This window comes from Thiomicrospira pelophila DSM 1534, from assembly GCF_000711195.1.
Classification (GTDB): domain Bacteria; phylum Pseudomonadota; class Gammaproteobacteria; order Thiomicrospirales; family Thiomicrospiraceae; genus Thiomicrospira; species Thiomicrospira pelophila.
This window is the reverse complement of the sequence record NZ_JOMR01000001.1, coordinates 1,957,394-2,011,920: the sequence shown is the minus strand read 5'-3', so window position 1 is coordinate 2,011,920 and position 54,527 is coordinate 1,957,394. Positions and strand designations below refer to the sequence as shown.

The 54,527-nt window shown below is 43.8% G+C and carries 68 protein-coding genes (2 of these 68 running past the window's edge); 48 read left to right on the top strand and 20 right to left on the bottom strand.

The annotated features are described in order from the left end of the window. From rpoC to N746_RS0109610, 34 genes are all read left to right on the top strand, one after another. A protein-coding gene (rpoC, locus tag N746_RS0109775) for a DNA-directed RNA polymerase subunit beta' (RefSeq protein ID WP_029936159.1) crosses the window boundary here: on the top strand, positions 1-511 show its final stretch. It extends 3,725 nt beyond the left edge of the window; 511 of the gene's 4,236 nt are visible here — the last part of the coding sequence; its start codon lies beyond the left edge, outside the window; its stop codon occupies positions 509-511. 138 nt (positions 512-649) lie between these two features. Continuing rightward, on the top strand, positions 650-1,027 hold the full coding sequence (rpsL, locus tag N746_RS0109770) for a 30S ribosomal protein S12 (RefSeq protein ID WP_029936156.1): 378 nt from the start codon (positions 650-652) through the stop codon (positions 1,025-1,027). A 52-nt stretch (positions 1,028-1,079) separates the two neighbouring features. Continuing rightward, a complete protein-coding gene (gene rpsG, locus N746_RS0109765) occupies positions 1,080-1,553 on the top strand; it encodes a 30S ribosomal protein S7 (RefSeq protein WP_029936154.1) in 474 nt (157 codons plus the stop codon). A gap of 62 nt (positions 1,554-1,615) precedes the next feature. Further along, a complete protein-coding gene (fusA, locus tag N746_RS0109760) occupies positions 1,616-3,718 on the top strand; it encodes an elongation factor G (protein WP_029936152.1) in 2,103 nt (700 codons plus the stop codon). Between the two features lie 23 nt (positions 3,719-3,741). Beyond that, a complete protein-coding gene (gene tuf, locus N746_RS0109755) occupies positions 3,742-4,932 on the top strand; it encodes an elongation factor Tu (RefSeq protein ID WP_029936150.1) in 1,191 nt (396 codons plus the stop codon). Positions 4,933-5,040: 108 nt separating this feature from the next. Beyond that, the gene (gene rpsJ, locus N746_RS0109750) at positions 5,041-5,352 is read left to right on the top strand and encodes a 30S ribosomal protein S10 (RefSeq protein ID WP_029936148.1); all 312 of its coding nucleotides are present in this window, start codon (positions 5,041-5,043) and stop codon (positions 5,350-5,352) included. A gap of 54 nt (positions 5,353-5,406) precedes the next feature. After that, complete coding sequence (gene rplC / locus N746_RS0109745; RefSeq protein WP_029936147.1) at positions 5,407-6,042, top strand: 50S ribosomal protein L3; 636 nt, start codon at positions 5,407-5,409, stop codon at positions 6,040-6,042. A gap of 10 nt (positions 6,043-6,052) precedes the next feature. After that, positions 6,053-6,673: a 50S ribosomal protein L4 gene (gene rplD / locus N746_RS0109740; protein ID WP_081836018.1), complete on the top strand. Its 621-nt coding sequence runs from the start codon at positions 6,053-6,055 to the stop codon at positions 6,671-6,673. Then, positions 6,670-6,966 carry a 50S ribosomal protein L23 gene (gene rplW, locus N746_RS0109735; protein ID WP_029936144.1) on the top strand — a complete coding sequence of 99 codons (297 nt, stop codon included), beginning with the start codon at positions 6,670-6,672 and terminating at the stop codon, positions 6,964-6,966. The genes rplD and rplW overlap by 4 nt, the downstream gene beginning before the upstream one ends. A gap of 11 nt (positions 6,967-6,977) precedes the next feature. Continuing rightward, positions 6,978-7,808 (top strand): 50S ribosomal protein L2, encoded by an 831-nt coding sequence (gene rplB / locus N746_RS0109730; protein WP_029936142.1) that lies wholly within the window; start codon positions 6,978-6,980, stop codon positions 7,806-7,808. A gap of 11 nt (positions 7,809-7,819) precedes the next feature. Next, positions 7,820-8,095, top strand: coding sequence for a 30S ribosomal protein S19 (gene rpsS, locus N746_RS0109725; RefSeq protein ID WP_029936141.1), 276 nt, complete (start codon positions 7,820-7,822; stop codon positions 8,093-8,095). A 12-nt stretch (positions 8,096-8,107) separates the two neighbouring features. Continuing rightward, positions 8,108-8,440 (top strand): 50S ribosomal protein L22, encoded by a 333-nt coding sequence (gene rplV, locus N746_RS0109720; protein WP_029936139.1) that lies wholly within the window; start codon positions 8,108-8,110, stop codon positions 8,438-8,440. 11 nt (positions 8,441-8,451) lie between these two features. Next, positions 8,452-9,138 carry a 30S ribosomal protein S3 gene (gene rpsC, locus N746_RS0109715; protein WP_029936137.1) on the top strand — a complete coding sequence of 229 codons (687 nt, stop codon included), beginning with the start codon at positions 8,452-8,454 and terminating at the stop codon, positions 9,136-9,138. A 14-nt stretch (positions 9,139-9,152) separates the two neighbouring features. Next, a complete protein-coding gene (gene rplP, locus N746_RS0109710) occupies positions 9,153-9,566 on the top strand; it encodes a 50S ribosomal protein L16 (RefSeq protein WP_029936135.1) in 414 nt (137 codons plus the stop codon). Then, a complete protein-coding gene (gene rpmC, locus N746_RS0109705; RefSeq protein WP_029936134.1) occupies positions 9,567-9,758 on the top strand; it encodes a 50S ribosomal protein L29 in 192 nt (63 codons plus the stop codon). It abuts the gene before it with no gap. 1 nt (position 9,759) lies between these two features. Next, positions 9,760-10,023 (top strand): 30S ribosomal protein S17, encoded by a 264-nt coding sequence (gene rpsQ, locus N746_RS0109700; protein WP_029936131.1) that lies wholly within the window; start codon positions 9,760-9,762, stop codon positions 10,021-10,023. A 120-nt stretch (positions 10,024-10,143) separates the two neighbouring features. Beyond that, positions 10,144-10,512 carry a 50S ribosomal protein L14 gene (rplN, locus tag N746_RS0109695; protein ID WP_029936129.1) on the top strand — a complete coding sequence of 123 codons (369 nt, stop codon included), beginning with the start codon at positions 10,144-10,146 and terminating at the stop codon, positions 10,510-10,512. 11 nt (positions 10,513-10,523) lie between these two features. Next, positions 10,524-10,838 (top strand): 50S ribosomal protein L24, encoded by a 315-nt coding sequence (gene rplX / locus N746_RS0109690; RefSeq protein ID WP_029936127.1) that lies wholly within the window; start codon positions 10,524-10,526, stop codon positions 10,836-10,838. A 14-nt stretch (positions 10,839-10,852) separates the two neighbouring features. Beyond that, positions 10,853-11,392 (top strand): 50S ribosomal protein L5, encoded by a 540-nt coding sequence (rplE, locus tag N746_RS0109685; RefSeq protein ID WP_029936125.1) that lies wholly within the window; start codon positions 10,853-10,855, stop codon positions 11,390-11,392. Between the two features lie 11 nt (positions 11,393-11,403). After that, a complete protein-coding gene (gene rpsN / locus N746_RS0109680; protein WP_029936123.1) occupies positions 11,404-11,709 on the top strand; it encodes a 30S ribosomal protein S14 in 306 nt (101 codons plus the stop codon). Positions 11,710-11,718: 9 nt separating this feature from the next. Continuing rightward, entirely contained in the window at positions 11,719-12,114 is a 396-nt protein-coding gene (gene rpsH / locus N746_RS0109675) for a 30S ribosomal protein S8 (protein WP_029936121.1), read from the top strand. A 10-nt stretch (positions 12,115-12,124) separates the two neighbouring features. Beyond that, positions 12,125-12,658 (top strand): 50S ribosomal protein L6, encoded by a 534-nt coding sequence (gene rplF / locus N746_RS0109670; protein ID WP_029936119.1) that lies wholly within the window; start codon positions 12,125-12,127, stop codon positions 12,656-12,658. Between the two features lie 14 nt (positions 12,659-12,672). Beyond that, the gene (gene rplR, locus N746_RS0109665) at positions 12,673-13,026 is read left to right on the top strand and encodes a 50S ribosomal protein L18 (RefSeq protein ID WP_029936118.1); all 354 of its coding nucleotides are present in this window, start codon (positions 12,673-12,675) and stop codon (positions 13,024-13,026) included. A 14-nt stretch (positions 13,027-13,040) separates the two neighbouring features. After that, positions 13,041-13,550 carry a 30S ribosomal protein S5 gene (gene rpsE / locus N746_RS0109660; protein ID WP_029936116.1) on the top strand — a complete coding sequence of 170 codons (510 nt, stop codon included), beginning with the start codon at positions 13,041-13,043 and terminating at the stop codon, positions 13,548-13,550. A gap of 1 nt (position 13,551) precedes the next feature. Then, positions 13,552-13,740 carry a 50S ribosomal protein L30 gene (gene rpmD, locus N746_RS0109655; RefSeq protein WP_029936114.1) on the top strand — a complete coding sequence of 63 codons (189 nt, stop codon included), beginning with the start codon at positions 13,552-13,554 and terminating at the stop codon, positions 13,738-13,740. A gap of 1 nt (position 13,741) precedes the next feature. Continuing rightward, a complete protein-coding gene (gene rplO / locus N746_RS0109650) occupies positions 13,742-14,176 on the top strand; it encodes a 50S ribosomal protein L15 (RefSeq protein ID WP_029936112.1) in 435 nt (144 codons plus the stop codon). A 2-nt stretch (positions 14,177-14,178) separates the two neighbouring features. Then, entirely contained in the window at positions 14,179-15,507 is a 1,329-nt protein-coding gene (gene secY, locus N746_RS0109645; RefSeq protein WP_029936110.1) for a preprotein translocase subunit SecY, read from the top strand. Positions 15,508-15,591: 84 nt separating this feature from the next. Then, a complete protein-coding gene (gene rpsM / locus N746_RS0109640; protein WP_029936108.1) occupies positions 15,592-15,948 on the top strand; it encodes a 30S ribosomal protein S13 in 357 nt (118 codons plus the stop codon). Positions 15,949-15,971: 23 nt separating this feature from the next. Continuing rightward, positions 15,972-16,361 carry a 30S ribosomal protein S11 gene (gene rpsK, locus N746_RS0109635; RefSeq protein WP_029936106.1) on the top strand — a complete coding sequence of 130 codons (390 nt, stop codon included), beginning with the start codon at positions 15,972-15,974 and terminating at the stop codon, positions 16,359-16,361. A gap of 12 nt (positions 16,362-16,373) precedes the next feature. Continuing rightward, positions 16,374-16,994 carry a 30S ribosomal protein S4 gene (gene rpsD / locus N746_RS0109630; protein WP_029936104.1) on the top strand — a complete coding sequence of 207 codons (621 nt, stop codon included), beginning with the start codon at positions 16,374-16,376 and terminating at the stop codon, positions 16,992-16,994. Positions 16,995-17,017: 23 nt separating this feature from the next. Continuing rightward, complete coding sequence (locus tag N746_RS0109625; RefSeq protein WP_029936103.1) at positions 17,018-18,007, top strand: DNA-directed RNA polymerase subunit alpha; 990 nt, start codon at positions 17,018-17,020, stop codon at positions 18,005-18,007. Positions 18,008-18,023: 16 nt separating this feature from the next. Next, positions 18,024-18,425, top strand: coding sequence for a 50S ribosomal protein L17 (gene rplQ, locus N746_RS0109620; protein WP_029936100.1), 402 nt, complete (start codon positions 18,024-18,026; stop codon positions 18,423-18,425). A 45-nt stretch (positions 18,426-18,470) separates the two neighbouring features. Then, positions 18,471-19,208 carry a TatD family hydrolase gene (locus N746_RS0109615; protein WP_081836017.1) on the top strand — a complete coding sequence of 246 codons (738 nt, stop codon included), beginning with the start codon at positions 18,471-18,473 and terminating at the stop codon, positions 19,206-19,208. Continuing rightward, positions 19,171-19,935 (top strand): tRNA threonylcarbamoyladenosine dehydratase, encoded by a 765-nt coding sequence (locus N746_RS0109610; RefSeq protein WP_245603363.1) that lies wholly within the window; start codon positions 19,171-19,173, stop codon positions 19,933-19,935. The genes N746_RS0109615 and N746_RS0109610 overlap by 38 nt, the downstream gene beginning before the upstream one ends. A gap of 2 nt (positions 19,936-19,937) precedes the next feature. Here the strand turns inward: N746_RS0109610 and N746_RS0109605 are convergent, their stop codons facing one another. After that, on the bottom strand, positions 19,938-22,514 hold the full coding sequence (locus tag N746_RS0109605; RefSeq protein ID WP_051678619.1) for a methyl-accepting chemotaxis protein: 2,577 nt from the start codon (positions 22,512-22,514) through the stop codon (positions 19,938-19,940). 199 nt (positions 22,515-22,713) lie between these two features. On the opposite strand from N746_RS0109605, the gene N746_RS0109600 reads away from it, so the two are divergent. Beyond that, positions 22,714-23,835 carry a hypothetical protein gene (locus tag N746_RS0109600; RefSeq protein ID WP_029936094.1) on the top strand — a complete coding sequence of 374 codons (1,122 nt, stop codon included), beginning with the start codon at positions 22,714-22,716 and terminating at the stop codon, positions 23,833-23,835. A gap of 1 nt (position 23,836) precedes the next feature. Here the strand turns inward: N746_RS0109600 and lysA are convergent, their stop codons facing one another. Then, positions 23,837-25,087, bottom strand: coding sequence for a diaminopimelate decarboxylase (gene lysA, locus N746_RS0109595; protein ID WP_029936092.1), 1,251 nt, complete (start codon positions 25,085-25,087; stop codon positions 23,837-23,839). Between the two features lie 32 nt (positions 25,088-25,119). After that, entirely contained in the window at positions 25,120-25,299 is a 180-nt protein-coding gene (lptM, locus tag N746_RS0109590) for an LPS translocon maturation chaperone LptM (protein ID WP_029936091.1), read from the bottom strand. A gap of 59 nt (positions 25,300-25,358) precedes the next feature. Between lptM and N746_RS0109585 the strand changes: the two genes are divergently transcribed. Genes N746_RS0109585 through coaBC form a run of 3 tightly spaced genes read left to right on the top strand, consistent with a single transcriptional unit; the run spans position 25,359 to position 27,679 of the window. Further along, positions 25,359-26,021, top strand: coding sequence for an alpha/beta hydrolase (locus N746_RS0109585; RefSeq protein WP_029936090.1), 663 nt, complete (start codon positions 25,359-25,361; stop codon positions 26,019-26,021). Further along, the gene (locus N746_RS0109580; protein WP_029936089.1) at positions 26,021-26,419 is read left to right on the top strand and encodes an acyl-CoA thioesterase; all 399 of its coding nucleotides are present in this window, start codon (positions 26,021-26,023) and stop codon (positions 26,417-26,419) included. Before N746_RS0109585 ends, N746_RS0109580 begins: the two co-directional genes overlap by 1 nt. A 9-nt stretch (positions 26,420-26,428) precedes the next feature. Next, a complete protein-coding gene (gene coaBC / locus N746_RS0109575) occupies positions 26,429-27,679 on the top strand; it encodes a bifunctional phosphopantothenoylcysteine decarboxylase/phosphopantothenate--cysteine ligase CoaBC (RefSeq protein ID WP_029936088.1) in 1,251 nt (416 codons plus the stop codon). A gap of 10 nt (positions 27,680-27,689) precedes the next feature. On the opposite strand, the gene N746_RS0109570 is transcribed toward coaBC, so the two are convergent. The 4 genes from N746_RS0109570 to arfB form a co-directional block, all read right to left on the bottom strand. Next, positions 27,690-29,045 (bottom strand): GGDEF domain-containing response regulator, encoded by a 1,356-nt coding sequence (locus N746_RS0109570; protein WP_029936086.1) that lies wholly within the window; start codon positions 29,043-29,045, stop codon positions 27,690-27,692. A gap of 125 nt (positions 29,046-29,170) precedes the next feature. After that, positions 29,171-29,554 carry a DUF302 domain-containing protein gene (locus tag N746_RS0109565; RefSeq protein ID WP_029936084.1) on the bottom strand — a complete coding sequence of 128 codons (384 nt, stop codon included), beginning with the start codon at positions 29,552-29,554 and terminating at the stop codon, positions 29,171-29,173. Between the two features lie 20 nt (positions 29,555-29,574). Continuing rightward, complete coding sequence (locus N746_RS0109560; RefSeq protein ID WP_029936083.1) at positions 29,575-30,318, bottom strand: DUF4395 domain-containing protein; 744 nt, start codon at positions 30,316-30,318, stop codon at positions 29,575-29,577. Between the two features lie 136 nt (positions 30,319-30,454). After that, a complete protein-coding gene (gene arfB / locus N746_RS0109555) occupies positions 30,455-30,865 on the bottom strand; it encodes an alternative ribosome rescue aminoacyl-tRNA hydrolase ArfB (protein WP_425426648.1) in 411 nt (136 codons plus the stop codon). Positions 30,866-31,029: 164 nt separating this feature from the next. Here arfB and dut point away from each other — a divergent pair, with 164 nt between their 5' ends. The 3 genes from dut to N746_RS0109540 are packed head-to-tail and all read left to right on the top strand — an operon-like array spanning position 31,030 to position 33,114. After that, positions 31,030-31,491: a dUTP diphosphatase gene (gene dut / locus N746_RS0109550; RefSeq protein WP_029936079.1), complete on the top strand. Its 462-nt coding sequence runs from the start codon at positions 31,030-31,032 to the stop codon at positions 31,489-31,491. 36 nt (positions 31,492-31,527) lie between these two features. After that, positions 31,528-32,589 carry a phospholipase A gene (locus N746_RS0109545; RefSeq protein ID WP_051678618.1) on the top strand — a complete coding sequence of 354 codons (1,062 nt, stop codon included), beginning with the start codon at positions 31,528-31,530 and terminating at the stop codon, positions 32,587-32,589. 39 nt (positions 32,590-32,628) lie between these two features. Next, entirely contained in the window at positions 32,629-33,114 is a 486-nt protein-coding gene (locus tag N746_RS0109540) for a YajQ family cyclic di-GMP-binding protein (RefSeq protein ID WP_029936075.1), read from the top strand. A gap of 72 nt (positions 33,115-33,186) precedes the next feature. Here the strand turns inward: N746_RS0109540 and N746_RS0109535 are convergent, their stop codons facing one another. Further along, positions 33,187-33,699: a hypothetical protein gene (locus tag N746_RS0109535; RefSeq protein WP_029936074.1), complete on the bottom strand. Its 513-nt coding sequence runs from the start codon at positions 33,697-33,699 to the stop codon at positions 33,187-33,189. Positions 33,700-33,774: 75 nt separating this feature from the next. Between N746_RS0109535 and argB the strand changes: the two genes are divergently transcribed. Both argB and N746_RS0109525 read left to right on the top strand, forming a co-directional pair. Beyond that, on the top strand, positions 33,775-34,689 hold the full coding sequence (gene argB, locus N746_RS0109530; RefSeq protein WP_038125948.1) for an acetylglutamate kinase: 915 nt from the start codon (positions 33,775-33,777) through the stop codon (positions 34,687-34,689). Positions 34,690-34,762: 73 nt separating this feature from the next. Further along, entirely contained in the window at positions 34,763-35,518 is a 756-nt protein-coding gene (locus N746_RS0109525; protein WP_211245127.1) for a sulfite exporter TauE/SafE family protein, read from the top strand. 5 nt (positions 35,519-35,523) lie between these two features. Here N746_RS0109525 and N746_RS0109520 read toward each other — a convergent pair whose 3' ends face one another. Together N746_RS0109520 and pyrE are read right to left on the bottom strand one after the other, a co-directional pair. Then, a complete protein-coding gene (locus tag N746_RS0109520; RefSeq protein WP_029936069.1) occupies positions 35,524-36,042 on the bottom strand; it encodes a SixA phosphatase family protein in 519 nt (172 codons plus the stop codon). Continuing rightward, positions 36,032-36,679, bottom strand: a complete 648-nt coding sequence (gene pyrE / locus N746_RS0109515) for an orotate phosphoribosyltransferase (protein WP_029936067.1) — start codon at positions 36,677-36,679, stop codon at positions 36,032-36,034. The genes N746_RS0109520 and pyrE overlap by 11 nt, the downstream gene beginning before the upstream one ends. A gap of 370 nt (positions 36,680-37,049) precedes the next feature. Here pyrE and N746_RS0109510 point away from each other — a divergent pair, with 370 nt between their 5' ends. After that, positions 37,050-37,577 carry a hypothetical protein gene (locus tag N746_RS0109510; RefSeq protein ID WP_029936065.1) on the top strand — a complete coding sequence of 176 codons (528 nt, stop codon included), beginning with the start codon at positions 37,050-37,052 and terminating at the stop codon, positions 37,575-37,577. Beyond that, the gene (locus N746_RS0109505) at positions 37,558-38,655 is read left to right on the top strand and encodes a flavodoxin domain-containing protein (protein WP_245603361.1); all 1,098 of its coding nucleotides are present in this window, start codon (positions 37,558-37,560) and stop codon (positions 38,653-38,655) included. Before N746_RS0109510 ends, N746_RS0109505 begins: the two co-directional genes overlap by 20 nt. Before the next feature lie 24 nt (positions 38,656-38,679). Here the strand turns inward: N746_RS0109505 and ppx are convergent, their stop codons facing one another. The 5 genes from ppx to N746_RS0109480 all read right to left on the bottom strand — a co-directional run bounded on the left by ppx (position 38,680) and on the right by N746_RS0109480 (position 45,336). Next, positions 38,680-40,185: an exopolyphosphatase gene (gene ppx, locus N746_RS0109500; protein ID WP_029936061.1), complete on the bottom strand. Its 1,506-nt coding sequence runs from the start codon at positions 40,183-40,185 to the stop codon at positions 38,680-38,682. Positions 40,186-40,259: 74 nt separating this feature from the next. Further along, complete coding sequence (gene ppk1 / locus N746_RS0109495; protein WP_029936060.1) at positions 40,260-42,398, bottom strand: polyphosphate kinase 1; 2,139 nt, start codon at positions 42,396-42,398, stop codon at positions 40,260-40,262. A gap of 129 nt (positions 42,399-42,527) precedes the next feature. Then, positions 42,528-42,794 (bottom strand): FeoC-like transcriptional regulator, encoded by a 267-nt coding sequence (locus tag N746_RS10975; RefSeq protein ID WP_029936058.1) that lies wholly within the window; start codon positions 42,792-42,794, stop codon positions 42,528-42,530. Next, positions 42,791-45,103 (bottom strand): Fe(2+) transporter permease subunit FeoB, encoded by a 2,313-nt coding sequence (gene feoB, locus N746_RS0109485; protein WP_029936056.1) that lies wholly within the window; start codon positions 45,101-45,103, stop codon positions 42,791-42,793. Before feoB ends, N746_RS10975 begins: the two co-directional genes overlap by 4 nt. Beyond that, the gene (locus N746_RS0109480) at positions 45,100-45,336 is read right to left on the bottom strand and encodes a FeoA family protein (protein WP_029936055.1); all 237 of its coding nucleotides are present in this window, start codon (positions 45,334-45,336) and stop codon (positions 45,100-45,102) included. The genes feoB and N746_RS0109480 overlap by 4 nt, the downstream gene beginning before the upstream one ends. 289 nt (positions 45,337-45,625) lie before the next feature. Between N746_RS0109480 and N746_RS0109475 the strand changes: the two genes are divergently transcribed. Together N746_RS0109475 and N746_RS0109470 are read left to right on the top strand one after the other, a co-directional pair. Beyond that, a complete protein-coding gene (locus N746_RS0109475) occupies positions 45,626-46,630 on the top strand; it encodes a lysylphosphatidylglycerol synthase transmembrane domain-containing protein (protein ID WP_051678617.1) in 1,005 nt (334 codons plus the stop codon). A gap of 1 nt (position 46,631) precedes the next feature. Further along, positions 46,632-48,902 carry a glycosyltransferase gene (locus tag N746_RS0109470; protein WP_029936051.1) on the top strand — a complete coding sequence of 757 codons (2,271 nt, stop codon included), beginning with the start codon at positions 46,632-46,634 and terminating at the stop codon, positions 48,900-48,902. 91 nt (positions 48,903-48,993) lie between these two features. On the opposite strand, the gene N746_RS0109465 is transcribed toward N746_RS0109470, so the two are convergent. Further along, positions 48,994-49,209 carry a Nif11-like leader peptide family natural product precursor gene (locus N746_RS0109465; RefSeq protein ID WP_029936050.1) on the bottom strand — a complete coding sequence of 72 codons (216 nt, stop codon included), beginning with the start codon at positions 49,207-49,209 and terminating at the stop codon, positions 48,994-48,996. A gap of 369 nt (positions 49,210-49,578) precedes the next feature. Beyond that, positions 49,579-50,583 (bottom strand): hypothetical protein, encoded by a 1,005-nt coding sequence (locus N746_RS0109460; protein WP_029936048.1) that lies wholly within the window; start codon positions 50,581-50,583, stop codon positions 49,579-49,581. A 452-nt stretch (positions 50,584-51,035) separates the two neighbouring features. On the opposite strand from N746_RS0109460, the gene N746_RS0109455 reads away from it, so the two are divergent. Then, the gene (locus tag N746_RS0109455) at positions 51,036-52,151 is read left to right on the top strand and encodes an SEL1-like repeat protein (protein WP_038125947.1); all 1,116 of its coding nucleotides are present in this window, start codon (positions 51,036-51,038) and stop codon (positions 52,149-52,151) included. A gap of 58 nt (positions 52,152-52,209) precedes the next feature. On the opposite strand, the gene modC is transcribed toward N746_RS0109455, so the two are convergent. From modC to modA, 3 genes are all read right to left on the bottom strand, one after another. After that, positions 52,210-53,298 (bottom strand): molybdenum ABC transporter ATP-binding protein, encoded by a 1,089-nt coding sequence (modC, locus tag N746_RS0109450; RefSeq protein ID WP_245603360.1) that lies wholly within the window; start codon positions 53,296-53,298, stop codon positions 52,210-52,212. A 4-nt stretch (positions 53,299-53,302) separates the two neighbouring features. Continuing rightward, positions 53,303-53,998: a molybdate ABC transporter permease subunit gene (gene modB / locus N746_RS0109445; RefSeq protein WP_029936041.1), complete on the bottom strand. Its 696-nt coding sequence runs from the start codon at positions 53,996-53,998 to the stop codon at positions 53,303-53,305. Between the two features lie 117 nt (positions 53,999-54,115). Continuing rightward, positions 54,116-54,527 carry the 3' portion of a molybdate ABC transporter substrate-binding protein gene (gene modA / locus N746_RS0109440; protein ID WP_029936039.1) on the bottom strand. Its footprint extends 353 nt past the window's final position, so only the last 412 of its 765 coding nucleotides appear in the window; its start codon lies off the right edge, out of view; it ends in the stop codon at positions 54,116-54,118.

The following is a 54,527-nucleotide window of genomic DNA, read 5'->3' as shown; positions in this document are numbered from 1 at the left end:
TATTAACGATAAGCATATTGAGGCGATTATTCGCCAAATGTTGCGTAAAGTTGAAATACGTGCAGCTGGAGACACCGGTCTTATTAAGGGAGAGCAAACTGAATATGCGCGTGTTTTAGAGTTAAATGAAAAAATGCGAGCAGAAGGTAAAGTGGAAGCTAGTTTTGAGCGTGTTCTGCTTGGTATTACAAAAGCTTCACTTGCGACAGAGTCATTTATCTCGGCGGCTTCATTCCAAGAAACAACTCGCGTACTAACCGAAGCTGCGGTTAGCGGTAAGCGAGACACCTTGGTTGGTTTGAAGGAGAACGTTATTGTGGGTCGTCTAATTCCTGCTGGAACAGGCTTCGCTTATCACCAAGCTCGTAAGAAGGCAAGTGATATAGCGGATGGCGAGTTGCGTGCGTTTATTCAAAATGATTATGAAGAAGAGAGTGTGAGTGAAGATATTCTGGAAGAGATGCCGGTTGTAGATGACCGTGTTATCGAACCCGAAGATTCAGAGCTTTAAATAAATAAAATTCAACAAGTTATTGCTTGACATATGCTTGTTGCATCACTAAAATTCTGAAACCTTATTTGTGGGCAAGGATGCCCACAATGTATTTTAGGTGAATGAGTTAAAACTCAAATTTTGGAGAAAGTTTTAATGGCTACAATAAACCAGTTGGTTCGTAAGCCGCGTAAAGACAAAATTAAAAAATCAGCCGTACCAGCTTTGGAATCTTGTCCACAGCGTCGCGGTGTTTGTACGCGCGTATACACAACAACCCCTAAAAAGCCTAACTCAGCCTTGCGTAAAGTTGCTCGTGTTCGTTTAACTAATGGTTTTGAAGTTTCAACCTATATTGGTGGTGAAGGTCATAACTTGCAGGAACACTCGGTAATTTTGATTCGTGGTGGGCGTGTTAAGGATTTGCCTGGTGTACGTTATCATACAGTTCGCGGTGCATTAGATTGTTCTGGCGTAAATGAGCGTAAACAAGGTCGTTCTAAGTACGGTGCTAAACGTCCAAAAGGTAAATAAGACCTTTTACATACGTTAGCAAATTTTATTTCCTAAACCGGAAGAAGTAAGAATGGCAAGAAGAAGAGAGATACCAAAAAGATTGGTATTACCAGATCCTAAGTTTGGTGATGTGACGTTAACAAAGTTTGTTAACATGATTATGGTTAGTGGTAAAAAAGCAGTAGCTGAAAAAATCGTTTATGATGCTTTAGATAAAGTAGTTGAGCGTCGTAAAGGTGGTGAGCATGCTTTATTGTTAAGAGAAGCTCTTGAAAATGTAGGTCCTTTGGTTGAAGTAAAGTCACGCCGTGTTGGTGGTGCAACTTACCAGGTACCGGTTGAAGTTCGTCCAGAAAGAAAGGTGGCGCTATCGATGCGTTGGATTGTTGAAGCGGCACGTAAGCGTAGCGAGAAAGGTATGATGCTTCGCTTAGCGGGTGAACTTAATGATGCCCTTGATAATCGCGGTTCTGCAATCAAGAAGAAAGAAGATACACATAGAATGGCAGAAGCCAATAAGGCATTCTCGCATTTCCGTTGGTAGTATCTGACAAGGCCCTTTGGGGCCTTTATCGTTTCAACACATCAAAGTAAAAGGTTAGTAAAGTGGCACGTAAAACCCCTTTAGAGCGCTACCGTAATATCGGTATTATGGCGCACATCGATGCTGGTAAAACAACAACTACAGAGCGTATTTTGTTTTATACAGGACGTTCACACAAAATTGGCGAAGTGCATGATGGCGGCGCAACCATGGACTGGATGGAGCAGGAGCAGGAGCGTGGTATTACCATTACTTCAGCTGCGACCACTTGTACTTGGTTGGGTATGGCTAAGCAATTCCCTGAGCATCAAATTAACATTATTGATACCCCAGGTCACGTTGACTTCACTATCGAAGTAGAACGTTCGCTTCGTGTATTGGATGGTGCCGTTACGGCGTTCTGTTCAGTGGGTGGTGTTGAGCCTCAGTCTGAGACTGTATGGCGCCAAGCTGATAAGTATGGCGTACCAAGAATGGGTTACGTTAATAAAATGGACCGTGCTGGTGCTAACTTTTTACGTGTAGTAGAACAGGTTAAAACACGTCTTGGCGCAACCCCGGTACCAATGCAATTGCCTATCGGTGCGGAAGATGCTTTTGTAGGTGTTGTTGACCTTGTTAAGATGAAGGCAATTTACTGGGATAAAGAATCACAGGGTATGACATTTACCTATGAGGATATTCCAGCTGAAATGCTTGATGAGTGTCAGCAGTATCATGATGAGTTGGTTGAGTCGGCTGCTGAAGCGAATGATGAGTTTATGGATACCTATCTAAATGGTGGTGAATTATCCGAAGAACAAGTTAAGCAAGGCATTCGCATGCGTTGTATCAATAATGAAATTATCCCAATGTTTTGTGGCTCAAGCTTCAAAAATATGGGTGTTCAGGCGCTGCTAGATGCGGTAATTGAGTATTTCCCTTCACCGATGGATGTTCCTGCGATTGAAGGTGTTTTAGAAGATGAAACACCAGCCACTCGTAAGTCTTCGGATGATGAGCCTTTCGCAGCTCTTGCGTTTAAGATTATGACGGATCCATTTGTGGGTACGCTTACATTTGTTCGTGTTTATTCTGGGGTGCTTGATGCTGGTAGTTCTGTGTTTAACCCTGTTAAGGGTAAAAAGGAACGTGCTGGTCGTTTAATTAAAATGCATGCGAACTCACGTGAAGAAGTAAAAGAATTCCGTGCTGGTGATATCGGTTGTGTTGTTGGTCTTAAAGATGTAACAACAGGCGATACGATTTGCGACTTGGAAAACAAGATCACACTCGAACGCATGGAGTTTCCTGAGCCCGTAATTTCGATCGCTGTAGAACCTAAAACAAAAGCTGACCAAGAGAAAATGGGTATTGCTTTGCAGAAACTGGCTGCAGAAGATCCTTCATTCCGTGTTCGTACTGATGAAGAAACAGGGCAAACCATTATTTCCGGTATGGGTGAGTTGCATCTAGATATCATTGTTGATCGCATGAAGCGTGAGTTCAATGTTGAAGCTAACGTTGGTGCTCCACAGGTGTCTTATCGTGAGACTATTAAGCAGTCAGTTGAGGCTGAAGGAAAGTTTGTACGTCAGTCAGGTGGTCGTGGTCAATACGGTCATGTTGTATTGCGTATAGAGCCTCAAGAGCCAGGTACAGGCTTTACCTTTGTTAATGAAGTTGTTGGTGGAGCTGTACCTAGAGAGTATATTGGTGCTGTTGAAAAAGGTGCTCAGGAACAGTTGGAAAATGGTGTTATTGCCGGTTACCCTGTTGTTGACGTTAAGGTAACCGTGTTCGATGGTTCTTATCATGATGTTGACTCTAATGAAATGGCCTTTAAGGTCGCATCATCAATGGGTGTAAAAAATGGTGTGCAAAGTGCTAAGCCTGTCATTTTAGAACCGATTATGGCTGTCGAGGTTGTAACGCCTGAAGAGTATATGGGTGATGTTATGGGCGACCTTAACAGACGCCGCGGTATGATTCAGGGTATGGAAGATATCCCTACTGGCAAACAACTTAAAGCAGAAGTACCTTTGTCAGAAATGTTTGGTTATGCGACAAATGTACGTTCACTAACTCAGGGGCGTGCTAGCTATAGCATGACATTCAAAAAGTATGCAGATGCACCATCATCTGTCCAAGAAGAAATTATCGCAAAAGCGAAAAAAGGTTCTTAATTTTAATTTAGAGGGTTTTTAAAATGGCAAAAGCTAAGTTTGAACGTAACAAGCCACATGTAAACGTAGGCACGATTGGTCACGTTGACCATGGTAAAACTACATTGACAGCGGCGCTAACCATTGTGCAAGGTAAGAAATTTGGTGGTGAGTCACGCGCTTACGACCAGATCGATAACGCGCCAGAAGAAAAAGCACGTGGTATCACCATCTCAACAGCGCACGTTGAATATGAATCAGAAACACGTCACTACGCACACGTAGATTGCCCAGGTCACGCCGACTATGTAAAAAACATGATCACAGGTGCGGCTCAGATGGATGGCGCGATTCTAGTATGTTCAGCCGCTGACGGCCCCATGCCACAAACACGTGAGCACATCTTGTTATCACGTCAAGTAGGTGTGCCGTACATCGTTGTGTTCCTAAACAAAGCGGATATGGTAGATGACGAAGAATTGATGGAACTAGTAGAAATGGAAGTTCGTGAACTTCTATCAGACTACGACTTCCCAGGTGATGACACACCAGTAATCAAAGGTTCAGCCCTAAAAGCAATCGAAGGCGACACATCAGAAATTGGTGAGCCAGCGATCGAAAAACTAGTAGCGGCCTTAGATGAATACATCCCTACACCACAGCGTGACACAGATAAGCCATTCCTAATGCCGGTAGAAGACGTATTCTCTATCCAGGGTCGTGGTACGGTTGTAACCGGTCGTGTTGAAACAGGTATTGTAAAAGTAGGTGAAGAAATCGAAATCGTTGGTATTCGTGATACACAAAAAACCACGGTTACCGGTGTTGAAATGTTCCGTAAGTTGCTAGACCAAGGTGAAGCCGGTGACAACGTAGGTGTATTGCTACGTGGTACCAAGCGTGAAGACGTAGAACGTGGTCAAGTACTAAGTCACCCAGGCAAAATCACACCACACACCCAGTTCGAAGGTGAAGTGTATGTGTTATCAAAAGAAGAAGGTGGTCGTCATACTCCATTCTTCAATGGTTACCGTCCACAGTTCTACTTCCGTACAACGGATATTACTGGTGCATGTGAACTACCATCAGGTGTAGAAATGGTTATGCCAGGTGACAACATCCAGATGACAATCACTTTGATCAACCCAATCGCGATGGACGAAGGTTTACGTTTCGCTATCCGTGAAGGTGGTCGTACAGTTGGTGCGGGTGTGGTTTCTAAGATCTTGAAATAATCAAAGCTTGATTATTAATTAAGATTGAAGTAAAATTCGCAACCTTAATTAGCAGTGGGCTCGTGTAGTCTGCTGCTTTTATTTTTTATATATAGCGAGAAGTGGTCTATGGCAACACAAAATATACGTATTCGCTTAAAAGCTTTTGATCATCGTTTGATTGATCAATCTGCAAAAGAGATTACGGAAACAGCTAAAAGAACTGGGGCGCAAGTACGCGGTCCTATTCCGCTGCCAACACGTAAAGAGCGTTTTACAATCTTGGTATCTCCGCACGTAAACAAGGATGCGCGTGATCAGTATGAGCTTCGTACGCACAAGCGTATGCTGGATATTGTTGATCCTACCGATAAAACGGTTGATGCGTTGATGAAGCTTGATTTGGCTGCGGGTGTTGATGTTCAGTTGGAATTGCGTTAAGCAAATGTAAGCCATCAATCGTAATGGCTGATTTCAATAATAAGAGGTAGCAAAATGAATATTGGTGTCGTTGGGAAAAAAATAGGGATGACACGCATCTTCAATGACGAAGGTGTATCTATTCCTGTGACTGTAGTAGAAGTCGCACCAAATCGTGTTACGCAGATCAAAACTGTAGAAGGTGAAGGTTATTCTGCAGTTCAGGTTACAGCAGGTACAAAGCACGCAGGCCGTATTAATAAGCCAAAAGCTGGACACTTCGCTAAAGCGGGTGTTGAAGCTGGTGAAGGGTTGTGGGAATTTCGCTTATCGGCTGAAGAGCTTTCTTCTTTTGAAGTAGGTTCAGAAATCACAGTTGAGAAGTTTGCTGACGTTGCAGTAGTTGATGTGGTAGGTACGACAAAAGGTAAGGGTTTTCAGGGTGGTGTTAAGAGACATAACTTCAGAACTCAAGACGCTACACACGGTAACTCATTGTCTCACCGAGTACTAGGTTCTATTGGTCAGAACCAGACTCCAGGTCGTGTATTTAAGGGTAAAAAAATGGCAGGTCACATGGGTGATGTGCGTCAAACTACCTTGAATCTTGATTTGGTTCGTGTTGATGTTGAGAACGGATTGTTGCTTATTAAGGGTGCAGTCCCTGGTGCTAAAGGCAGCACGGTTCTTGTACGTAAAGCAATTAAGTAAGGTGGGCGCAATGGAATTAAAAATGATCGAATTGGCCACGGGCAAAGAGGCTGGTAAAGTCGGCGTTTCAGCAGAAGTGTTTGGCGTGGATTTTAATGAATCTTTAGTTCACCAGGTAGTAGTTTCTTACATGGCTGGTGCACGCTCTGGTACTAAATCACAGAAAACACGTGCAGAAGTACGCGGCGGTGGTATTAAACCATGGCGTCAGAAAGGTACTGGCCGTGCGCGTGCCGGTACCATTCGGAGCCCGATTTGGGTTGGTGGTGGCCGAGCATTTCCTGGTCATAACCGTGACTTCTCACAAAAAGTAAATAAAAAAATGTATCGCGGGGCGATGCGTTCAATTTTGTCTGAACTTAACCGCACGGGCAGATTGGTTGTCGTCGATGATTTTAAAATCGATGCTCCGAAGACTCGCGATTTTAAGGCAAAATTACAATCACTTGGCGTAACTGATGTATTAGTTGTTACCGAAGCTTTTGATGAGTATTTGTACCTGTCGGCTCGTAACATATATCACGCTGATGTATGTGATGCTGCTTCAGTTGATCCATTAAGCTTAGTAGGTTTCAAGAGTGTGATTATGACTCAAGGTGCTATTAAGCAGTTAGAGGAGAAGTTCGCATGAGTAACGAGCGTTTATTAAAAGTTTTATTAGCTCCACATGTTTCTGAAAAAAGTGCCATGATGGCTGAAAAAGCCTCTCAGTACGTCTTTAGAGTTGCTCCTGATGCAACAAAAGTTGAAGTTAAGCTTGCAGTAGAAAGCTTATTTAATGTGAAAGTTGAATCAGTCAATGTGCTTAACCAAAAAGGTAAGCGCAAAATGTTTAAAGGGCGTACTGGAACAAGAAATGGTTCACGTAGAGCAATTGTTAGATTAACTGAAGGTCAAGAACTTGACTTTGTATCTGGCGAATAAGGAGTTAGAACATGGCGATTATTAAAAAATCAAAACCAACTTCTCCTGGACAGCGTTTTGTAGTTCGTATTGTTGAGCCAACCTTGCATAAAGGTGAGCCCTATGCGCCACTATTAGAAAAAAAGTCTAGAAAAGGTGGTCGTAATAACACTGGACGTATCACAGTTCGCCATCACGGTGGTGGTCATAAACGTCACTATCGTTTGGTTGATTTTAAGCGTACTAAAGATGGCATCCCAGCAACCGTAGAGCGTCTTGAATATGATCCAAACCGTACAGCTAATATTGCGTTAATCCGTTATGCTGATGGTGAGCGTGCTTATATCTTAGCTCCTAAGAGTCTACAGGCTGGTGATACAGTTGAATCAGGTGCTGGAGTATCTATCAAGGCCGGTAATGCGTTGCCCTTGAGAAATATTCCAGTAGGTACGGTTGTTCACGGTGTTGAATTGCGTCCTGGAAAAGGAGCACAGATTGCTCGTAGTGCAGGTGCTTATGCACAGATAGCCGGTAAAGAAGGCTCTTACGTACTCGTTAAGCTTCGTTCTGGTGAAATGCGTAAAATACATATTGAATGTAGAGCGACGGTTGGTGAAGTTGGTAATGCTGAACACAGCTTGCGCAAACTTGGTAAAGCTGGTGCTAAAAGATGGCGTGGTGTTCGTCCAACTGTCCGTGGTGTTGCTATGAACCCGGTTGACCATCCACATGGTGGCGGTGAGGGTCGTACTTCAGGTGGTCGCCATCCTGTAACACCATGGGGTGTGCCGACCAAAGGGAAGAAGACTAGAAGCAACAAGCGTACAAACAATATGATTGTACGTCGTAGAAATAGTAAATAAGGAAGGACATAATGCCACGTTCAGTTAAAAAAGGACCTTTTGTAGATCATCACTTGGCAAAAAAAGTGATTGAGGCACAAGAATCTGGTAACAAGCGTCCGATTAAAACCTGGTCAAGAAGATCAATGATTCTTCCTGATATGATTGGTTTAACAATTGCGGTGCACAATGGTAAAGAACATATCCCAGTATTTGTTTCTGAAAATATGGTTGGTCATAAGTTAGGCGAGTTTTCAATGACTCGTACTTATCGTGGTCATGTAGCTGATAAGAAAGCTAAGCGCTAATAGGAGAATAAAATGCAAGTAAGTGCAACACATAAATTCGCTCGCATCTCTCCTCAGAAAGCTCGCTTAGTTGCTGATCTTATCAGAGGAAAGGATGTGGAGTCAGCTGTTAATATTCTTAGCTTTAGTGGTAAGAAAGCAGCAGATTTGATGAAGAAAGTGTTAAATTCTGCGATTGCAAATGCAGAAAATAACGAAGGTGCCGATGTCGATGAGCTTAAAGTAACAGCAGTGTATGTTGATGAGGGCCCATTAATGAAGCGCATGCGTGCGCGTGCAAAAGGCCGTGGAAATCGCATTATTAAGCGAATGAGTCACATAACCGTTACTGTAAGCGAAAAATAAGGAGAGCCAGAATGGGTCAAAAAGTACATCCTATCGGTATCCGTCTTGGTATTACTAAAGATTGGAATGCTCGCTGGTATGCGGATAGTAAAAACTATTCTGATTTTTTAGTGAGCGATATTGAGATACGTAAAGAATTAAATGAGCAATTGAAGCATGCTTCAGTTAGTAAAATTCATATTGAGCGTGTAGCAAATGGTATTCGTGTAACTATTCATACCGCAAGACCAGGTGTTGTTATCGGCAAAAAAGGCGAAGACATCGAAAAACTTAAAGCATCTTTGATGAAAAAAACTGGTTTACCAGTCAATATCAACATTGAGGAAATTAAGAAGCCTGAGTTAGACTCAAAGTTAGTTGCGGAAAGTATTGCACAACAACTTGAAAAACGTATTCAATTCCGTCGCGCAATGAAACGTGCCGTTGGTAATGCTATGCGTTTGGGTGCTCAGGGTATTAAGGTTGCTCTTGCAGGACGTTTAAACGGTGCTGAGATTGCTCGTACCGAATGGTATCGTGAAGGTCGTGTACCTTTACATACGTTCCGTGCAGATATTGATTATTCAATATTCGAGGCTGACACCACTTATGGGAAAATAGGCGTTAAAGTCTGGATTTTCCATGGTGAAAAACTTGGCAAAATGTCACTTGCTGGGGATAGTCAAAAGCAACCGAAAGCCAAGAAAAGCCGTAAATAAAAGGATTTGTAACCATGTTAATGCCTAAGCGTACCAAATTCAGAAAAGTTCAAAAGGGACGTAATCGTGGTTTGGCACAAAGTGGAAGTAAAGTAAGCTTTGGTGAATTCGGTCTAAAAGCTACTGAGCGCGGTAGACTGACTTCACGCCAAATCGAATCTGCACGTCGTGCGATGACTCGTCATATTAAGAGAGGCGGTAAAATTTGGATTCGAGTTTTTCCAGATAAGCCAATTACAAGTAAGCCACTAGAAGTTCGTATGGGTAAAGGTAAAGGTAGTGTTGAATATTGGGTTGCCCAGATTCAGCCAGGCCGAGTATTATACGAAGTTCAGGGTGTAAATGAAGTATTAGCACGCGAAGCTTTTAGCTTAGCTGCTGCAAAGCTGCCTTTTAAAACTCAGTTTGTAACAAGAACGGTGATGTAAATGTCTGCACAAGAATTAAGAGAAAAAACAGCAGAGCAACTTAATGAAGAATTAATGTCGCTCCTTAAAGAACAGTTTAACTTAAGAATGCAGCATGCTACTGGTCAGTTGGCCAACTCTTCTAAATTAAAGTCTGTAAGACGTTCGATTGCGAGAGTTAAAACCATCATGCGTGAAAAAGTGAGTAAGTGAAATGTCAGTAGAAAATACTAAAGCCCGCACACTTTCTGGAGTAGTTTCCAGTAATGGAATGGATTGTTCTATTGTTGTGCTGACTGAAAGATATATTAAGCATCCTAAATATAAGAAATATGTCAAAAAATCTACAAAAATTATGGCACATGATGCCGATAATGTTTGTAGTGTTGGAGACAGAGTTACTATTATGGAATGCCGTCCGTTATCAAAACGCAAATCCTGGACATTAGTCAAGGTTGAAGAGAAAGCAAAAATCTAAAATTAATTTTAGATTAGATTTTCTACCGCTGGAATGACCAAGCCAATTGGAACTAGTCATTCAGCGGTTTTTGTGTTAAGATTATTTTTTTCGCGGTTTTATAGCAAATGGAGTACCGCTATGATTCAAATGCAAACAATACTTGAGGTCGCTGATAACAGTGGTGCTAAGCGTGTGCAGTGCATCAAAGTTTTGGGCGGCTCAAAGCGCCGCTACGCAAGTGTTGGTGACATTATTAAGGTATCTGTAAAAGAAGCAGCGCCTCGTGGTAAGGTTAAGAAGGGTGATGTTTATGATGCCGTAGTTGTTAGAACAGCTAAGGGTGTAAGACGTCAAGATGGCTCTTTGATTAAGTTCGATGATAACGCAGCTGTGATTCTTAATAATAAAAAAGAACCAATTGGAACACGTATCTTTGGACCAGTTACTAGAGAACTTCGTAACGAAAAGTTTATGAAAATAGTTTCTTTGGCTCCTGAAGTCTTATAAGGAGATTAGTTGTGAATCGTTTAAAGAAAGGTGATGAAGTTATCATCATTGCAGGCAAAGATAAGGGTAAAAAAGGTACGGTTTCTAAGTTGATCGATGACTCCCGTGTGCTGGTGGATGGTGTTAATTTGGTAAAGAAACATACCAAGTCAAACCCTATGACAGGTGCCCAGGGTGGGATCGTTACTAAAGAGATGCCTATCCATGTTTCAAATGTGGCACTTTTTAACCCAGAAACCCAAAAGGCTGATCGCATTGGTTACCGTATCGAGAACGATATTAAGGTGCGTTACTTCAAGTCTACAGATAAAGCAGTTAATGCTTAAATTAGGTTAGAGAGATGGCAAGATTAAAACAAGTTTATAAGGATCAGGTTGTAAGCAAGCTGGTTGAACAGTTTGGTTACAAGTCTGTTATGCAAGCACCTAAAGTAATAAAAATTACTATTAATATGGGTGTCGGTGCAGCGTTAGCGGATAAGAAGGTTTTAGATAATGCGCTGTCTGATATGGAGCTGATCGCAGGTCAGAAGCCAGTAAAGACTTTAGCTCGTAAATCTGTGGCAGGTTTCAAGGTTCGTCAAGGTTGGCCTATTGGTTGTAAGGTCACTTTGCGTGGTGAAAAAATGTATGAGTTCCTTGATCGTCTAATCAATATTGCTTTGCCGCGTGTAAGAGACTTCCGTGGTGTAAATCCAAAGGCATTTGATGGTCGTGGTAACTACACGCTTGGTGTTAAAGAGCAGATTATTTTCCCTGAGATCGAGTTCGAAAAGGTCGATATGATGCGTGGTATGGATATCAATATCGCAACTACTGCGGGCACCGATGCAGAAGCTAAGGCTTTATTGGAAGCCTTTAATTTTCCGTTTAAGAAATAGAGAGGTTTCTCATGGCTAAAACTTCAATGAGAGAGCGCGAAACCAAGCGAGAGCAAATGGTTGCGAAGTATGCTGAAAAGCGTGCGTTACTCAAAAAAACATCTGTAGATATGTCGCTTTCATATGATGAGCGTATGGAAGCTATGGATAAACTAGCGAAGCTTCCAAGAAATGCATCGCCAGTAAGACAACAGCGTCGTTGCAAAATTACCGGTAGACCACATGGTGTTTATAGAAAATTTGGTTTATCACGTAACATGCTTCGTTTATATGCAATGCAGGGCGATGTTCCTGGTTTAAGAAAAGCAAGTTGGTAGGATTTAATTATGAGTATGTCTGATCCAATCGCCGATATGCTAACGCGTATTCGTAACGGCCAATTAGCAGGTCATGCAAAAGTATCAATGCCTTCTTCAAAGTTGAAGGCATCTTTAGCACAACTGTTAACAGATGAAGGGTATGTGTCTTCATTTGACGTTAAAAATACTGACGGTAAGTCAATTTTATCGGTTGATTTGAAATATTATCAAGGGAAGCCTGTCATCGAATTGCTAAAGCGTGTGAGCCGTCCAGGTTTACGTGTTTACAAAAATAAAGATGAACTGCCAAAAGTCATTGGTGGCCTAGGTGTGGCTGTAGTTTCAACCTCAAAAGGCATTATGTCTGATCGCGATGCACGCAAGCAAGGTGTTGGCGGTGAGATTATTTGCTATGTAGCTTAGGAGAGAATGTATGTCTAGAGTCGCAAAGTCTCCGATCACCCTTCCAAAAGGTGTGGAACTGAATATTAAAGGTTCAGAAGTTACTGTAAAAGGTTCAAACGGGTCACTAAGTTTTCAATTGAATTCAGCGGTTGTTGTTGACCAGGCTGATGGCGTGGTTAGTTTTTCGCCAAAAGCTGGTGTGGTTGACGGATGGGCGCAGGCTGGTACTGCACGTTCAGTAATTAACAATATGGTTACTGGTGTAAGTCAAGGTTTTGAAAAGAGATTGCAGTTAGTGGGTGTTGGTTATCGTGCACAGGTGCAAGGTAATGTTATAAACCTAACTTTAGGTTTTTCTCACCCAGTTAACCATCAGCTTCCTGCTGGTGTAACAGCTGAAACACCTAGCCAAACTGAAATTGTGATTAAGGGTGCTGATAAGCAGGCCGTTGGTCAAGTCGCAGCTGAAGTTCGCGGTTATCGTCCGCCTGAACCTTACAAAGGTAAAGGTATTAAATATGCAGATGAAAGAATTCTGCGAAAAGAAGCTAAGAAGAAATAAGGTTGGGAGTAGATATGGATAGCAAACAAGCTAGACTCCGTAGAGCCAAAAAGACACGTGCGAAAATTAGTGAATTAAATATGCCTCGTTTATGCGTTAACCGTACACCTAAGCATATTTATGTCCAGTTGATTTCTGCAGACGGATCAACAGTACTTGCTACTAGTTCAACGGTTCAGGCGGATGTAAAAAGTAAAGTAAAGTTCAGTGGTAATAAAGAAGCAGCCGAGTTAGTAGGTAAAGTGATTGCTGAAAAAGCAAAAACAGCCGGTGTAACTAAAGTTGCTTTTGACCGTTCAGGTTTTAAATACCACGGGCGCGTTCAAGTGTTGGCTGATGCCGCACGTGCGAACGGACTAGAGTTTTAAGATAAGGGTATTATATGTCTTCACAAGAATTACAAGATGGTCAGGACGGATACATTGAGAAATTGGTTTCTGTTCGCCGAGTTGCAAAAGTTGTAAAGGGTGGACGTGTATTTTCTTTCTCAGCACTTACTGTAGTAGGTGATGGTGACGGCCGCATTGGTTTTGGTAGTGGTAAAGCCAGTGAAGTTCCAGTTGCAATCAAAAAAGCAATGGAACAAGCTCGTCGCAACATGAGAGATGTACACTTGAAATCAGGTACACTTGAGTACCCGATCAGTTTTGAACAAGGTGCTGCAAAAATTGTTATGTTGCCGGCTTCAGAAGGTACTGGTGTTATTGCAGGTGGTTCAATGCGTGCTGTGTTAGAAGCAGCTGGTGTTAAGAATGTATTGGCTAAATGTATTGGTACAACTAGACCAGTGAACGTTGTACGTGCAACTGTTAACGCATTAACCTCAATGCATACACCTGATTTTATTGCTGCTAAGCGTGGTAAAAACTTAAAAGATATTACGGGTGAATAATATGGCTGCTAAGAAACTTGTTAAAGTTACCCTTGTCAAAAGTACAATAGGTCGTTTACCAGCTCATAAAGCTTGCGTAGCTGGGCTAGGTTTACGAAGAATGCACCATACGGTTTCCGTTATTGATACACCCGAAAATCGCGGTATGATCAATAAAGTGTCGTATCTGCTAAAAGTTGAGGAAGCGTAAAATGTTTTTAAATACATTAGCGCCTGCAGAGGGCTCAAAAAAAGAAAGAAGACGCGTAGGTCGTGGACAAGGTTCAGGTCTAGGTAAAATGGGTGGGCGTGGTCATAAGGGCCAGAAGTCTCGCTCAGGTGGTTTTCATAAAGTTGGTTTTGAAGGCGGTCAGATGCCTATCCAACGCAGATTGCCTAAAGTTGGTTTTACCTCTTTAAAAGCTAAATATTCAACTGAAATTCGTTTAGATGCGTTAAATCATCTGGATTCAGATGTGATTGATTTAGCTACTTTGAAAGCTTGCAGCTTAATCAATGAAAAGATTAAAAATGTTAAGGTTATCAATTCTGGTGAACTAACTAAATCAGTAAAACTTTCTGGTATTAAAGTAACGGCTGGCGCTAAAGCCGCTATTCTTTCTGCTGGTGGAAGTGTTGAAGAGTAAATATGAATAATCCTTCTTTAAGTCAAGCAGGTGGTGCTTCTAAAGGCTGGGGTGACTTAAAGTCACGTTTATTGTTTGTTCTAGGTGCGTTAATTGTGTTCCGTTTCGGTACACATGTACCTGTTCCTTCAATTGATCCAGTTGCACTGGCTGCAATGTTTGAGCAACAAAAGGGTACTATCTTAGACATGTTTAACATGTTTTCTGGTGGTGCATTAGAGCGTTTGTCAATTTTCGCGTTAGGTATAATGCCTTATATCTCAGCGGCAATTATTATGCAGCTCTTAACGGTTGTTTCTCCAACACTAGAACAGCTGAAGAAAGAAGGGGAGCAGGGTCGTCGTAAAATCACACAGTATACTCGAATGGGTACGGTGGTTTTGGCGACCTTCCAAGCAATTGGTGTTTCTATAGCATTGCAAGCTCAAAACATTAACGGTATGCCTGTTGTTGTAAACCCAGGCCCAATGTTTATGCTCACGGCTGTCGTAACACTAGTAAGTGGAACAATATTCCTGATGTGGCTTGGTGAACAAATTACCGAGCGTGGTATAGGTAACGGCATTTCGTTGATTATCTTTGCTGGTATCGTAGCAGGTTTACCCTCAGCATTAGGTGGAACTCTAGAGCAGGTTCACACCGGTGCTTTGCATGCTTTGACTGTGGTTGTTCTGCTTTTATTGGTTGCAGCTGTAACGGCATTTGTTGTATTTGTTGAAAGAGGCCAGAGAAGAATACCCGTTCACTATGCTCAACGTATGCGTGGGCGTAAGTTATATGGTGGCCAAGAAGGACATTTACCACTAAAGCTGAATATGGCTGGTGTTATACCTCCAATTTTTGCTTCTAGTATCATTCTATTTCCAGCTAGTTTAGGTGGTTGGTTTGGTTCTTCGGAAAATCTTGGTTGGCTTAAAGATTTGGCTACAACGCTTGCTCCAGGACAGCCTTTGTATGTGTTTTTCTATGCATTGGCAATCATTTTCTTCTGTTTTTTCTATACTGCGATTGTTTTCAATCCTAAAGAAACAGCGGATAATTTGAGAAAATCAGGTGCTTTTTTGCCAGGTATTCGTCCAGGTCCCCAAACGGCTCGGTATATTGATACCATTATGGGGCGGCTAACCTTAGCTGGTGCGGCCTATATCACGGCGGTATGTTTGTTGCCTGAGTTCTTGATTTTATACTGGAATGTACCTTTCTACTTCGGTGGGACTTCGTTGTTGATTATTGTAATTGTTGTTATGGATTTTATGACACAAATACAAGCACAGTTGATGTCAGGCCAGTATGAAAGCATGATGAAAAAAGCAAATTTGAAAGGTAAGTAGAAAGTCAACTATTTACCTAGTATTTCAACAAGAAGGCGAGTATAATCACTCGTTTTTCTAGACGGATTTTAGGGGAGCGTCAAAATGGCTCGTATTGCCGGCGTAAATTTACCGCTTAACAAGCATATTGTTATCGGCTTAAGATCGATCTATGGCGTAGGACAAACTACGGCTCAGAACCTATGTGTTTCTGCAGACCTTGATCCTACAACAAAAGTTCGTGAGTTGACTGAAGATCAGTTAGAAAAGCTACGTGTAGAAGTAGCGAAATATAAAATTGAAGGTGACTTGAGACGTGATGTTTCTATGAACATCAAACGTCTAATGGATATGGGTTGTTACCGTGGCATTCGTCATCGTCGTAGCTTGCCCTTACGTGGTCAGCGCACTAAAACAAATGCGCGTACACGTAAAGGTCCAAAGAAACCTATTAAGAGATAACCGCATAACCTGCGAGAATAATTATGGCAAAAGCAAATACGCGTGTTAAAAAGAAAGTCAAGCAAGTTATAAACGATGCCGTTGCGCACGTGCATGCTTCTTTCAATAATACAATTGTGACGATTACAGATCGTCAAGGTAATGCATTGTGCTGGGCAACAGCTGGTGGCAGTGGTTTCCGTGGGTCTCGTAAAAGTACACCTTTTGCGGCTCAGGTTGCTGCAGAGCGTGCTGGCCAGATGGCTCATGAGTACGGTGTAAAGAATATGGACGTTATGGTGAAAGGACCTGGCCCAGGTCGTGACTCAGCTGTTCGTGGTTTGCACAGTGCAGGCTTCAAGATTACATCGATTTCTGATGTAACTCCGATTCCTCACAATGGATGCCGTCCATCTAAAAAACGTCGTGTTTAAGGATATAAGTTCATGGCAAGATATATTGGTCCAAAATGTAAGCTCGCGCGTCGTGAAGGCACTGACTTATTTTTAAAAAGTGGTGCAAGAAGCATTGAATCAAAGTGTAAGATTGATCAGGTCCCTGGTCAGCACGGTGCACGTCGTACGCGTGTAACTGAGTATGGTACTCAGTTACGTGAAAAACAGAAAGTTAGACGTATTTATGGCGTTCTTGAAAAGAAATTCCGTCTTTATTACAAAGAAGCGGATCGTCGTAAAGGTTCAACAGGTGTAAACTTATTGCAGATCCTAGAAAGTCGTTTAGACAATGTTGTCTATCGTATGGGCTTTGCAAGTACTCGTGCAGAAGCACGCCAGTTGGTATCGCATAAGTCGATACAAGTTAATGGCGGAACGGTTAATATTCCTTCGTATGAAGTTTCACCTGGTGATGTAGTTAGTATTCGTGAAAAAGCACGTAATCAAACTCGTATCGCATCAGCATTAGAGTTGGCCTCAAAAATGGGTTCGATTTCATGGGTTGAGGTTGATCCAAAAGCTTTCCAAGGAACATTTAAATCTGTTCCAGATCGCACGGATCTTCCGGCAGAAATCTCAGAAAACTTGATTGTTGAGCTTTACTCTAAGTAGTCTATAAACGGAGATAACACCTGATGCAAGAGATGTTAGAACAGTTGTTGACCCCACGTCTTGTTGACATCAAGAGATTGAGTCCTACCCATAGTCGTGTGACTTTAGAACCGCTTGAACGTGGTTTTGGTCATACACTTGGTAATGCTCTAAGACGTATTCTTTTATCATCTATGCCTGGTGCTGCGATTGTAGAAGCTCAGATAGATGGAGTATTGCATGAGTACTCAACTATTGAAGGTGTAAGAGAGGACGTTTTAGAAATCCTACTTAACCTTAAAGAAGTATCAATCAAGTTAAACGCTAAAAATAGCGCACAGTTGGTTCTGAAAAAATTCGGTCCAGCTGTTGTAAGAGCGAAAGATATCTCTGTTGACCATGATGTTGAAATCTGTAATCCAGATCACATTATTGCTCATATCAGTGAGGGTGCAGAACTATCTATGACCTTGAATGTTGAAAAGGGCATTGGATACCGTGCTGCGGCCCAGATTGATGCCTCTAATTCTTCTCAGGTTGGCTCCTTGCGGTTAGATGCGAGTTTTAGTCCGGTTCATACAGTAAGTTATGAAGTTGAAAATGCTCGCGTTGAACAGCGAACAGATCTTGATAAATTGATTCTTGATGTTGTTACTAATGGCACACTTGATCCTGAAGATGCAATTAAGCAAGCAGCAACAGTATTGCATTACCAGCTAAATGCTTTTGTTGACTTGAAGCATCAAGAGATTTCAGCACCTCAAGAAGAAGAAAATGAGTTTGATCCTATTTTCTTACAACCGGTTGATGATCTCGAGTTAACAGTTCGTTCAGCGAACTGCTTAAAAGCTGAACAGATCTATTATATCGGTGATTTGGTACAACGTAGTGAAGGTCACTTGTTAAAAACACCAAATCTAGGTAAGAAATCTTTGCAAGAGATTAAAGACGTCTTAGCGCAAAGAGGATTAAGTTTAGGTACTAAATTAGAAAACTGGCCGCCATCTAGCTTGGTGAGCAAAGAGTCAGCGTAAGTAAAAGGAAGCTATTATGCGTCATCGTAAGAGTGGTCGTAAACTAAATCGCAATAGCTCGCACCGTAAAGCCATGTTTAAAAACATGTCAGCTTCATTAATTGAGCATGAAGTGATTAAAACTACGGTTGCTAAAGCTAAAGAATTGCGTTCAATCGCAGAGCCATTGATCACCTTAGCTAAGGAAGATAGTGTACATAACCGTCGTTTAGCTTTTTCGCGTCTTCGTGATAAAGCGGCTGTTGGTAAGCTATTCACTGACCTAGGTGTTCGTTATCAGACTCGTCCAGGTGGATATATTCGTATTCTTAAATGCGGATACCGCCCTGGAGACAATGCGCCTATGGCAATTGTTGAGCTGGTCGATCGTCCAGTGGCAAAAGTTCAAGCACCTACTGAAGTATCAGAAGAAGCTTAAATTTTAAAGACCGACGTAAGTCGGTCTTTTTATTTATGTCTTAACATGTTAATTGATACCCACGCACATCTGAATCTACTTCAAACCTCTTCTGAAGTTTATAAATACCCAGTTATAAATGTATCCACTGACCTAGAATCTTGTCATTCAAATCTTTCTGTTTCTGTAAATAACCCCAATAGTGTTTTTATGGCCTGTGGGTTTCATCCATGGTTTGTTGATCAGGTATCTAATATAGATTTAAATCTATTATTTGAGTTTATGAAGTCTAATAATATTCACATTATGGGTGAAATTGGTTTAGATTTTTCAAGCTCTCATAAAGCTAATAAACAAAAGCAATTAGAGGTTTTAGAAGCCCAACTTAGATTTGCAAGCCAATATAATTTGTCAGTTTCGCTGCATTTAGTAAAAGCTTATGATGAAATGTTTGCTTTGCTTAAGCATTATCCAGTATCGGGTGCGATTCATAGCTTTCCTGGAAGTTTAGAACAGGCAAAACGTTTTGCTAAATTAGATATCAAAATTGGTGTGAATGGCTTGATCTTAAGAGATAATGCCCCGAGGTACCACAACCTTGTCAGGAATTTACCAATTTCACATTTGGTTTTAGAAACGGATGCACCTAATATTTCATACCCAGATGGCCAAACCGGTGATCTCGGGATGTTGTCTTTAATCGCATCCAGGATCAGCCATTTAAAAAATATGGATTTGGTTGATGTATCCACCATAACAACACAGAATGCAATCGAGAGTTTTAATTTATATGAACGGTTATGATTTGTTATCCGACCCACTTTATGAGCGCAGTCGATTAGTTTTTACTGATGATGGCATGCTTAGATTAAATAGCAGTCATATCCTAGTAGCTGGTGTTGGCGGTGTTGGTGGTTTTGTGGCTGAGGCATTAGTGCGTGCCGGTGTAGGAAATCTTACTCTAGTTGATCATGACAAGGTGTCGGCCTCAAATAAAAATCGCCAGATTGTAGCGCTTGATTCAACTGTGGGACGTTTGAAAGTTGATGTGATGGCAGAGCGCTTGGCGGATATAAACCCGAGTTGTAAGATTCATAAAATAGCTGAATTTTTAACACCTGAAGCCATGCCAGACCTAGTCAGTTCAGGTTTTGATTTTGTTGTAGATGCCATTGATAGCTTAAATTGTAAAGTCGCGCTGGTTGAACAAGCCTATATTCAACAAGTACCCGTTGTTTCTAGTATGGGGGCAGGACGCCGCATTGATCCTTCTAAAATTTCAATTACCGATATTAGTCAAACTCATGGCTGCGGTTTGGCGCGTGTAATGCGTCAGCGTTTAAGAAAACAGGGTATTAAAAAGGGAGTTCCAGTCATTTTTTCAACAGAACTTCCCAAAGAACCTGGCCCATTCGAAGCCATAGAGGGTGCAAGAGGCCGAGTTGTCAATGGTACTGCAAGCTATATGCCAGGCATTTTTGGTTTAATGCTGGCCGGCTTGGTGGTGCAAAAACTAACTCAATCAACTTGATATTATTTAGTTGTATGACCCAAAGATTTGGCATGAGCTGATTCTAAATTCTTGACCGCTAATTCAGCCTCGGTTAGGTATTTAATGACTTGTTCACTGCATTCATCCAGTTTTATAAACTCGCCTTCTATGAGCGCTAAGTCTTGGTTGTCGTGTGCAGTGAGAATGCGCTTAATGGTTTTATGTAGCTCTTCATGCCATGTTTCTACCTGCTTCATTTCTGTCAGATGAGCGTACTTTTGTCCTTCTGCGCTATAGAACCATTTTCCTAAGCCACATTTCGTGTGATTGGTCGCGGCCTCTAAGTTTAAGCCAACGTCCATGCCTGCAATATAAGCGGTAATCAACCCTTTCCATTGTTGATGCGCACGGCGAGCTTGTGCAAAAGCAAATTGACCCGTTTGCATGGCGGTTTCAAAATTAATCTCCTTTAAATCAATCTTGAACATTTTTGATAGTTCAATAACTTCGTTCGCATAACGAGTCATTTGCTGTGTTTGTTGTGCGGTTTCCTCAACCAGTGTGGCATTTTGCTGAGTAGCCGTGTCAATTGAAGATATCGCATTATTCACCTGTTCAACCCCTTGGGATTGTTCGGTAGTAGCCTGGTTTATTTCATCAATAATTTGGCTGACTTGTTCTATTGAGTGGTTGATGACATCAATTGCTTGGCCAGATTGATTGGCGAGTTCAGTGCCTTGCTGAACTTTGATTAAGGTGTCGTCAATTAAGGTTTTGATTTGTTTAGCCGCTTCGGCCGATTTTTGGGCTAAGCTGCGAACTTCCGAAGCGACGACTGCAAAACCGCGACCATGATCACCTGCTCTGGCCGCCTCTACAGCCGCATTCAAAGCCAGTAAATTGGTTTGAAAAGCAATGCTATCAATAAGGTTAGTGATTTCGCCAATTTTACTACTTGAGTCATTGATTTCATGAATTGCGTCAATGGTCTGTTTGACTACCTGATTGGCGTTAGAAGCCTCACGGCGTGATTGATCAGATAAGCCCTGAGCCTGTCGAGCATTATCGGCCGTTTGGCGGATTGTCGAGGTGATTTGTTCCATACTAGCGGCGGTTTCTTCGAGTGAGGCGGCTTGTTGCTGGGTGCGTTGAGCGAGGTCTTGAATGCCAACCGAAATGCGGTTGGTGCCTTCTGATAAACGTAGTACTGAAAAGTTAGACTGAGACATCAGGCTGGATACATTTGAAGTCGCATTGTTGACCCCATCTTTTAAAATGCTCAAAGTGCCGTGAAGCGGAAGATGTATGCGTTTGGTCAAATCACCAGAGCCTTGAGCGACCATGACTTGCGTGGTTTCAGCGATGGCTTTTTCAAGTTGATCCAACGTTTGGTTTATAGTGTCTTTAAGGTGCTTTAATTCGCCTTGTGCTTCGGCATGAATACGTTTTTCAAAATAGCCTTCAGATACCTGGTCCATTAACTCATTGACTTCAAAAAACACGCCTTTCAGAGTCACCATAGCGGTTTGACCATATTCAACGGCTTGTTGATAATCACCTTCTAACTCGGTATTGGATTCGTAACTAAAGTTACCATTACGAATCTCATGTAATACTTTTGTTATTTCTTCTGTCGTCTGACGCATCGCCTGAGTTGCAAGGTTAGTACTGGCCTTGAGTAGGTCAAAGTCGCCTTGCATAGGAATACTGGTGGTGGCGCTGAGTCTACCGTGCGCAATCGCCGATAACATGCGTCCGGCTTCACCAATTGCAACCTGCATATTTTGCATTTGTTGATTGTAAGTGCGGGCTAATTGACCAATTTCATCTTGATTTTTAACCACGGCACGTACGCTTAAATCGCCTGTGCGCTGAGAGCATTGCATAATTTTTTGTAAAGAACGTAAGGGCCGAGATACCAATACATAATTCATGATCGCAAAGTAAGTGGATAAAACGACCAGTAATAGAATGCTGAGCCAGCCAAATTGGGTAAGCAGTTGGCCAGCCACCAGGCCTGGTGCATCCGTTTGGTTGAGTTGGTTTAAGCCACTAGTTCGCATCCAAGCTATCACCCATACGGCCAAACCCAATAACATCACATTGCCTAAACTCAGCTTAGCCAACAACGACCAATTCTTAAATGGGTTCAGGTTATCCAGCTTGGCACGTAAAGGCGTAAAAACCTGTCCCTTTTTAATAAGCAGTTGTCCGTTGTTAATTAAGGGATAGGCCGTGGTGGCCAGTTCTATTTCGGCTTCGGTAGCTGGCATGCGGACGGAAATATAACCGGTAATTTGATCTTGTTTTTTAACGGGTGCCACATTTGCTTTGACCCAATAATGATCGCCATTTTTAGTGCGGTTTTTAACAATTTGTGTCCAACCTTCGCCGGACTGCAGAGTTTGCCACATATCTTTAAAAACGGCAGGCGGTACATCTGGGTGGCGCAATAAGTTATGTGGCTGACCAATTAACTCAGATTCGGTATAACCACTAATTTCAATAAACTCATCATTGGCTTCGACAATCGTGCCATCGGTATCTGTTCGTGAGACTAAACGATAGTTTTGTGGAATTGGCTTTAGTTTTTGGGTTACGGGTAGGTTTTGTCTCATAAGTTTCTCCAGCAGCCACGCGGTTATTTACGAACGGATATTTAGTAGGAAATTATTTTATGCTAATAGTTTATGATTAATCTGTATGTCGTTGGTTTATAAACATAAAACTTGATTTACATCAGGTTAGGCTTGGTATCGTTTGCGTTTGTATAAATTGTTATACTGTTGCACCTCTTGAATACATAGGTTAGCTAAATTGAAACCCAGTCAATACAGTCGTTTACTTTCGCGCAAACTTTATTGGGATTTGGAAGAGCAAGTGCTTTGGTTAGATTTGCGTCAGATTTGGCCGGAAAAAGGCGTGTTGCGCCTGCCGAGTTGGGATCAAATGATGTTATCGGCCGAACCGATTCCGCATTATGCGCCCGCGTTAGATGTGTTGAGTTGGTCGATTCATAGCGAGTTACGCTTTTGGTTACAGCAGATTCCGAAATGGGTGGTGGAAAGTTGTCAGCTATTTCCTAGCCATCAGCTTAGCTTGTTGCATTATGCCGGTCGTTATCCACAAATGTTGGAGTTATTGGACCATGCGCCTCTACTGGCATGGGAGTTAGTGCGAGCGCCTTTGACGGAAGCTGAGCGAGTGGCTCTTTTTCAGTCTAAACGCACGGATATGGTTGAAAAGCTGGGTTGGCCAGGCAAGAGCGAAACCCTCAAGTTTCTGCGTAGTCTACGTTTACGCCAGGTCAATAGTGAGTTATTAGAGCAAGTGCAGGTCTGTTTATTGGACGAACGACGCTTGAATTCATTACAAAGCTTACCGCGTATTAACTCGATGGCATTATCCTTGGCGGCACGCTTTCCGGAACTCATTGGACAACGTTTGCATCAGAGTTTGGCTCGCATGCCTTGTCGACCAATGCAATGTCAGTCAATGGTCGCCTTGTTGGAGGATGTGTATCGCTTGGCTGAATTTATCGGAGAAGCCGATGTCACCCATAAAATTGGTGAATGTCGATATTTGGTCGAAGTCGAAACTCTATACCAGGCCTGGTTGAATCAAGCATTAGATCAGCCGTCTCAAGCCACTAAGGTGGAGCTGTCAAACCAACCCCAATTATTAACGCAGCTCGCTGAATGGCAGGCCTTGAGCCGTCAACAGCACCAGGCCTGGTGGTTAGATTATTCACAGCCGAAGTTACAATTGTGGGCTTGGTTGTTTGAGGGGCAGACGGTAGGTTTGTTATTGGATAAGCAAGACGTGGCGAGCCCGAAGGTTCGACGTTTGCGCCAAGCCGACAATCAACTTGCCAGCGCGGCGTTGCAAACGCAAGTCGAGTTGTGGTTGGTGAGCTTAAAAAAAACAGAGTTAGACTAAATTAGTCGAGTAGCTTTTCAGAGCCCATTAAGTCTTGATAGGTCTCACGTGGGCGTACTAACCAGGCCTGGTGCTTCTGCACCATCACTTCGGCGGCCCGCGGACGTGTATTATAGTTTGAACTCATGGTGAAGCCATAAGCACCCGCTGATAATACCGCCAGTAAGTCGCCAGCTTTTAAATTAAGTGTGCGATCTTTCCCCAAAAAGTCACCGGTTTCACAGACCGGGCCAACTAAATCCCAGCGAGCCTCAACACCATCAGTGCGTGGGTTGAGTGGGATAATTTGTTGATAAGCTTGATACAAGGCTGGACGAATTAAGTCGTTCATGGCGGCATCAATAATGGCAAAATGCTTATGATCTGATGGTTTTAAGTATTCGACTTCGGTTACTAATACCCCAGCATTGCCCGCAATCGCACGACCCGGTTCGATAATCACTTCAATAGTCGGATCATTCAGCTCGCTTAATAACGCCTGGATGTAGTCGGCAATCTCAGGCGGGTTTTCTTCGGTATAACGAATCCCCAGCCCACCGCCTAAATCTAAGTGATGAATCTCAATCCCTTGATCGGCCAAACGTTGTTTAAGTTGCAAAACCTTTTTAAGCGCATCCACAAACGGCCGCACTTCGGTTAGTTGCGAACCAATATGGCAGTCAATGCCGATCACTTTGATATGAGAGCAAGCGGCCGCAGTTTGATAAAGTTCCGGTGCGGTTTGGATATCGACGCCAAATTTGTTTTCTTTCAAACCAGTTGAAATGTAAGGATGGGTTTTGGCGTCCACATCTGGGTTGACTCGAATTGAGATGGGCGCGATTTTATTCACACGTTTGGCAACGGTTTGGATGCGATCCAGCTCGGCATGCGATTCGACATTAAAACAACGAATACCGACTTCCAACGCACGCTCAATTTCAGATTCTTTTTTAGCGACACCCGAAAACACGACTTTATCAGCTTGTCCACCAGCACGTAATACACGTTCGAGTTCACCTTGTGAAACAATATCAAAGCCTGAACCCAAGTGAGCTAAGACTTGCAAGACGGCTACGTTGGAGTTGGTTTTGACTGCATAACATACCAAGTGTGGCTGAGTGCCAAAGGCCTGATCAAACGCCTGCCAGCGTTGTTCCAGCTCGGTGCGAGAGTACACATACAGCGGTGTACCATATTGTTTTGCCAAATCGCTTAAAGAGACCTGTTCGGCCATTAACTGATTTTGTTGGTAGTGAAAAACGTCGTTCATGGATAATCCTTATTCAGCATGCAGAAACGGGTTCAAGAAGGCTGACGAGTTGAGTGATTTGGTGCGTTAAAGCTTGTGTCTATTTGGCTAGCCTGCGGTAAGTTGAGCGGGCCTTTTTTGCCACAACCGCTCAACACAAACGCCATCACCAATAAGCTGACGGCAAACAAAAAAGGTTTTAATTCTAAAGACATGAGCGGCTTGCGTTTCATATTTGATGCCATCGCGTTAAAATGATCGCCATTTTACCAGAATCTAGGAACGCATTGATATGTCTGAACTATTACCGGTTATTGTCGAACCTTCTTTACCAGCTAAATCCGCCGTCATTTGGCTGCACGGTTTAGGTGCGGATGGACATGACTTTGAAGAAATTGTCCCCAGTTTAGGCTTGCCCGATGATCATGCGATTCGGTTTATTTTTCCACACGCACCGATCCAACCCGTGACGATTAACGGCGGTATGCAAATGCGTTCGTGGTTTGATATTCGTTCGTTAGATATGCAAAACGATGTGGATTCAGCCGGAATTCGAGTTGCTTGTCACCAAGTCTATAAATTAATAAATGAACAAGAAACCGCTGGAATCGATCCCAAAAACATTATCCTCGCCGGATTTTCACAAGGCGGGTTGGTTGCCTTGCATGCGGGCTTGAGTTACGACCATAGTTTGGGCGGTATTATGGCGTTATCCACTTGGTGCCCGTTGGTAGAGCAGTTTCATTTGCATCGCGAAGTACCGATTCTGATGATTCATGGTCGTCAAGATCCCGTTGTGCCGTTTGAGTTGGGCGCTAAAGCGCAAGACGACTTAAGCACAAAAGGTTACCAAATAGATTGGCAAGTTTACGATATGCAGCACCAACTCTGTTTAGAAGAGGTTGAATATATCGGAAACTGGTTAAGCCAGCAATTATTGCAAGGAAACCGCTAATGTTTATTCTAACTATGCGCGTGCGCGACTATGAATGTGATATTCAAGGAGTGGTGAATAACAGTGTGTATCAAAATTATCTTGAACACGCCCGCCATGAATTCCTACTCGCCAATAACGTCAATTTTGCCAATTTAAGCGCACAAGGCATTAATCTCGTCGTTACTAGAACCGAGTTAGATTACAAAGCCTCGTTACGCCCACAGGACGACTTTTACATTACGGTCGAATGTATTCGCGAATCGCGCCTCAAGTTTGCCTTTATTCAACATATCTACCGTTCAAATGATGATAAATTAGTTATGCAAGCCAGAGTCATCGGAACGGGTTTGAATGCACGCGGTCGGCCAGAAATTCCGCCCGAGCTGGACAGTCTATTTACACCGCAAAATGATTAGGTAATGAATATGAAAGTGTTGGTCGGTGTGTCAGGCGGAATCGCCGCCTATAAAGCCTTGGAATTGGTGCGCTTATGTGTCAAAGCCGGCTACCAAGTGCAGGTGGTGATGACGGAAGGCGCAAAGCAGTTTATTCAACCCTTATCCTTTCAAGCCTTGTGCGGTCATAAAGTGCGCGACAGCTTGTTTGATCTCGAGCAAGAAGCCGGCATGGGGCATATTGAACTAGCACGCTGGGCGGATGTGATCGTTATTGCGCCCGCCTCAGCGGATGTGTTGGCACGTTTGCGCGCCGGCATGGCGAATGATTTGTTAACTACTTTGTGTTTAGCCACTGACCGCCCGATTTTGTTTGCACCAGCGATGAATCGTTTGATGTGGACGAATGCCGCCACCCAGGACAATGTCACGGCTTTACAAGCACGCGGTTGGCAAATGATAGAGCCGGCGTCGGGTGAACAGGCATGTGGAGAAGTGGGGGCGGGGCGTTTAGCTGAGCCAGCCACTATTTTTGAATACATTGTTCAGCAAATCGACAAGCTAACCGTTACGACAGCTCATACAGACAAAGCACCAGGCCTGGTGAAGAATAAGTACCAGGCCTGGTGGTCGGATAAAACGCTACTAATTACCGCTGGGCCAACCTATGAAGATCTAGACCCGGTACGTTTTATTGGTAATCGCAGCTCTGGCAAAATGGGGTTTGCGATCGCCGCGGCGGCGGCTGAATGGGGTGCAAAAGTAATTTTGATCAGTGGACCGGTTAATCTGGCCACGCCACCAAGCGTGACGCGAATCGACGTACGTTCAGCCATGCAGATGTTTGAAGCCGTAAAACAAAATTATGCACAAGCCGATATCATGATTGGCGCGGCGGCGGTAGCCGATTTTAGAGTGGCCAATCCTGCCACTCACAAAATCAAAAAAGACTCCAATCAAGACGAGTTAGAGCTCAAGCTGGTTAAAAACCCAGATATTATCGCCTGGGTCACGGTGCAAAAGGATAAACCTTATGTGGTGGGTTTCGCGGCTGAAACTCAGCAGTTGATGGAACATGCCAAAGCCAAGTTGCAGCGTAAAAGTTTGGATATGATTTGCGCCAATCAAGTGGGCGACGGGCGCGGATTTGATACCGATGACAATGCTTTAACGTTGATCACCCAAGATCAAGAATGGCCGCTTTCGCCGTCATCTAAAATCCAACAAGCGAAACTTTTGCTGAGCTTTATCCAACAGAATCAAGCGGAAAATACGCGCTAAATTAGTGCATTTACTCGGCTTGATCGAGCAGGTTATTCATACAAACTTTGTTTCGGCCCGCTTGTTTAGCTTGGTAGAGCGAATGATCGGCCGCTTTAAATAGCTTATCAAAATCAATTACCACGTGACCTTCATCAAGCTGGTTTAAGTCTTTAAGTAAAGCGGCTAGTTGCGGCGCTAACTTTTTATCGTGGCAAGCTAAGCCGAATGTGCAAGTGACGTTAATTGAGCCAGGCTGTAATTGTGAGATCTGCTCGCGTAACGCTTCAGCTCGGTCTAGAGCCTGTTGATGATGCGTGTTTTTCATAATCACAATCAACTCATCTCCCCCAAAGCGCGCCACAATATCTTGGCTATGACTGAGGCTTTTGGTGACTGAAGCGACCTGACGTAAAATATTATCGCCGACCTGGTGACCATGAGTATCGTTAATTTCTTTAAAGTGGTCGATATCGATCAACATCAGTGCCACGCCTTCATTTTTTTCAATCGCTGCTTGAATTAATTTATCGCCAAACTCTTCTAAAAAGTGACGGTTATTTAAGCCAGTAACCATGTCTAGATTGGCTTTTTCATACAAGGCGGTTTGCGCCGCGACCGATTCATCCAACGCGCGTTTAGTCACGATTAAATTAATCGCGCGTGCTAAAAAATCCGTTTCGTGAAAGGGTTTGGCAATGAAATCACCCGCACCGTGTTTCAGTACATAAACTTGGCGCAATAAATCATTCCAGCCTGACACGGCCAGAATCGGAATATCCCGTATTTTTTCATTACCATGACGGATTAGGTTGATTAATCCCATACCACTCACTTGGCCTTCAAGTACTAGGTCGGTGACGACTAAGTCAAAAGGTTTTTTACTAGTGTCTAGCAGTTCAGCGGCGGCTTCGCCACTTTTAACATGCAACACTTGCCAGCCCGCGCTTTTCATAATATGACTGGTATAGTCGGCGGTACTTTGCGCGTCTTCGACATACAGCACCCGAGCCGGAATATTTAAGGTGGTGTAGAGTAATAAGCTGTGCAACGCACGCTTGAGAGATGGAAAATCGGATTTTATGAAAATTTCAGTAAAGCCTGCATCATAAGCTAGGCGCTTAAAATCTTGGCTCGCGTTAGAGGTCAGTAGAAATTTAGGAATATTACTTAAAAAAGAATTGAGATTAATTTTTTTTAAAAATTTAAAACTATCCATATCGCCAAGCTCGTGAGCTATGCAAATGGCCGCCGGAGGTTGCTTCTTTAAAAGCTTCAGCGCATCTTGCCCCTTGGCGGCTTCGATAACTCGGGTGTCAGCATTCGTGAGGGTTTTGTTAATTAGGGTGCGATAACTTACTGAGGGATCAACGATAAGGATATTCATACGAATTGTTTGGTGTGCTATAAATAATCCGTAATCATATAGACCTAGGCGAGATAGAACAAGTTTATTCGCTAAAAATGATCTACCTCTATAAATCGAACAGAATGAACAATGGTTCTTTGTAACTATTTGGCTTGATCAATCATTTTTTGGGTTGCTGACTCTACTTCCTGGGCAATCTTATGTAGGTCTGCGTTGTCCGACAACATCGCCAGCATGGGTTCAGGTCGGATCATGCCGATTTTTGTCACGCCTTGCTCGGTAAAGACCGAAATTCGACAAGGTAGCGCCATATTCAAGTTCATATCGACGGCTAGAACCTTTGAGGCTTGAGCTGGGCTACAGACTTCAAACACACGGCATTGGTTGTAGAAATCAAAACCCTTGCTGCGGAGCGTTTGGCCTAAATCGTGAATATGCAACACGCCAAACTGATTGGCTTTTACCGCCACTTCTAGGTCTTGGCTGGCTTGTTCAAACGATTTTGAGGTTTCAACTACATAGTACATAACAAATTCCTTTGCGGGTTTTAGTCGCTTTTTTGTTGTTGGCGCTCTTGATGACGGCGCGCAATTTCATCCCAATCTATATTGTTACAAGTTTCACATTCTTCTTTAAGAATACCCATCCAGACTAACATTGAGTGGATTTTGCAACCCACACAGAAGCCCAAAATCGCTTCCATCCACATGAAACCAAGGCACACCCAGACCAATACTAGCGGTATCCAAAAAGGCATATAGTTAATATGTGTTGGAATTTCAGTGCTTAGGATTGAGTTGATTATGCGTGCAGTAGTATCAGGGTTAAAAAACACGATACACACCACAATAAAGCTGCTGCCCAAAGCCCAAGCAAAACGTTTAGGTACCAAAGGCTTCCACACCGGTGGTTTGTCAGCGGCTAATAAGCTGGCAATTAAGATGGTTGGTGATAAACGTGATGTCCACTTTGACATGCCAGACAACATATCGAACAAGGCATAAAATAACACCCAAGTTTGCACCGTCCAGTCAAAGGTTCGGCGGATCGCTTCGACTTGGTAAATAATATGGCCATCCCAATCAAGCTCATAAGTATCAACGGAGGTATTACCATCCACGACCCAGTTTGAAACATAAATCGCATCATAGAGGGTTAAGCCCATATAGAGTGGAATAATTAACAAAATACCCGCGCGAATACGCACAGCCGTATCGTTAATGTAAAGAGGGGATTCGGTAGGGTCACGAAACCAGAGGTTTTTAATCGCGTTTAAGTATGCTTGCCACATTAAATATGCTCCTATCAGCCTACTGAATAAAGTAGGTCGTATTTTTATAATATTAACGTTTCATAATATTACGACCTTGCTAGCTACAAAAGCCAATAGAAAAACTTAATGAGGCGATATGACTAAATAAATGAATTTAGTCGAGATCCTTTACACGACCCCGAAGACTTTTGGTGCGACCTTTTTGAGCTTTGGATTTTAAACGGCGTTCGCGTGAGCCCCGGGTCGGTTTTGTGGCGCGGCGGGGCTTTTCGACGCGTAAGGATTGTTGAATCAATTCAATTAAACGTTTAATCGCGGCTTCGCGGTTTTGTTCCTGGGTGCGAAACTGTTGGGCTTTAATCACAATCAGCCCGTCTTTGGTAATCCGATGATCACGTTGCTTTAAGAGTTTTTGCTTGGCTTCATCCGGCAAACTGGAGGCGCGAATATCAAAACGTAGATGCACCGCTGAAGAGACTTTATTGACATTCTGACCGCCCGCGCCTTGTGATCGAATCGCTTTAAGCTCGATTTCGGACTCATCAATCTGAATGTGATGGTTGATGTAGATCATAGAGTTTAAACTTGGTTTTCTAATGAGATCAGGCATTTTAACAACTAAAGCAATGTGAACGATGCCGATTGAATCGGCAAGTCATGAATCGTGTAAAATACATCACAAATTTAATTTATAAATCGATATAAAACGCCAGCTTAAAAGGAAACTGCATGACCATACAGGTGGAATACAAAATTCTAGACCCGCGCTTGGGTAACGAAATTGAAATGCCGCATTATGCGACTCAAGGTTCAGCGGGGCTTGATTTGCGAGCATGTATTGATGAGCCGCTTACGATTGCAGCGGGAGAAACTCAATTAATTCCCACCGGCTTAGCGATTCACTTAGACGATGTCGGTTTGGCGGCGATGTTATTACCGCGTTCGGGTTTAGGTCATAAACATGGGATTGTATTAGGCAACTTGGTGGGTTTGATTGATTCAGATTATCAAGGGGAGTTAAAAGTCTCCTGCTGGAATCGCAGTGATACACCTTATATTGTGCAGGTCGGTGAACGAATTGCACAAATGGTGATCGTTCCTGTCTTGCAACCAGTTTTTACAAAGGTGGAGGAATTTGGCGAGTCAAGTGAACGTGGTATGGGTGGTTTTGGTCATACGGGAACGCATTAAATTTAATCCGGCGAATAATCGTTAAAAGGGCAAGAAATGAAAACACCTAATGTTGGCCGAGTGGAGCGAGTGCGTTTATTAGCTGGCCTGGTGTTAAGCTTAAATAGTCTAGTTTTATGGGCACAGCCCGTCGTTAAGAACTCGACTGCGTTAGAAGGGTTGAATTCCGACTGTCTACAAGAGGGTTTAAAATATGCCCCGGACGATATGACTTTAAAAACGTTGCGTGAGCGTTGTTTAGAAGTCGAACCTAAGCCAGTCGAACTCGATCAGGTTTTCGAAACTACTAAAAGCCCCACCGCGCTTGAAGAACGTATTCAAGCGGAAAGGCGTAATAAGTTTGAGCCTTATATTATGCTACCCTATCGTCCAAACTATATTTTGATTGGTGCGTATAACTTCGCTGAACCCAATGAGCAGCCATATGAAGGAGCGAATTACGTTGAGACCATTGAAGGTGATTTGCAGCGGGTTGAAACCAAGTTTCAAGTCAGTTTGAAAATACCTATAGCGGATAACATGCTGGGTGGTCGTTGGTTTGTAGCTTATACCAATCGCTCGTTTTGGCAGGCTTACAATACCGGACTTTCTAGGCCGTTCCGCGAAACCAATCATGAGCCCGAGTTATGGGTAACCTATGATCAAAATATTGAGTTTCTCGGTTGGCGGAACCGGCTAATTGATTTTGGTTTGTCGCATCAATCTAATGGGCGTGGCGATCCAATTTCGCGTTCATGGAACCGAGCGTACGCTCGCTTTATTTTTGAGCGTGGTAATAACGTCATAACGGTGAAACCCTGGTGGCGTTTGCCAGAGCAAGATAGCAAAGACGATAATCCAAATATTTTGGAATATATGGGGGCGGGTGAACTCCACTTTGCGACCAAGCTGGGTAATAATCACGTTAATATGATGTTTCGAAATAACTTTGATGCCGATGATAATTATGGCGCGTTTGAGCTGAATTACAGTTACCGAATTCACCGTAATTTGCAAGGCCATGTGCAGTGGTTTTATGGTTATGGTGAAAGCCTAATTGACTATAATCACTTAAATAACTCGATTGGCATAGGCGTGCAGTTAAACAGCTGGTTATGATAAAATTCAGCTTATTTAACGCTTTTAAGGAGTGGATGTATGCCTTCATTTGATGTGGTTTCAGAAGTCGATAAACATGAATTGACCAACGCGATCGACCAAGCTAATAAGGAAGTGGTCACTCGTTTTGATTTTAAAGGGACCGACTCGAGTTTTGAATTAAAAGACTTAGAAATTAAAATGAGTACAGAGTCTGAGTTTCAGTTGGATCAAATGTATAACGTCTTAACCTCAAAGCTAAGCAAACGCGGAATTGATTTGCGCGCCATCGAGTTAAAAGACCCGGATGTTCAACTTAAAACCGCCAAACAAACCGTCATTGTGCACCAGGGTTTAGATACACCGATTGCAAAAAAAGTGGTTAAGATTTTGAAAGATGCCAAGTTGAAAGTACAAGCACAAATTCAAGGCGAAAGTGTGCGTGTAACCGGCAAAAAACGCGATGACTTACAAGAAGCGATTGCGTTACTGAAAGCGCAAGAGGAGTTCGAACGACCATTACAGTTTGAAAACTTCCGCGATTAACACATCAACTCAACCTAATTAAATCAGAAAGCACCAGGCCTGGTGCTTTCTGGCCGACTAATTCAATTCAGCCTAAAACTCAAACATACGTAAGGTATCGTTCGGCACCAGTGAGCTGGCTTGGCGAATACGTTTTTGCATCCAACCCATAAATAATTCGACTTCGCGCATGCTTAAGCGGTCATCAATAAAGGTAATAGACGACTGCACTTCCGCGGCCTTATTACCCGGTTGCACAATATATTTAGCACAGTTTAAACGGCTGTTTAAATGCGATAGGGTGACAAAAATTTCCGGATTATTACGGTATTCAGACTTGATTGGGTAAACCTGACTCACCACTACACGACTTAAACCACCCAGCTGAACACGCGGCTCCATAATGTAGCGCCCATTGCCGTATAAGACTTCAATTTGACGTTCATTTAAAACATTCGTGATATAACCCTGCTTTTCGAGCGCGTCTGCCAATACTTGAGGGGGCGGAGTTTGATCATTAAACTTTATCCAGCTATTCGAACCAGTTTGAGTCAAGGCGCAGCCAGATAACATCAGTAAAACAAATAAACTAACAATAAAACGCATGGATAGATTCCTGTATTTTTTTAACGATGCGGGTAAAATACCATTTCCCTTTATGAAATGACAGGCGCAACAGCCATGAGAGTGCAAAATACAATGAATTTAAACAAAGACCAAGCCCAGCATATTGCCTCGGTACTGGCCGAAGCTTTGCCTTACATCCAGCGTTTTGCCGGTAAAACCATTGTGGTGAAATATGGCGGCAACGCGATGACCGAAGACGATTTAATGGCGAGTTTCGCGCGCGATATCGTACTAATGAAACTGGTTGGCATGAATCCGGTAGTGGTGCATGGCGGAGGCCCTCAGATTGGCGACCTGCTCAAGCGTGTAGGTAAGGAGTCGGAGTTTATTCAAGGTATGCGTGTTACTGATACCGAAACCATGGATATCGTGGAAATGGTATTGGGCGGTCTGGTGAATAAAGAAATCGTTAACTTGATTCACCAACACGGCGGCAATTCGGTGGGCTTGACGGGCAAAGATGGCAATATGATCATGGCCAAAAAGCTTAAAGTGACCAAGCAAACCCCCGGCATGGATGTGCCTGAAATTATTGATATCGGTCATGTTGGCGAAGTCGAACGCATTAACACAGGCGTGATCGACATGTTAATTAAAGGCGACTTTATCCCAGTCATTGCCCCAGTGGGGGTGGATGCTGAAGGTAATTCTTACAACATTAATGCCGACTTGGTGGCGGGTAAAGTGGCCGAGGCCTTGCAAGCCGAAAAACTCATGTTGTTGACTAATACACCAGGCCTGCTTAATAAACAGGGTGAATTGTTGACCGGTTTAAATGCCAAAATGGTGGATGAGTTAATTGCCGATGGCACTATTTATGGTGGCATGTTGCCGAAAATCCAATGTGCATTGGATGCGGTACAAGGTGGTGTGAAAGCCGTGCATATTGTCGATGGCCGAGTCTCGCATGCGGTGATGCTCGAAGTCTTTACCGATGAAGGTGTTGGCACACTGATTACGGCGCGTTAAATATTACATTGCGTGCGATATCATCCAAAAAGCGAAGCCTAAGCTTCGCTTTTTTTATTGCTAGAGTTTTCATGTGATTGATCAAATTCTACTGTTCATTATTTCATTAATGGCCAACTTACTGTCAGCACTAGCCGGTGGTGGGGCAGGCTTATTGCAGCTACCCGCTTTATTGTTTTTAGGCTTGCCGTTTGGGGTTGCGCTCGCCACACATAAAGTCGCCAGTGTATTTTTAGGTTTAGGGGCGACGGCTCGCCACTGGCGAACGTCGACCTTGGATTGGCGTTTTGCTTTGTTCATTTTAATCACTGGTGTGCCGGGCGTGACTCTGGGCGCGAGTTTTATTTTGCAGGTGGATGATCGGTTAGCGCAATTAGCTTTGGGGATTTTGACGCTGGGTTTAGGCATCTATTCCTGGCTAAAACCTCAACTTGGTCAAATTGAAGCGATACAAAATCGCTCCACTCTGGGTTATGTTATTGGCGGGTTGGTGATTATGTCGATAGGGGCTTTAAATGGCTCATTAACTTCTGGCACCGGCTTGTTTGTAACCTTATGGCTTGTGCGTTGGTTTGGGTTGGATTACAAAACCGCCGTGACTTACACTTTAATTCTGGTGGGTATTTTCTGGAATGGTAGCGGAGCCATTACGCTTGGCCTATTAAGTGAAATTCAGTGGGATTGGCTGCCTGCGCTGATTTTAGGATCGTTGTTGGGTGGTTATTTAGGCGCACACCTGGCCATTGTAAAAGGCAATAAATTGGTTAAGCGGGCATTTGAAACATTGACAGTTTTAGTCGGTTTAGCTTTGATTATGCAGGCCTGGTGATCGGATTAATTGGATTGGTTTTGCAGATCTTTAGGACGAGTAATACCGACAAGTTTGCCATCACCACGTTCTAATTGTGACCAATCAGCCGGCATAATAAATTGTGCGATAGCGGCGGTCGGTAGCAACTTAACTTGGCTAGATTGCTCAACTGGCAGGTCTCGCAGGTAATCTATTAGCTTTTGTAAACCGGGGTTGTGGCCGATTAATAATATACGCTTGCCTTCAATCTTCGTCAGCTCAGCTAATAAAGTAGACAAATTTGCCAAATAAAGTGAATCCAAGTTGAATACTTGAACATCACAGTCTTTACAAAGCCGATTTAAGGTTTGTTGCGCACGTTTGGCCGTTGAACACAAAATCACATCGGGCAACAAATCTTGTGCGGCCAACCAATCGGCCATTTTTTTAGCATTACGCCGACCACGTTCAGATAAAGCCCGTTCTTTGTCGCTGATATCTTCATTCGACCAGTCTGATTTGGCGTGACGCCAAATAAGCAGCTCGCGGAGTTTATCGGCCATCTTCTATGCCATAAGTTTGACGATATAAGCGCATGGCCTCTAAGGCTTCAGCGTTATCAGTTTGGGTGCTTAAATAATCAATCAAATCATTTAAGTTCAAAATGCTCACTACCGGCAAACCATATTGTTGTTCCACCTCTTGAATAGCCGATAACGAACCCTGTCCGCGTTCCATCCGATCTAATGCCACCACCACGCCAGCGGGTTGTGCTCCGTGGTCGTGAATCAGGTCAATCGACTCACGAATCGCCGTGCCGGCAGTAATCACATCATCAATAATCAAAATACGCCCTTCAAGCGGGTGACCGACAATTTGGCCGCCTTCGCCGTGATCTTTGACTTCTTTGCGGTTAAACGCATACGGCTTGTCTAGTTTGTGATCCCGCGCTAAAGCCACGCTTGTAGTCGCTGCAAGCGGAATGCCTTTGTAGGCTGGGCCAAATAACACATCAAACTCAATGCCCGAGTTGGCAATGGTGGCCGCATAAGCCTGAGAAAGTTGATCAAGTTGACCACCAGTATTAAACAAGCCGGCATTAAAGAAGTACGGACTGGTACGCCCAGATTTAAGCGTGAATTCGCCCAGTTTGAGTACGCCGGTTTCGCGGATGAATTCAATAAAATTAGTCTTTTGCATGGGTCTTCATGGTTATGAAATAAACCACAATCATAGTGGGCCGAAGGGGTGGGTGCAAGCTGTTTTTCGTTGGATTTTGTAAATTTGAACTAAGTGAATTCTTGGCGCAAAAATCGGATAAAAATAAGCATAAAATAACGCAAGGAAATGCTCCCTATGTCAAAAATTTTGCTAAAATAACTTCGCCCTAATCACTTTATCCTGATTGCTGAAATTCGATGCGAGGTTGCATGCGTGTTTAAGGATTTGGTATGGGGTTTGCTTAAAGGTTTGATAGTTTGATACAGATTGTATCTATAAAAAATAAAACAAAACCCAAGCCGTATTAACCAGAAATAGGACAGATGTCCGCACAAGAAGGAAAGCAACCATGGCGATTGATTTAAGATCTGTAGAACCACTAGGCTCGAAAAGTGTTTTGCTTGAACAGGCGATTCGCAAACATAAAGGCCGTAACAAACCCAGTGGCGAAAGTTACCTGCAAGATCTTGATCTATCGGACATGTTGAACCCGGATTACGAATGGTTAAACGAAGATAAAACCGCGATCCAAAACCTAGTTCAACAAATGGATGCCTCAATTGGTCAGCTTTCTGAGCAAATGCGTGAAATGGGTCAGCAAACCCGTCATATCGACCAGTTTACCCGCCGCACCAAAACCCAGTTTGAAGACGAACAGAAGCTACTGTTCAAACAAATTCAAACCCTTAATGGTTTATTAAAGCGTCAAGTGGAAGTCTTAACCCACGTTGAGCGTCAAATCAGCGACATCGAAATCAAGCAAAATAACTTCATTCCGCAAATGGGTATTGGCCTGATTGCTGGTTTGATGTCGGCGGTCACCATTTTGGTAAGTGCACCTTGGTTAATGGTATTAATTGAGTATTTACGCGCGTAATCCGATGCAATTGCGCGTAGAAGAACAAGTCGACTTAACCCCTGACGATCACGAACCGCACGCTTATTTGCTTAAATTGTCAGCCGACTCAGCGCTTGAATACGCGCCTGGCGACTGGGTCACGATTAAAGGTCAAAATTCATCTGACCTAGTTCAACAAATCATTCATAAGCTCCAGCTCGATCCAAATCAAATCATTCAGCTCCGTCGTTACGAGCCTTGCTCAGTTGACTATGCGCTCACGCATTATCTTGAATTAACCTTACTTGATCCGGCTATTTTGAATAAACTGGTGCGTCAGCATCAATACCAGGCCTGGTCGTCGCGTGCGGAGATGCAAATTTACGCTCAAGGCCGAGATGTATTGGATTTATTGAATGCTTTTCCTGAGCTGACTGAATTGGGTGTCGACTTCTTAAATTTATTAAGTCCGCTCGCCCCGCGTTATTACTCGATTGCCAGCGATCCTAGGTGTTACCCAAATCAAGTTCATGTTTTATATAAATCGGTTCAATACCAAAGAGATGATCGACTACGCCAGGGTGTGACCTCAAACTGGATGCAACAATCGCAAGTGGGTGAAACGCTTGAAGGCGAGATTAAACCCAATGCACACTTTAAATTGCCCACCGAGCCGGAGCAGCCGATTATTATGATTGCCGCCGGCACAGGTTTAGCCCCGTTCCTTGGTTTTATGCAAGCCCGGATTGAAGCGGGCGCTAAGCAAAATCAATTGTTTTTTGGCGAAACCCACCAAGCCTCACGGTTTTTAGCCAAATCCAGTTTGCAAGCATGGCAGCAAGCAGGGCAATTAGATTTGCACACGGTGTTTTCGCGCGATCAAGCCGAAAAACATTATGTGCAGGATGCGTTATTAGCTAACCACCAGGCCTGGTTGTCGCTCTGGCAGCAGGGGGCGAATATTTATGTTTGTGGGGATAAGACCGGCTTGGCAAAAGGGGTAGAGCAAACAATTAAATATGTTTGGGAAAAAGAATTGGGTTGGACAGAAGAGCAGGCACAGCAGGCTTGGCTGGACGCAAAAAAACAACAGCGTATTCAGTTAGATGTTTATTAACCACCAGGCCTGGTGGTTGATTTATTAAGCGAAACTTAAACTAAAACCCGCCGCTTCAAGACGTTTGGCTTCGATCTCCAAATCCAGCAAAGATAGTGGGTGGGTTTTAAGCCAATCGTCCTCAAATTTAAGATGTATCGCGTTGTCCTCTTGAATCACCAATAAAATTTCTGGGACTTCTAAATCCCGCCCACGATGAATACGCACGGCTAAACGCAGTAATACCGTCAAGAAAATTAATTTTTGGTTATGCGGTTCCAGCAGGTTTTCAAAAGCTTCCACCACAAATTTACCGCGATGATTGAGCAACATCGCCGCCAACATTTGTTTTTCTTGGTTGGTAAAACCAGCCATGTCCGACTGTTCAATTAAATACGCCGAATGATGGCGATAGCGTTTATAACTCAAAGCCATGCCACATTCGTGCAATTGGCAAGCCCAATCTAACAGCTTTGGATAATTGTATTCGCTATCGTGCAAATGCCAAATGTTGTGTGCTTGATTAAAGAACTTGCGGGCCGATTGGGCCACATGAAGCGCTTGCTGAGCATCGACTTTCATCCAGTTTTGCATGCTGCGAACACTGGCTTCACGCGAATCTTCGGCAAACATACGACCTAACGTATCAAACACCAAACCTTCACGTAACGCGTTGGAACTTACTTGCATTTGTTGAATGTTTAATTCTTCAAAGGTAGCAATTAAGATCGCCAAGCCGGCCGCTAATACTGGGCGTCGATCGTCTTTGAGTCCATTTAGTTTTAACTCTTGTACACTGCCGGCTTTAATCATTTCGCCGCGCAATGCTTGTAGACCATCGAGCGTAATGTGGCCATCTGTCCAGCCGTTTTCTTGCAATATAATGCCGATGGATTTAATTGTGCCGGAGGCACCATAAGCCACATCCCAACCTAAGTTGGTCAGAATGCGGCGATGCGGGCGTAATATTTGCCGAGCACTGGAAATCGCCTTATTCATGCGCTCAGAGGTCACGATATCTTCATCAAAATACGGCGAGCTGAAACTTACGCAGCCCATTTCAGTGCTGGTTAGGTGATTGTTACTGAAACCGCGTCCAATAATATATTCGGTGCTGCCTCCACCAATATCCATAATTAAGCGTTGCTCATCACTACTAGGCAAGCCATGCACCACGCCTAAAAAGATCAGGCGAGCTTCTTCTTGACCGGAAATAATTTCAATATGATGGCCGAGCGCTTTACGGGCCGCGATTAAAAACGCACGGCTGTTATTGGCGTTGCGCAAGGTATTGGTGCCGACGGCGCGGACATTTTGGCTGGGGATATTTTTGATCAATTGGCCGAAGCGTTCTAAACACTCTAGCGCATTGGTAACCGCGCTTTCACTTAAGTTATTGAGTTCGTCTAAGCCGGAGCGTAAGCGAACCATTTCTTTGTGTTTATCCACCACTTGTAATTGGCCGTGGACTTCGCGCGCGACAATCATGTGGAAACTGTTTGATCCCAAGTCTATCGCGGCATAAAGGTCATTATCGGATGAAGTCGTCATAAGGTCACATCTAACTAATTTGCGCGTAGTTTACTCGGTTTGTGTCATCAAACCAAATTTGATTGAACCAAGCTTCAAGATTCCAGTTGGCCACTGTATTTTTCGACCAAGGAAAGTTGTGCGTTAAACGCCACTTCGTCCGGCGCGAGTTCATGCAGTTTGTAAGAGCCATCCGGCTGAAGTTCCCAGGACGAGGTGGTATCTTCCAGATAAATCGCCAAGCCTTCGGTAAAGACTTGTTGAAAACAATCCGCGTCTAAAATAGGGAAACAGGTTTCAACGCGCGCTAATAGGTTCCGACTCATCCAGTCCGCACTGGAGCAATAAAGTTGCGGTTCTTGACCTGTATTTTCAAAGTAATATACGCGGTGATGTTCTAAGAAACGCCCAATGATCGAACGCACCCGAATATTGTCCGATAGGCCGGGAACCCCAGGAGCCAAGCTGCAAATGCCGCGCACAATTAAGTCGATTTGAACGCCTGCTTGCGAGGCCGCATACAGCGCATCGATAATCTGCTTTTCTTGTAAACCGTTCATCTTGGCGATGATTCTAGCTGGCTTGCCTTGGCGCGCGTTTTCGGCTTCGCGTGCAATGCGTTCCAACATACCACTATGCAAAGTAAACGGTGATTGCAATACCACTTCCAAGTCATTCGTATTGCCCAAGCTAGTCAGTTGTTGGAATATTTTGGTGACGTCGCGGCCAATCGCTGGACGACAAGTAAACAAACCAAAATCGGTATAAAAACGGCTGGTGATATGATGATAGTTGCCGGTGCCTAAATGCACATAATGGCGCAACTTTTGATCTTCACGTCGTACCACCAAAATCATTTTGGCATGGGTTTTATAGCCCACCACGCCATATACCACATGCACGCCTGCATCCTGTAAGCGGGTCGCTTGTTGAATATTGTTATCTTCATCAAAACGTGCGCGCAACTCCACCACGGCGGTGACTTCCTTGCCGTTTTTGGCGGCACGCACCAGCGCATCAATAATCGCGGACTTATCACCCGTGCGATATAACGTCATGCGAATTGCCAAGGTGTCCGGATCTTTGGCGGCTTGATTTAAGAAATCAATCACCGGCGCAAAGGCATCGTATGGGTGATGTAGCAAAATGTCTTTGTCACGAATTTGTTCAAATAGGTTGTCAGCTTCCTTTTTACGGGTAAACAAACGGAATGCGGTTTTGCTGTTTTTAGGCGGTGTTAATTGGCGCGCCGAAAACGGTTGGAACAACAAATCCGGTCGATTTACCATATTCGGCACCGCATCCAGACGGTGTAAGTTGACCGGGCCGCGTACTTGATACAAGGCGCTTTCATCGAGCTTAAAGCGGTTCATCAAATATTCCACCATCGCGGGCGGGCAGTTATCGGCTACCTCTAAACGAATCGCATCACCAAACTGTCGGCCGTAAAGTTCGCCTTGCAGTGCACTCATAATGTCGTCGACTTCTTCTTCGTCTATAAACAAGTTAGTGTTACGGGTGACACGGAACTGATAGCAGCCGGTCACCGTCATGCCGGGGAATAAGTTGGCTACATTCGAGTGTAAAACCGAAGATAAAAACACAAAATCGTTTTCTCCGTCCGTGGCTTCGGGGGGCAATTTAATCAGGCGCGGTAATGAGCGTGGCACCTGCACAATCGCCAAACCATTCGAACGCCCAAAGGCATCTTTACCTTCCAGTGATACAATAAAATTCAAACTCTTGTTTAGAATTTTTGGGAAAGGATGTGACGGGTCAAGCCCCATCGGGCTTAAAACCGGCTTGAGTGAATCCAAAAAGTAATTACGAATCCATTCTTTTTGCTTATCGTTCCAATGATTACGACGCACAAATCGAATATTCTCTTTTTCCAAGGCTGGAATCAAAATATGGTTGAGCGTGTTGTACTGATCTTTTACGACTTCATGCGCCACTTCAGTGAGCATGGTTATGGCTTCCTTCGGTGCCATATTGTCAGGCTGAGTACGTGCGCCCGGGTCTTTGGATAACTCCATTAGGCTGGCTAAACGCACTTCAAAAAACTCATCCATGTTGCTACTAGAAATACATAAAAACTTCAAACGTTCGAGTAATGGAATTTCTGGATTTTTGGCCTGTGCCAACACGCGACGATTAAATTCTAATAAGCTGCGTTCGCGATTAAAGTAAACCGGTTGAACGGTTTGTTCGGGTTGTTCAGGGGTCGTGTTCATTCTTCAAACCTTGATGAGTGAAAGTGTGTGCGTAATTCCTTCTATTTTAGCCCAAACAGCTTGGTTTGGCATGACGGTTTAATGAATTAACATTGTTAAAAACAAAGCACCAGGCCTGGTGCTTTAAGTTTATTGGTTTACTTTAACGTTAATGGCCAGAGGTTTGAGTGGGTGAGGACTCCAATAAAAGTAGTCGGAATTGACTTGGCAACTAGTTTGGCAACCCGTCGTGCACACTTTATTGGTTAGCGTTTGGCGGTAAATAAAACCTTGCTGTAAAAGAGGCGCCATTAAGCCGTCGAGTGCGTCTTTAGATAGATCAAAATGCCGCGTTAGACTGTCTGAGGATACTTGTCCGTGTTTGCGGATGTACTGTTTCAGTTCTAGCAAAATCATTTTAAATGCCGTCTCGCTGGTTTTTTACCCAGGTGTTTGAGCCAGTTGTAGAGCACAAAATAACTTAATAGAATCGCGGTTAACCACATTGTGGCGGTTTGAGGTTGTAGGTTAAAGTGCATAGCTTGATAAAATCCGACCGCTACGCTGTAACCTAAAAACAAACTCCAGGACGCACTATAAACGGCCCAGCGAGTTCCCAGTTCATTTTTGATGGCCCCTAGCGTAGCAACGCAGGGGAAGTACAACAAAATCAACAGTAAATAAGCATAGGCCGCGATGGGTCCGCCAAAATAGGCGGCCATTTTTTCTAAAGTATTTGGTTGAATATCCAACGTTTCTACGGCGGCCTCTTGGTTTGAGATTGACTGAAGTGAGGCTAAGCCTAATGGATCACTAAGATTGCTGATAATGCCGCCAATATTATTAGGAACCGTGGCAAAAGCCTCTGCGAGAGCGCTAAAAAAGTCAAAATCTTCAGCTCTCATAGGTTGAGAGGGTGTTTGCTCCATGGTTTGATACAACGCATCCAATGAGCCTACGACCACTTCCTTGGCTAATACGCCGGTCACTAAGCCTACCGTGGCGGGCCAATTTTCTTCGGTTAGACCCATAGGCGAAAATAGCGGGGTGACTTGCTTGGCGGCGACACTTAAAACGGAGTTGTTTTGGTTTTCGTTGCCAAACGAACCGTCGGTTCCCAAGCTGTTAAAAAAGTTGATCAACAACACCACTACTACAATCACCTTGCCGGCATTTACAATAAAGCTTTTTAAACGGTTGCGGGTATTGAGCAAAACATTAATGAAAGCGGGTTTGTGATAGTTCGGCAGTTCGAGTAACAATGGCGGTGCTTCGCCCGGTAATAGGGTGTTTTTAAGAATATAAGCCGTAAGAATCGCCGCCAATATTCCGACCATATAAAGTGAAAAAACAATCAGAGCGGCGTGATCAACAAAAAAGGCGCTGGCAAACAATACATAGACAGTTAACCGCGCACTGCACGACATAAACGGCGTCATCATTACCGTCATGATTCGATCGCGTGCATCTGGCAAGGTTCGGGTCGCCATTACAGCCGGAATATTACAGCCAAACCCAACCACGAGCGGAATAAAAGCCTGCCCTGACAGCCCAATTCGGCGCATAAATTTATCCATGTTGAGCGCAGCTCGTTGCATGTAACCCGATTCTTCCAGAATCGATAGCAATAAGAACAAGGCACCGATGATCGGAATAAAGGAGGCGACTACTTGAATACCGCCTCCTAAACCGTCGGCGAGAAGCATGGTGACCCAGTCAGGTGCATATAGACCCTGAAGCAAAGCACCAAAGCCATCAACAAAAATGGCCTGCGCCGTCAAATCGAACACATCTAAAAACGCATTGCCTATTGTAATGGATAGGGCAAAAACCAAATACATGACCGCAAAGAAAATCGGCAACCCCCATAACGGATGCAAAACCCACTTATCAATTTGGTCGGTCATGTTTCGACTGAACTTATTAGTGTGTTCTTCACTAATATGCGCGGCATCGTGGGCAAATTGGAAATATAAGTCGGCCGCAATTAACGCGAGGTCTTCTTTATAATGATTTTCTAGCTTGATTTTTTCTGCTTGGGCAAAGCTACGAATTTCTAAGGGCGCCGTTTCGGGTTTAATGAGCATTTGCAGGGTGCCCCAACATGAGTCGTTAGACATGGGCTGCAAATCTCGCAAGGTGTGAACCGACTGATGCAAGGTATCCGGTAAATCTAAGTGTAAGTTGGCGCGCTTATTTAATAGAGCGGGCAATTGTTCTTTTAGCTCATCAACCCCTTGGTTGTAATAAGCCGAAATAGGAATGACTGGACAGCCAAGTTTTTCGCTTAACTTGTCGAGATCAATCGTTAGATTGTGCTCAGCCAATAGGTCCATTCGATTAAGCACCAACACCACAGGTAATCCCATGTGCAGCAGTTGAGCGGTTAAAAATAACTGACGTTCGAGACTGGTGGCATCAACAACGTTAATAACAAGCTCAGGCGGCTGACAAGTTAAAAAATCACGCGCGACCTTTTCATCTAAACCGGATCGTGAAGCCGTTTCTAAACTGTAAACGCCGGGTAAGTCAATTACTCGGTAAGGCTGGCCGGCAATGTGCATTTGTCCGGTTTTTTGTTCAACCGTTACTCCAGGCCAGTTACCGGTGGTTTGTTGAGATCCCGTTAATCGGTTAAATAAGGTTGACTTCCCACAGTTTGGGTTGCCAATCAGTGCGACTTGGTGGTGAAACTTGAGGCTTTGACTAGTTACAGGAATGGTCATGATAAGAGTTCTACTTCAATTTTTTTAGCCAGTTCCCGGTCAATCGCAAAACGGCTGCCATCAATATTTAAAATAAGACTGTCTCCACGACATAAGATAACCTTAATGTGGCTATGGCGGTGAAAACCTAGGTTCACCAGTTGCAACTTAGCATCTAGCTCGCCATGCAATGAAATGACCGTGCAGGTTTGATCTTGAAGGCAGGAGTCTAAGTAAATGGGGGACAGTGGCATAAAATGACTTGGTTGTTAATGTTAATGATAATGATTACTAGTATTATCATTTTATGTCTTGCTGTCAATCTTGTTGTACACAAAATCATTCATGTTTGGCAACGAGTTTATAGGGTGAGCCCATTTTTAAAAGCGGCAATCGGAATCACGAGTCACAGCTTTGGGTCTGCGTGATAAAATCATTTCTATTTGTTTCCTCTTGTAAAGGAATGCTTTGAACGCACCTAATCACACTTCTCCAATATCTTCCCGTTTGCCTATCCGATTCAGTGCCACTCAATGGGCGTGGATGGCTGTTTTATTTATTGGGTTGACCGCACTTGGCATTTTGTCTGTTTACCTTCAAGTCGAAGGTGCCCGCTGGCAATGGGATAATGCACTTTTAAACCCCGTGTTTTTATTATCAGCTTTTGGGTTGTTGTTGGTGTATTTTGCCGCGGATGGTCTGCGGCTTTGGTTCACGCTTAAAGCTTTAGGCTATCCGATACGTTTGCAAGACATGGCACAGTTGGTGTTTTTAAATATTTTTGTATCCAATATTACACCGCTTGCTACTGGCGGTGGGGTGGCACAAGTTTGGTTTTTACGCCGCCATGCGGTGCCGGTCGGGGTGGCAATGAGCGCGACAACGATTCGCACCGTTTTAGCGATTCTAATGATCTTTAGTGCCGCCCCCATTCTATGGACTTGGTTGCCTGAATTAGGTGGTAGTGCGCGCGGCATTATTCAAACTGGGTTTTGGCTGGCGATAGGCGGGTATGCTTTAGGCTTTTTTCTCGTGTTGTTTAAAACGGATTGGCTAATACGGCTACTGCTCGCCCTTATGGCAGGTCTTTGTCGGATCAATTTTTTGTCCTATTCACGTTTTGTCACCATTAAGCGTCATTGGATTCGCGAGATGCGTCGCTTCAGCCGCGGTTTTCGACTTTATTTTGCGGGTGGATGGTTTTGGGTCAGTGCATCGGTATTAAGTACAGCGGTGTTTTTGATCGCCCTGTTTTCGTTTCCAGCGCTAATTTTCTGGGCACTGGGTTATGATTTTTCCTACTGGATAGCCCTCGCCAAAATGGTGGTAACCACCTTTATTATGTATTTTTCACCCACGCCGGGCGGGTCGGGTATTGCGGAAGGGGTGTTTGGCAGATTCTTTTCAGCTGATTTGCTAACCACGCATTTGGTATTAGCGGTGGTGGTCTGGCGAGCCTTAACCATTTATTTTGGCATGTTGATCGGACTGGCGGTCACCTTTCACTGGTTGCGACCTAAACCAGCCAGCGAAAAAATAGGAGCGTAAGATGCGTCGAACGGTACGTAAGCGAGTGGTGTTTGGATTGATTGCGATGATTGTCGCCATTTTAGGTTATCGGCTTTACCTGTTCTTCATCGAAACCGACTTTCAATCCGTGCATGGACATCAACTGGGCGCGATTGAACAACCGTTAAAGGATCAAGCTTACCGCTTTGCTGTAGTAGGTAACATCAATAATTCAGTCGGTTTGTTTGAGCGTAATATGATCCCTTTGCTAAATCGCGATGAAGCGGCGTTTGTTATCTCGGCGGGCAATGCGGTTAGTGGCGGTGGTGAAGATAAATATCGTGCTTTATATCGCACACTGCAACATTTAGAAAAACCTTATTTACTCACGGTTGGACCTAATGAAACCGATGCACTGGGGGCGGTACATTTTTACCGTCATTTTGGACCATTTTTTTACACGCTTAGTCAGGGCAATCAGTTTTTTGCGTTTTTAGATGGCACCAGTGAAGAAACCTACCGTTTTCAATTGCAATGGCTGGAAAAACGGCTAAAACAAACCCAAGCCCAAAATCGTTTTGTATTTATCGCCCAGCCCTTGTGGGATGTCGGTGAAGAACCAGCGGTAGACTTCGATAGCCAATATCTAGCACAAGATGCCGCTTCTGAGGATTTTCGGGAGGGTTTAATGGCCCTGTTTGAACGTTATCAAGTCGACGTGGTTTTTTCAGCTAATCTGCACCTATTTGATCAGCGCGAGAAAAACGGCGTGCGTTATGTCACTACCGGTGGAGCAGGCGGTTTGGTGATAAATGATGACATCAGTTATTACCATTATGTCGCGGTCGATGTGGATGGCGATCAAATAAACATACATGAACACAAACTCGACATCGGCCAGCACCCGGTGATGAAACATCTCGAAAGCCTGTGGTTTTTTGTGCATTCGCTGTTTTATGTGGGGCACCTTAATTTTCTATTGATTATGGCGCTGCTGATCATTATCGCTGTCAAACTTTATGGCGCGGTGTTTGAAGAAAAAGACTACTACCCAAATTACGATCTCGACCTGAGCCCGTTTCTAAAACGTCCTTTGCGCATTGCGATGATGACTAATAATTACCTGCCGTTTGTCGGCGGCGTGCCCATTTCAATTGCACGTTTGGCGAGGGGGCTGGTGGCAAAAGGCCATTCAGTATTAGTGGTCGCGCCTGATTATCAGGCAAAGGACCAGGCTCAACAAGACCAATCCTTGGCGGATGGATTTGAGGTGGTTCGATTGCCGTCATGGCTCAAGCTTGGCGCCGGTCAACCGTTCCGGTTGGCGAGTTTATTTTCCTCGCGCGTCAAAAAAGCCTTTCAAGCCTTTTCGCCCGATCTTATACACGTGCATCATCCCTTTTGGCTAGGCCGCCTCGGGCTTATCTGGGGGCGGCGACTTGGTGTGCCGGTGGTGCTGACTTACCACACACGACTAGAGCATTACGCGCATTTTGTGCCGCTGCCCAGTCCACTGTTCCGTAATGTGATTGTTCATGGCGCGGTGCGGCGTTTTTCTAATCGTTGCGATGCGGTGATTGTGCCTACCGCTTCGGCGGAAGAATACCTGCGATTAATCGGCGTTAAACGCCCAATTTATGTGCATCCAACCGGGATTGAATATTCAGCGTTTCAGCAAGCCGACACGCAAAATATATCAACACTCAAACAGCGCTGGGGGATTGAACCAGAGCAAATCGTACTTGTGTCCGTGGCGCGGTTAAGCCAGGAAAAAAACTTTGAATTTATGCTGCAAGCTTTAGCCAGCCTAAAAGCGAAGACAGACAAACCGTTTAAATGTTTAATTGTGGGGGAGGGCGAATCACGCGAAACCTTGCAAGCGCAAATTGATACTCTAGGTTTAACTGATAGGGTCTTGTTGGTCGGGAAAGTGCCACCGGATCAAATGCCATCTTTATATCAATTGGGCGACATTTTTGTATTTGCGTCGCGCTCAGAAACCCAAGGCATGGTGATTCTTGAAGCCATGGCGGGCGGATTACCGGTCGTCGCTGTTCGAGCCAGCGGCATTGATGACGTGATTGAACAAAACCAAACTGGCATCAAAACTCCAGAGAACTACCAGGCCTGGTCCAAAGCCGTACAAACCCTACTCGAAGACAATAACCAACGCCAGCGTATGAGCGAGGCCGCGCAAGCGTTCGCCAAGGAATTCGACATTGAACCCTACGCGGCAAGCGTGCACCAAACTTATGCCGAAATCTTAGCGGAATACGCTCAAGTAAAAATAAGCCGAAAAAAGCGGTTATAAGGCTAGAGGGTTTCGATAGGTAACTTATTTAATCTTCAATCCGAGACTGCTTTAATTAATGCGAACACCACCAGGCCTGGTGGTTGGATTATTAATGGTATTCACCCGGTAGGCCTTTCTTGTACATGGTAGCTTGCCCCACTTTTTTGCCGGACATGCGCAATAATTCATCACCCGAAAACTCATAACCCAACTTGAACGCAATACGCGCCACATCATCCGCTGTGGACGCGGCTGTGACTTCAGTTTTAAGCGCCGGATCAGACTGCATTTTCATAATGAAGGCTTCCATTTGATCTAAGGCCATTTTTTAACTCCACTCTTTCGCAAGCTGCGCATTGACTATAAATAAAACCATTATTGGTTTGAACTGAATCCGCTGTTTTTTATATTTAAAAAAACCTATAAACCTAATAGATCATGATATCTCATTAATCAAAAGCCGCATCTAAAATTAGAAAACCTTATCGGAAAAAACAGGGCTAGCTTATCAAAGCTTTATAAGTAGTTTGGTGAAGGTGAACACCCACGGTTTGAAACCGTATTAAGGTGGTTTCGGCAAAGGGTTTGCGTTTAAGTTAGCATCTTAAAGGTTTAAATGGAGTCAGGAATAACGCTATTTCATTTTACTCTGCCCCTATTTATTAAAAGTTGATAGTCCCACACCATGCCAATGTTATAAATTTAGTTCTTCAATTGCTTCCTCCAAGCTAAGAACTTGAGTAGGAACACTAAGATGAGCGTAACATGCCCTTGCCTTTTTTATAAAAGCATTATCATTTGAGACTAAATACGATGCGCCGACAGATGAGCTAGCGTGTTTAAGATCATTAAAAGAGGCCTTAAATCGATCACGTCCACTCTTTACTTTGGTGAAGTCGTCTGGATGATAGCCGACCCAATTCATCAGTGTGTAATAACGCGAAATTTGGTTATGAATTGAATTGTCAAAATAGTCCTCATAACTGTAATCGCCATTTGCGCTAGCAAACAGTTTATCTATAGCTGGAATAACATCATGTTGTTTGAGCTCGTTAAGATGAAGTTCAAATACTGCATTGTGTTTTCTAAAACCCTTAGGTCCGAGCTTTTCTTCTTCTGTAATATTTATAGGTGAAGATTTTGCTAGCAGTTCTGCTTGCTTGAAGAGTTGCTTATACTTAAGACTCATTTGTTGCCCGTGGTGGCTATTTAATTCTTCAGGAGACAGTTCAGATAACAATTTTTTTATATCAGCAACATTGGTAGATGCGCTATCTAAAAGTTTTTGATGAATTTGCGAGAAATCGGAGCCTACTTCAAGGCCTGAAAGTTTTCTCAAAAGTTGATCTACTATTTCTGTGGATTTGTTTACTCCATTCGGAGCATTTTCTTTCTCATTCATTAGATAGCTTTTCCAAACTAGCTTTGGCGATTTTGCATTTAGCTCTGTTGTTAATGGCTCGATATAGAGAGCTTCTAACTCGCACAAAAGTTGAATATGCTCTTCAATATATTCTTGATTATCTATTTGTCTAATCTCGTCAAGATGAGTGGCAGAGTACAGAACCCTTATATCATGATTAGACCGTCCAACCAGCTCAGAATGTAGCCTGTCTAGGTGAGCCGATTTTAGACTTTCGCGTTTACGCTTTCTTAAGTCTGATAAAGTGTTTTGATCAAAATATATGTACGTAGTCATGCTCTTGTAAATTTATTATGCCCAATCACCGGGCCAGTGGAGTGGAACAATTTTTGTGGTAAAAAATGAAAAAAGGAGACGCCATCTTTTTACCGTTAAAATCACTTTTAAACATTTTATAACAATGAATCAGTTATTTAATATTACACTTTAATATACAAGGTTTTTCCGAATTTTCAGTTCAGTTTAATTGTCATTTAAATCCATAACTCACTCCGACAGCTCTACGGACATAATCAATACATATACCACAAGGCCTGGTTAGAGGGTTAAAACGAGTAGCGTTACCTTTGCATAAAAACATTATTTATTACTAATTCAAACTTGTAGCCAAGGCGTAATAAATCCACTCAAGGTTGAAACCTTAATACGCTATATTTCTTGTCACAAAGTCAAAAAATATAGTATCGTCTCAGTTAACTTATTTAAGTGTTTTAAACCAGGGGTATTTTATGAAAAAAGTATTGATGGCTGTTGGCTTAATTGCTGGACTATTAAATATGCCTGCGCAAGCAGGGCTTGATGAGTCTATTGAAGCGGCCGAACAAGGTAATGCTACTGCCCAATTCAATCTTGGTGTTATGTATGACGAGGGAAATGGTGTACCGGAAGATAACCTTGAAGCGATCAAATGGTATCGTAAAGCGGCCGAACAAGGGGAGATTAAAGCTCAATACAATCTTGCTTTGATGTATGACATGGGAGAGGGTGTACCGGAAGATAACCTTGAAGCGATCAAATGGTATCGCAAAGCCGCTGAACAAGGGGGACTTAAAGCTCAATACAATCTTGCTTTGATGTATGACGAGGGAGAGGGTGTACCGGAAGATAACGTTGAAGCGATTAAATGGTATCGCAAAGCCGCTGAACAAGGGGATATTAAAGCCCAATACAATCTTGCTTTGATGTATGAGGAGGGTGAAGGTGTACCGGAAGATAATGTTGAAGCGATTAAATGGTACCGTAAAGCGGCTGAACAAGGGGATGCTGACGCCCAATACAATCTTGGTGTTATGTATGACGAGGGAAATGGTGTACCGGAAGATAACGTTGAAGCGATTAAATGGTATCGCAAGGCGGCCGAACAAGGGGATTCTGATGCCCAATACAACCTTGGGCTTATGTATGACGAAGGTGAGGGTCTAGAAGAGGATAACGTTGAAGCAATTAAATGGTATCGCAAAGCCGCCGAACAAGGGAGTATTTACGCCCAATACAATCTTGGATTGATGTATGACATGGGAGAGGGTGTACCAGAAGATAATGTTGAAGCTGTGAAATGGTATCGCAAGGCGGCCGAACAAGGGGATTCCGATGCTCAATACAATCTTGGATTGATGTATGACGAGGGAGAAGGAGTAAGGCAGAGTCACTCAGAGGCTGTAAAGTGGTACCAAAGTGCTGCGAAGCAAGGAGATATTGGTGCGCAAAATAATCTTGGGGTGAAGTATTACAACGGCCAAGGGGTGAGGCAGAGTACAACGATAGCAAAAGAACTGTTCAGCAAGGCTTGCGAAAGTGGTAATGTTGAAGCCTGCTCAAACATCGCTACGCTTAATAGACGTTAAGAGCCAAAAGGGGGGGCTCCCCCTTTTTAACTAGATTTAATTGTAATTTTCTATAAATTCATTCGGCCAACGCGACGGATTTAATCAGCGCATAGACCACCAGACCTGGCTGTAGATTGAGGCGTTGGGCGGAAGCTTGGGTTATTTCGGCGAATAGGTGTTGGCCGTCTTTTAATTTTAAGCGCGCTAACACGCGGTGTTCGCCTTGTGGGATGAGTTCATCAATCGTGACTTGCAGGTGGTTGACGATGCTTAAATCTTTTGGGTCGGATAAGGCCAAACTGACATCTCGCGCTAACACACGAATGCGTACTTGCGGTGTGTGAATGTCGAGGGTTTGGCTGAGGTAAATCGTATCTTCACCGACTTTAATTTCTCGTAATCCGGCTTGCACCAGGCCTGGTTGTCCGATCAAAACCGATACCGCGCCTTGTTCGTCGAATAGTGGTGAGTCGGGTCTTTTTAAAGCTTGTTGCAGGGTTTCGATGCTGTCGATTTGACCGTCTTTCATAAACACGACTTGATTTGCCAAGCGCTCAACTTCAATCGGTGCATGGGTAATGTACATCACCGGCAAGTTAAATTCCGCCACCAGTTCTTCTATCAGTGTTAGCAGTTCGGCTTTGGCGCGCCAATCGAGTGCGGAAAGCGGTTCGTCCATGCACAGTAGTTTGGGCGACATCAGCAGCGCGCGCGCAATCGCTACGCGTTGTTTTTCGCCGCCGGATAAATAGGTAACGTCACGGTCAAGTTTGTCGGCGATGCCGACGCGTTGGGTGATTTTGTCGAAATCCGCTTGCGGATGGTTTTTGGGTAAGCGTTTGACGCCATACATTAAATTTTGGCGCACGGTCATGTGTGGAAACAAGGCGGCATCTTGAAACACAAAACCGATATGGCGTTGCGGGGTCGGTAGGGCTTTTTCGCCATTTTGCCAAGTTTGGTCGTTTAGTGTTAAGTGACCACGGGTGCGTTTATCCAGCCCAGCCATCGCGCGTAGCAGTGTACTTTTGCCGCTGCCGGAACGTCCGAATAATACGGTCACGCCATCGAGCGTTAAATCAAACTCGCCGCTGTTGAGCTTAAAGCCGCCAAGGTCGAGTTGAAGATGGCCTTTCATGGTTTGAATATTCCCCTTTCTGTCCATTTTTTTACCCTACCTTGACGCCAAAGCGACGATTTAAACCGTAAACCAGCATCAATACAAACAGTGAGAATACCAGCATCATGCCGGACAGGATGTGGGCTTGGCTGTATTCCATGGCTTCAACATGATCGAAAATGTCAATCGACACCATGCGGGTTTCGCCGGGAATATTGCCGCCGACCATCAGCACCACGCCAAATTCGCCCACGGTATGCGCGAAGGTTAGGGTGGCGGCGACTAAAAATCCGCGCTGCGATAGTGGCATGACGATGGTAAAAAACCGATCCAATACATTGGCGCGTAAGGTAGCGGCGGCGTCCAATAAACGATGCGGAATCCCTTCAAACGCATGCATTAAAGGTTGCACCGCAAAGGGCAAAGAATAAAACACCGAGCCAATCACCAGGCCTGCTTTGCTAAAAGTGAGCTGGCCTTCAAAACCAAAGAACCTTAAAAACTCAGTCACCGGCCCGGTCGGATTCATCGCGATCAATAAATAAAACCCTAACACGGTTGGTGGTAATACTAGAGGCAAAGCCACCAAGGCTTCGAGCACAATTTTGCTGGAGGATTTCATTTGCGACATCCACCAGGCTAACGGAGTGCCGAGCACCAGCAAAATGATAGTGGTGTAGCTGGCGATTTCGAGCGTCAGCCAAATTGGTTCTAAATTGACGGCGGTGCCGAAGAGTTCAATCATGTTTAATTCCATCATGGCATAAAAGCGTCGCGCTCATTCTGAGCGAAAGCGAAGAATCTTTTGCGGTTAAATGGCCGGTTAAAAGATTCCTCACGTTGTTCGGAATGACAAACTCAATTAGTTTGGCAGGTTATACCCGTAACGTTGGATAATCTCAATCGCTTTGGGTGATTTCATGTATTGCATAAACGCTTTGGCGGCTTGGTTGTTTGCGCCGCGTTTAGTGATTACGGCCGCTTGATTGATTGGGTTGTAATCGGCTTGTGGTAACGTCCAGTATTCGCCATTATTGTAAGCTGGACTGGACGGATCTACCACTTGGGATTTAGCGACAAAGCCTAGTTCGGCATTTTTTGTGGCGACATATTGGAAGGCATGCGCAATGCTTTCGCCATTTACAAGTTTTGGCTGCAGGGTTTTGTAAAGATTGTGCTTGTTTAAAAATACTTCGGCTTGGGTGCCGTAAGGTGCCGTTTTGGGGTTGGCTATGGCTAGGTGGCGGTAGTCGGCCGATTTTAATATTTGCATG

What these genes read in the sequence shown, in the direction of transcription:
- rpsL (WP_029936156.1), top strand. Translation starts at nt 650, where the DNA reads ATGGCTACAATAAACCAGTTGGTTCGTAAGCCGCGTAAAGACAAAATT.
- rpsG (WP_029936154.1), top strand. Translation starts at nt 1,080, where the DNA reads ATGGCAAGAAGAAGAGAGATACCAAAAAGATTGGTATTACCAGATCCT.
- tuf (WP_029936150.1), top strand. Translation starts at nt 3,742, where the DNA reads ATGGCAAAAGCTAAGTTTGAACGTAACAAGCCACATGTAAACGTAGGC.
- rpsJ (WP_029936148.1), top strand. Translation starts at nt 5,041, where the DNA reads ATGGCAACACAAAATATACGTATTCGCTTAAAAGCTTTTGATCATCGT.
- rplC (WP_029936147.1), top strand. Translation starts at nt 5,407, where the DNA reads ATGAATATTGGTGTCGTTGGGAAAAAAATAGGGATGACACGCATCTTC.
- rplD (WP_081836018.1), top strand. Translation starts at nt 6,053, where the DNA reads ATGGAATTAAAAATGATCGAATTGGCCACGGGCAAAGAGGCTGGTAAA.
- rplW (WP_029936144.1), top strand. Translation starts at nt 6,670, where the DNA reads ATGAGTAACGAGCGTTTATTAAAAGTTTTATTAGCTCCACATGTTTCT.
- rplB (WP_029936142.1), top strand. Translation starts at nt 6,978, where the DNA reads ATGGCGATTATTAAAAAATCAAAACCAACTTCTCCTGGACAGCGTTTT.
- rpsS (WP_029936141.1), top strand. Translation starts at nt 7,820, where the DNA reads ATGCCACGTTCAGTTAAAAAAGGACCTTTTGTAGATCATCACTTGGCA.
- rplV (WP_029936139.1), top strand. Translation starts at nt 8,108, where the DNA reads ATGCAAGTAAGTGCAACACATAAATTCGCTCGCATCTCTCCTCAGAAA.
- rpsC (WP_029936137.1), top strand. Translation starts at nt 8,452, where the DNA reads ATGGGTCAAAAAGTACATCCTATCGGTATCCGTCTTGGTATTACTAAA.
- rplP (WP_029936135.1), top strand. Translation starts at nt 9,153, where the DNA reads ATGTTAATGCCTAAGCGTACCAAATTCAGAAAAGTTCAAAAGGGACGT.
- rpmC (WP_029936134.1), top strand. Translation starts at nt 9,567, where the DNA reads ATGTCTGCACAAGAATTAAGAGAAAAAACAGCAGAGCAACTTAATGAA.
- rpsQ (WP_029936131.1), top strand. Translation starts at nt 9,760, where the DNA reads ATGTCAGTAGAAAATACTAAAGCCCGCACACTTTCTGGAGTAGTTTCC.
- rplN (WP_029936129.1), top strand. Translation starts at nt 10,144, where the DNA reads ATGATTCAAATGCAAACAATACTTGAGGTCGCTGATAACAGTGGTGCT.
- rplE (WP_029936125.1), top strand. Translation starts at nt 10,853, where the DNA reads ATGGCAAGATTAAAACAAGTTTATAAGGATCAGGTTGTAAGCAAGCTG.
- rpsN (WP_029936123.1), top strand. Translation starts at nt 11,404, where the DNA reads ATGGCTAAAACTTCAATGAGAGAGCGCGAAACCAAGCGAGAGCAAATG.
- rpsH (WP_029936121.1), top strand. Translation starts at nt 11,719, where the DNA reads ATGAGTATGTCTGATCCAATCGCCGATATGCTAACGCGTATTCGTAAC.
- rplF (WP_029936119.1), top strand. Translation starts at nt 12,125, where the DNA reads ATGTCTAGAGTCGCAAAGTCTCCGATCACCCTTCCAAAAGGTGTGGAA.
- rplR (WP_029936118.1), top strand. Translation starts at nt 12,673, where the DNA reads ATGGATAGCAAACAAGCTAGACTCCGTAGAGCCAAAAAGACACGTGCG.
- rpsE (WP_029936116.1), top strand. Translation starts at nt 13,041, where the DNA reads ATGTCTTCACAAGAATTACAAGATGGTCAGGACGGATACATTGAGAAA.
- rpmD (WP_029936114.1), top strand. Translation starts at nt 13,552, where the DNA reads ATGGCTGCTAAGAAACTTGTTAAAGTTACCCTTGTCAAAAGTACAATA.
- rplO (WP_029936112.1), top strand. Translation starts at nt 13,742, where the DNA reads ATGTTTTTAAATACATTAGCGCCTGCAGAGGGCTCAAAAAAAGAAAGA.
- secY (WP_029936110.1), top strand. Translation starts at nt 14,179, where the DNA reads ATGAATAATCCTTCTTTAAGTCAAGCAGGTGGTGCTTCTAAAGGCTGG.
- rpsM (WP_029936108.1), top strand. Translation starts at nt 15,592, where the DNA reads ATGGCTCGTATTGCCGGCGTAAATTTACCGCTTAACAAGCATATTGTT.
- rpsK (WP_029936106.1), top strand. Translation starts at nt 15,972, where the DNA reads ATGGCAAAAGCAAATACGCGTGTTAAAAAGAAAGTCAAGCAAGTTATA.
- rpsD (WP_029936104.1), top strand. Translation starts at nt 16,374, where the DNA reads ATGGCAAGATATATTGGTCCAAAATGTAAGCTCGCGCGTCGTGAAGGC.
- N746_RS0109625 (WP_029936103.1), top strand. Translation starts at nt 17,018, where the DNA reads ATGCAAGAGATGTTAGAACAGTTGTTGACCCCACGTCTTGTTGACATC.
- rplQ (WP_029936100.1), top strand. Translation starts at nt 18,024, where the DNA reads ATGCGTCATCGTAAGAGTGGTCGTAAACTAAATCGCAATAGCTCGCAC.
- N746_RS0109615 (WP_081836017.1), top strand. Translation starts at nt 18,471, where the DNA reads ATGTTAATTGATACCCACGCACATCTGAATCTACTTCAAACCTCTTCT.
- N746_RS0109610 (WP_245603363.1), top strand. Translation starts at nt 19,171, where the DNA reads ATGCAATCGAGAGTTTTAATTTATATGAACGGTTATGATTTGTTATCC.
- N746_RS0109605 (WP_051678619.1), bottom strand. Translation starts at nt 22,514, where the DNA reads ATGAGACAAAACCTACCCGTAACCCAAAAACTAAAGCCAATTCCACAA.
- lysA (WP_029936092.1), bottom strand. Translation starts at nt 25,087, where the DNA reads ATGAACGACGTTTTTCACTACCAACAAAATCAGTTAATGGCCGAACAG.
- lptM (WP_029936091.1), bottom strand. Translation starts at nt 25,299, where the DNA reads ATGAAACGCAAGCCGCTCATGTCTTTAGAATTAAAACCTTTTTTGTTT.
- N746_RS0109585 (WP_029936090.1), top strand. Translation starts at nt 25,359, where the DNA reads ATGTCTGAACTATTACCGGTTATTGTCGAACCTTCTTTACCAGCTAAA.
- N746_RS0109580 (WP_029936089.1), top strand. Translation starts at nt 26,021, where the DNA reads ATGTTTATTCTAACTATGCGCGTGCGCGACTATGAATGTGATATTCAA.
- coaBC (WP_029936088.1), top strand. Translation starts at nt 26,429, where the DNA reads ATGAAAGTGTTGGTCGGTGTGTCAGGCGGAATCGCCGCCTATAAAGCC.
- N746_RS0109570 (WP_029936086.1), bottom strand. Translation starts at nt 29,045, where the DNA reads ATGAATATCCTTATCGTTGATCCCTCAGTAAGTTATCGCACCCTAATT.
- N746_RS0109565 (WP_029936084.1), bottom strand. Translation starts at nt 29,554, where the DNA reads ATGTACTATGTAGTTGAAACCTCAAAATCGTTTGAACAAGCCAGCCAA.
- N746_RS0109560 (WP_029936083.1), bottom strand. Translation starts at nt 30,318, where the DNA reads ATGTGGCAAGCATACTTAAACGCGATTAAAAACCTCTGGTTTCGTGAC.
- dut (WP_029936079.1), top strand. Translation starts at nt 31,030, where the DNA reads ATGACCATACAGGTGGAATACAAAATTCTAGACCCGCGCTTGGGTAAC.
- N746_RS0109545 (WP_051678618.1), top strand. Translation starts at nt 31,528, where the DNA reads ATGAAAACACCTAATGTTGGCCGAGTGGAGCGAGTGCGTTTATTAGCT.
- N746_RS0109540 (WP_029936075.1), top strand. Translation starts at nt 32,629, where the DNA reads ATGCCTTCATTTGATGTGGTTTCAGAAGTCGATAAACATGAATTGACC.
- N746_RS0109535 (WP_029936074.1), bottom strand. Translation starts at nt 33,699, where the DNA reads ATGCGTTTTATTGTTAGTTTATTTGTTTTACTGATGTTATCTGGCTGC.
- argB (WP_038125948.1), top strand. Translation starts at nt 33,775, where the DNA reads ATGAGAGTGCAAAATACAATGAATTTAAACAAAGACCAAGCCCAGCAT.
- N746_RS0109520 (WP_029936069.1), bottom strand. Translation starts at nt 36,042, where the DNA reads ATGGCCGATAAACTCCGCGAGCTGCTTATTTGGCGTCACGCCAAATCA.
- pyrE (WP_029936067.1), bottom strand. Translation starts at nt 36,679, where the DNA reads ATGCAAAAGACTAATTTTATTGAATTCATCCGCGAAACCGGCGTACTC.
- N746_RS0109510 (WP_029936065.1), top strand. Translation starts at nt 37,050, where the DNA reads ATGGCGATTGATTTAAGATCTGTAGAACCACTAGGCTCGAAAAGTGTT.
- ppx (WP_029936061.1), bottom strand. Translation starts at nt 40,185, where the DNA reads ATGACGACTTCATCCGATAATGACCTTTATGCCGCGATAGACTTGGGA.
- ppk1 (WP_029936060.1), bottom strand. Translation starts at nt 42,398, where the DNA reads ATGAACACGACCCCTGAACAACCCGAACAAACCGTTCAACCGGTTTAC.
- N746_RS10975 (WP_029936058.1), bottom strand. Translation starts at nt 42,794, where the DNA reads ATGATTTTGCTAGAACTGAAACAGTACATCCGCAAACACGGACAAGTA.
- feoB (WP_029936056.1), bottom strand. Translation starts at nt 45,103, where the DNA reads ATGACCATTCCTGTAACTAGTCAAAGCCTCAAGTTTCACCACCAAGTC.
- N746_RS0109480 (WP_029936055.1), bottom strand. Translation starts at nt 45,336, where the DNA reads ATGCCACTGTCCCCCATTTACTTAGACTCCTGCCTTCAAGATCAAACC.
- N746_RS0109475 (WP_051678617.1), top strand. Translation starts at nt 45,626, where the DNA reads ATGGCTGTTTTATTTATTGGGTTGACCGCACTTGGCATTTTGTCTGTT.
- N746_RS0109470 (WP_029936051.1), top strand. Translation starts at nt 46,632, where the DNA reads ATGCGTCGAACGGTACGTAAGCGAGTGGTGTTTGGATTGATTGCGATG.
- N746_RS0109465 (WP_029936050.1), bottom strand. Translation starts at nt 49,209, where the DNA reads ATGGCCTTAGATCAAATGGAAGCCTTCATTATGAAAATGCAGTCTGAT.
- N746_RS0109460 (WP_029936048.1), bottom strand. Translation starts at nt 50,583, where the DNA reads ATGACTACGTACATATATTTTGATCAAAACACTTTATCAGACTTAAGA.
- N746_RS0109455 (WP_038125947.1), top strand. Translation starts at nt 51,036, where the DNA reads ATGAAAAAAGTATTGATGGCTGTTGGCTTAATTGCTGGACTATTAAAT.
- modC (WP_245603360.1), bottom strand. Translation starts at nt 53,298, where the DNA reads ATGGACAGAAAGGGGAATATTCAAACCATGAAAGGCCATCTTCAACTC.
- modB (WP_029936041.1), bottom strand. Translation starts at nt 53,998, where the DNA reads ATGATTGAACTCTTCGGCACCGCCGTCAATTTAGAACCAATTTGGCTG.